We start from the raw sequence: 56916 nt of genomic DNA on the forward strand, positions 1-56916 counted from the left end.
TCTCACATCGGACGTTTTCCCCATGAGCCCCGCGGGCGAAGGGGGCCGACGGCCGCGCCGGAGCGGGCCGGGCGGGCCTCTGCCGCGCGGGGCCGGCGACCGGTTCCGGACCACGTGGGCGGCGGTGGGGGGGGCCCCCCCGGGGGGGACCCCCCCCCGCGCCAGTGTGTGCCCGGCTAGCGGACGCCGTCCGCGGCGAGCCGGTCGCGCCCGACTCCGGGGGCCCCGTCCTCCGTGGCGGCCTCCGCGTCCCCGACCTGGGCGGAGACGGAGGAGGGCGCCGTGACGATCCCCTGCTCGATCGCCATGGTCCGGAGCAGTCGCGGGGTCGTCCACAGCGTCGGCAGCATGATCAGCCCCACCGGCACCGCGGTCACCACGATGAACGACTGGAGCGCCTGGACGCCGCCGTCACCCACCAGGAGCAGCGCGATGGCCGCGATGCCCATGCCGAAGCACCAGAACGCCCGCACGTACCCGGGGGGCGCGCCCTCGTGCATGCTCGACGAGGAGATCGCGTAGGACATCGCGTCGAGGGTGGAGGCGAAGAAGATGAGCGTCACCACGACCATGAGCACCCCCAGGAGCGTGCTCAGGGGCAGCTCCTGGACGATGGCGAGCGCGGCGGCGGGAAGGCCGTCCGCCTCGTAGGCGCCCGAGACGGATCCGGGGTTCTGCTGCTCCAGCCAGATACCGGTGCCGCCCAGCGCGGTGAACCAGACGGTGGTCACCATCGCCGGGGCGACCGTGGCCCCGACGAAGATCTGCCGCACGGTGCGGCCGCGGGAGATGCGGGCGATGAAGATCGCCATCATCGGGCCGTACCCGAGGAACCAGCCGAAGAAGAAGACGGTCCAGTAGCCCAGCCACTGCTGGTCGCTCCGGAAGAGCGCCATGGGCACGAACTCGCGCACGTGCACCGCCATCGCCTGGAGGTAGAGGTCGATGATGAAGGGGACGGAGCCCAGTCCGACGATGGCCAGGATCAGCACCAGGGCGGTCCAGACGTTGGCCTTGCTCAGCAGCTGGATGCCGCGGTTGAGCCCGCTCACGGCCGAGACCGCGCCCACGACGGTCAGCCCGGCGATGATGGCCGCCTGGGTGCCGTACCCGTCGGGCAGACCGAACATCTGCCCGCCCATGTAGGACACCTGGAGCCCGAGGAAGCCGATCGGTCCGACGGTCCCGGCGACCACCGCGACCACGCAGCTGATGTCGACGACGGCGCCGATCCAGTGCGTCCGCACCCGTTCGCCCATGACCGGCCACAGCAGAGTCCTGGGGCGCAGCGGCATGCCCTTCTCGACACCGCGCATCATGACCAGGGTCGCCAGCGAGCCGCCGATGGCCCAGGCGGGGAACCCCCAGTGGACGAAGCTCTGGGCGAGCGCGACCGCGGCCCCTTCCATGCCGCCTGCCTGGTCCGCGTACGAGGGGGGCGCGTCGGTGTAGTGGGCGAGGGGCTCGGCCGCCGCCCAGAACACCCCGCCCGCGGCGAGCAGGGTCGTCATGACCATCGCGACCCACCGGAACCGGCTGAACTCCGGTGTGTCGGTGCCGCCCATGCGGACCCTGCCGTAGCGGGAGAACGCGAGGACGGTGGCGACGGCGAGCATGGCGATGAGCAGGACCTGCCAGTACGCGCCGAACCATTGCGCGGACCAGGCGAAGGACGCGTCGACGGCGGCACCGACCCAGGTGGGTGAGGCCAGAGCCGTCACCACGAAGGCGATCAGGAGCGCGCTGGTGACGCCCAGGACCCAGAAGTCGGGTCTTGTGCCTGACGCGGACACACGTGTGCGCAGGGTGGAGAACATGGAGAAGGGGATGCTCCTCGGTGGGAAACTGCCGACCGGCGTGTTCGACGGCCGGCGTGGAAGGGTCCGCCCGCTTCGCGGCGACGTCGCGGCGAAGTACACGGACTGTTGACGGAACGGAGGGACGCGGTGGCGCTGTGGTACGGCCTCCGGGCACGCCTCCGCCCCGTGCAGCGCGGACCAGTCAACCAGGGGTGCGGCGTGTTTCTCCCGTGAGGGAGGCCACGTCCGGCCGCGACGGCGGCTGTGTCGGCGTTCCGGGCCCCCGTGACATAACGCACCCGGGCGGTTGGACCGCCGTGTCCGTGGCAGGCAGCCCGGCGTGAGCCGCCGTCAGCCCGTCTCGGCCCGGCCGGGCCGCGGGTGCCCGCGGCTGGGAGCCCCCGCCGCCGTCGACCCGGACCTGCGGCCCTCCCCCGCACGCGGGCGGGCGGTCCCCTCCTCACCGGGGGACCGACGGAGCGGCGGCCCGGGAACGGCGTCGGGGCGGGGGATGCGCGGGTCCGCGCATCCCCCGCCCCTACGCGCTTCGGCCGTCAGTGGTGGTCCGGGACCGACGGCTCCCCGAGCCCCGCACGCCTGCGCGCGCGGCGGCCCACGCCCTCGACGGCGCGCAGCGCGTCGCGCACGTCCCTGGCCGACGGGGTGAACGGCAGGTTGTGGATGGTCTCCCCCGGTGCGGTCGCCGCGGCCACGACCCGGTCGAGCGTGGCGTCGTCGGCGTCTCCCAGCCCGGCCTCGGTGAGCGTGGTGGGCAGGCCGACCCGCGCGGTGAACTCCGCGAACGCGTCCACCTCCGAGGTGGGTGCGCCCTCCAGCAGCAACTGGGTGAGGGAGCCGATGTTGACCTTCTCCCCGTGCGCCAGGTGGTGTGTCTGGTCCACGGCGGTCAGCCCGTCGTGGACCGCGTGCGCGGCGGCCAGGCCTCCGGACTCGAAGCCGAGCCCGGACAGCAGGGTGTTGGCCTCCACCACCGCCTCGACGGCGGGCGTCACCAGGTTCCGCTCGACCGCCTCCAGCGCGGGCAGGGCCGACTCCCACAGGATGTCCCAGGACAGGCGTGCGAGCGCGGTCCCCGAACGGGTCGGCAGCCCGCCCACCATGGTGTCGGTGTGCGCGTCGCGCACCGCGCGCGCCTCGATCCAGGTGGCGAGCGCGTCGCCGACCCCCGCGGCGAGGAACCGGGTGGGCGCCTCGGCGACCAGCTGCGTGTCCACCACGACCAGGGCCGGGTTGCGGTTGTAGAAGCGGTACGACTCGAACGCGCCGGACTCGGTGTAGACGACCGACAGCGCCGACGTGGGCGCGTCCGTCGAGGCGACCGTCGCCGCGCTCACCCACGGGACCCCGGAGTCGTCGCCCGCCGCCTTGGCGGTGTCGATCGCGGTCCCGCCGCCCAGGCCGATGACGACGTCGTGGCCGCCGCTCCCGATCACCGCGGCGACGCGCGCGGCCTCGGCCCTGGTCGGCAGGCCCCCGAACCGCTCGAAGGTGAGGGGCAGCCCGGCCTCCCGGAAGGAGTCGGTGACGACCTTCTCGGTCAGGCCGCGGACGATGTCGTCGACCAGGATGAGCGGCCGGGCGCCGTGGTCGGCGACCAGCTCGCCCAGTCTGGCGAGGGCTCCGCGCCCCTGTACGTAGCGTCCCGGTGAGGCGAAGATCCGCAGCCTGGGACCCTGGGTGTCCTCTGCCATGAGTGAGTGAACCTCCTCTGGATCGGTGTGTCCCTCTCCCCCTGCTGACCGTTCGGGGACGGGCCCAAACCCCGCGGTGCGAAGCATCACCCGTCCTTGGGGAAACCCGGGTGTTCGTGCCGGCCCGGGCTCCTTGCTCCTCCGGGCCCCGTCGGGGGTCCACACGCAGGGCGTGGACGCCCTCGGAGGCGGCGACCGCGACCGTCCCGTCGGGAGCCGCGGCCACGTCGTACGGGGTCCCGGGCCCCGCCCCGTCCCCTCGTTCTCCGCCGCCCACCACCACAGGGGCCCTGACGGCGACGGGCCGCCTCCCGGAGGGGAGGCGGCCCGTGCGAGTACGGCTCGGCGGGGTCAGCGCGGCAGGCGCTCGGCCAGCCAGGCCTCGACGTCGGCGGAGGAGCGCGGCAGACCGGCGGACATGACGGTGCGGCCCTCCTCGGTGACCAGCACGTCGTCCTCGATGCGCACGCCGATGCCGCGCAGCTCCTCGGGGACGGTCGTGTCGTCGGGCTGGAAGTACAGGCCCGGCTCGACGGTGAGCACCATGCCCGGCTTCAGGTCGCCGTACAGGTGCGCCTCCTGGCGGGAGACCGCGCAGTCGTGCACGTCCATGCCGAGCATGTGGCCGGTGCCGTGCAGGGTGTACCTCCGCTGGAGCCCCAGCTCCAGGACCCGCTCGACCGGGCCCTCCAGCAGGCCCCACTCGACCAGGCCCTCCGCCAGGACGCGCTGGGACGCCTTGTGGAAGTCCGTGAACGGGCGTCCCGGGGCGACCGCGGCGATCCCCGCCTCCTGGGAGGCGTAGACCAGGTCGTACACCTTGCGCTGGAGGTCGGTGAACGTGCCCGAGACCGGCATGGTCCGGGTGACGTCGGCCGTGTACAGGGTGGTGGTCTCCACGCCCGCGTCCAGGAGCAGCAGGTCGCCCTCGCGGACCGGGCCGTCGTTGCGGGTCCAGTGCAGGGTGGTGGCGTTGGCTCCGGAGGCGGCGATCGTGCCGTAGCCGACGTCGTTGCCCTCCACCCGGGCGCGCAGGAAGAACGTGCCCTCGACGAACCGCTCGGAGGTGTCCTTGGCCTGCGGGAGAGCGCGGGCCACGTCCTCGAACCCGCGGGTGGTGGCGTCGACCGCCAGCTGGAGCTGGGCGACCTCCCACTCGTCCTTGACCAGGCGGTGGTCGGCCAGCGTCACGGCCAGGTCCTCGTCGAGCTGGGCGGACTTGGCGCGGGACTCGTCGTCGGCGTCGGCGCGCAGCTCGTCCACCAGGGCGTCGAGTGCGGTGTCGTGGCCCCGCACGATCCGGGTGGTGGCCGCGTCGGCGCGCAGCGCGTCGGCCAGACCGGTCACGTCGGCGGTGGCCGTGCCGAGCAGGTCGGCGGCCTCGCCGAGGCTGTGGCGGCGGCCGGTCCACAGCTCGCCGTAGCTTCCGAGCCAGAACTCGCCGTTCCCGCGGTTGGAGCGGGGCTTGAGGTACAGGACGACGTCGTGGCCGCCGTCGGCGTTCGGGGAGAACACCAGGCAACCGCCGTCGGAGGTGTCGCCGGTGAGGTAGGCGTAGGCGGTGGCGGCCCGGAAGGGGTACTCGGTGTCGTTGGAGCGGGTGAGCAGCTGCCCGGCGGGGACGACGAGGCGGTCGCCGGGGAAGGCGGCGCTGAGTGCGGCGCGGCGGCGGGCGGTGTGCCCGGCCTGCTCGACCGGCTCCAGGTCCCGCATCTCGGTGTCGGCCCACCCGGTGGTCATCCACGCGGCGAGCTCGTCGGAGACCGACTGCGCCTGCCCGTTCTTGCGTGGACTGAACACGGGTGCGTCCGTCTGGGCTGCGGGGCGCTGCTGCTCGCTCACGTCGTGACTCTCCTGTCGGATCTGTCGTCAGCGGCCGTGGATGACGGCCTGGGGTGACCGTTGGTGACGGCCGCTGCCGCCCATCGTACGGGGGCGGTCGCACGCGCCGCGGCCCGTCGGGCATAGCGTCCCCCATAACGCGCGCGGGTGGCCGCCTATGCCCCGCACCGCTCTCCGACGACCGGATCACCGCAGGTCGGAGGGGTCGGTCGAAGCACGTGGGCCGGGAGGCCGGGGCTCACAGGTCGTGCGCGAAGGGGATCGCGGCGGGGTACGGCAGCTCGTCGAGGTCGGCGGGGTCGACCGACCGGTAGCCGATGCGCTCGTACAGGGCGACGGCCTCGGGCTGGGAGGGGCCGGTGAAGAGCAGGACCCTCGTGTAGCCGAGGTCGCGGGCGGCCTCCTCCAGCGCCGTCATCACCTTCCTGGCGAGGCCGCGTCGGCGGTGCCGGCCCGACGTCCAGATCCGCTTGAACTCGGCGGTGTCGGGCATCGAGGCGCGGTCGCTCCTGTAGGGGCGGATCGCGCCCCCGGCGACGATCTCGCCGTCGGACTCGGCCAGAACGATGCGGCCGTGGGGGGCGACGAACTGGGTCACCGGGTAGCGGGCCAGCTCGTTGGCCGCGCCCTCCGCCCCGTAGCGTTCGGTGTACTCCTCCAGCAGCCCGGCGAGCAGGCCCGCCACCCGGGGGTCGTCGTGGAGCACCCGCAGCATCCGCACCCGGCCGGTACCGCCGCCCGTCCCGGTGTCCTCCGTGCTGGTGTGCGTCACCGCGCTCCCCTCCCCTGTCGTGCGGGAGTCTCGGCAGCCGTCCGGACGCGGCGCCCGACCCCGCCGGAATACTACGTGCGGATTCGTCGGGCACGCCACGTGGGGACGGGCGCCGCGGGAACGGGCTGCGGCCTCACGGAGGCCCCCCGTCGCGGCCGGGGCCGCCGTCCTCCCCTCCGTCGGCGTCGCCCGGGGGTCCCCCGTCGCCGGCCTCCCCGTCCGTGTCGGCGTTGGGCCCGAACCGGACGTCGCGGTCCTGCGGGTCGTCCGGGTCGGCGAGGTTGCCCAGGGTGGCCGCGACCGGCGGCAGGACCGACGCCACCGCGCACATGGCCACCGCCCACCCCGTACCGAAGAGGTAGTAGACGGGCAGCGAACCGGCGAAGAGGACCAGGCACGTGCCCATCAGGACGCTGTACTGCCACACCCTGCGTCGCATCGGGAAACCCCCTCACCTGCGTGAAATCCACGCTACCCCCGGGAACGGCCCGGGTCCCGGCCCCGCGGGTCCCCGGGGCGGTACGGGCCGTGCAACCACGGCGGACGGGGGCACGGGCCCGTGTCCCCACCACGCGTGCGGCGCACGGGCCCCGCTAGGGTGTGCGCATGCCACTGACCGACCGCATCCTGCTCGGCCCCGGCCCGAGCAACCCCTATCCGGAGGCGACCCTGGGGCTCGCCGCGCCCCTCCTCGGTCACCTCGACCCCGAGTTCATCGCCGTGCTCGAACGCACCTGCGACCGGCTCCGCTCGCTGTGGGGCACCGGGAACCCGTTGACCCTGCCGCTGTCCGGTACCGGTTCCCTCGGCATGGAGACGGCCTTCTCCAACACCGTCTCCGAGGGCGACGTGGTGGTCGTCGCGGTCAACGGCCTGTTCGGCGAGCGGATGTGCGAGGTCGCCCGCCGCTACGGCGCCGAGGTCGTCCGGGTCGACCACGAGTGGGGACAGCCCGTGGACGTCCAGCGCGTGCTGGACGCCCACCCCGCCCCGAGGCTCGTCGCCGTGGTGCACGCCGAGACCTCGACCGGCGTGGTCAGCGACGTCGGCGCCCTGGGCCGGGCGCTGCGCGAACGCTCCGACGACACGCTCCTGCTCGCCGACTGCGTGACCTCCCTGGGCGGCATGCCCCTGGAGCTCGACGCGTGGAAGGTCGACATCGCCTACTCCGGCACCCAGAAGTGCCTCGGAGTCGCACCGGGCCTGGCCCCGTTCACCTTCTCCGAGCGCGCCTGGGAGCGCCGGGTCGAGACCCCGCCCGTGTGGTACGCCGACCTGGGGCTGCTGGGCGCCTACGTGCGCGGCGGTCCCACCGGTCGCGCCTACCACCACACCGCCCCCACGGCGATGATCGCGTCCCTGGACGCCGCGCTCGCCCGTATCGAGGCGGAGGGCCCGGACGCGGTGGCCGAACGCCACCGCGCGGCCGGCGCGCGCCTGCGCGAGGGGCTCGTGGACATGGGGTTGGAGCTGTTCGCCGCCGAGGGGCACCGGCTGGCGCAGCTCACGTCGGTGCGCGTGCCGGACGGCGTGGACTCCGCGAAGGTCAGGATGCGCCTGCTCGACGAGTACGGCCTGGAGATCGGCGCCGGTGTGGGCCGCTACGCGGCGTCCGTGTGGCGGATCGGGCTGATGGGCCACAACGCCCGTCTGGACCGCGCCGAGGTCGTCCTCGCCGCGCTGCGCCGGGTCCTGGACCGGTAGCCCCTGGCCCGGGGCGGGCGCCGCGGGCACGTGGCGTCCGCCCGCGGCCGTGCGCCGCGGCCGGGTGTCAGGCCTCGGCGGGGTCGCGGGGCGCGGGCACGGCCGGCGCCCGGAAGAGGGTGCGGGCGCGCAGTGCGCGGAACCCGTTCTCGACCTCGTACCCGGCCGCCAGCAGGCGCTCCCTGGCCTCGTCGGCGCTGCGCACGGTGGCCTCGTCGAAGATGAGGTTGTAGTACCGCTCCGGAACCAGGTTCAGCCCGGCCCGCAGCCCCCGCAGCGCGGTGGTGGTGAGGGCGCCGTTCCCCGGCGCCTCCGGCAGGACGCCGTAGGCGCGGCGCGCCCACGCGGGCAGCGTGGCGTAGGACAGCGCCCCGACGGGGAACCACAGGGGTTTGAGCGGCGCCAGCCACGAGAGGTGCTCGGGCACCTTGGGCCACAGCAGGAACCGCACCGCCTGCCGCGCCTCGGGGGTGACGCGCAGGGAGGGACGGACGGCGGCGAGGTAGCGGCGCATGTCGGCGACGCTGCGGGGCACGTCGTCACGGGCCAGGCCGACGTAGGCGGCCGTGTGCGACTGCTCGTCCAGGTACCGGTCTCCCTCCTCCGCTGTCAGCGGCACGCCCGATCTGTGGGCGGTCTCCAGGTAGGAGGAGACCTCCGCGCAGTGCACCCACACGAGCAGGTCGTGCTGGTCCACCCGGTGGAGCCGGCCCGTGGCCGGGTCGGTGAAGGACAGGGCGCGGTGCACACGGCGGATGTGCGCGCCGAGGGTGTCGGCCTCGGTGAGGCTGCCGTAGGTCGTGACGGCGACGAAGTGGGCGGTGCGGAGCAGGCGGCCGGTCGGGTCGGAGCGGAAGTCCGAGCGCTGCCACACCCCCTGGATGGCCACGGGGTGGAGCGCCTGGAGCATCAGGGCCCGCACGCCCGCCACCCACATCGACCGGTCCAGGTGGATCTTCCAGGTGACGCTCTCCGGGGCGGCGACGGTCGGCTGCATCCGGTCTCCTCCAGGCTGCGCGGGGGTTCGCGCCGTGCGGCGGACTGTGGTCCCACGATACGTCCGGGGTCCGGGCGGCGCCCTCCGGGTCCCGGTCGGACCCCGGCGACGGGGCCCGGGGGGGTTCCCGGGAGGCCCGGCCCACCCCGGCGCCGGCCCGGTCGGCTCAGACCGAGCGGCCGCGCAGATAGGCCAGGACCGCCTGGACCCTGCGGTGGACGTCCTCGTCCAGGGGCAGGTCGAGCTTGGCCAGGATGTTGCCCACGTGCTTGCCGACGGCGGCGTCGCTGACCACGAGCTGCCGCGCGATCGCCCCGTTGGAGTGCCCCTCCGCCATCAGGCCGAGCACCTCGTGCTCCCGCCGGGTGAGGCGTTCCAGCGGGTCGGAGCGGCGGCGCAGCAGTTGGCGGACCACCTCGGGGTCCACGAACGTCGCCCCCTCCACCACCCGGCGGAGCACGGACGCGAACTCGCGCACGTCTCCCACCCGCTGCTTGAGCAGGTACCCGACTCCCCTGCCGTCACCCGAGTCCAGCAGGTCCGAGGCGTAGCTCAGCTCCACGTACTGGCTGAGCGCCACCACCGCCAGTCCGGGGTGCTCGGCGCGCAGCCGGACCGCGGCGCGCAGCCCCTCGTCGGTGAAGTCGGGCGGCATCCGGATGTCGGTGACGACCAGGCCGGGGCGGTGCTCGGCGACCGCGGCGACGAGTTCCTCCCCGTCCCCGACCGCGGCGGCGACCGGGAAGCCGAAGCGCTCCAGGACGCCGGCCAGACCCTCCCTGAGCAGCACGCCGTCCTCGGCGAGGACCGTGGGCACGGGGGTCAGGTCAGCGGGGTCGGGGGGATCGGTCCGCACGGCAGCTCCACTCGGATTCGGGTCGGTCCGCCCACGGGGCTGGACAGCTCCATTGTGCCGCCCATGACGGCCACGCGGTCCTCCAGCCCGGTCAGGCCGGACCCGTTGGCGGGCTCCGCCCCGCCGTCCCCGTCGTCGGTGACCTCCACCCGGAGGGTGTGCGGCTGCCCGGACGCGCCGGGCGAGGTGGAGGCGCGCACGACCGCCGCGGCGGCCCCGGCGTGCTTGGCCACGTTGGTGAGCGCCTCGGCGACCACGAAGTAGGCGGTGCCCTCCACGTGTGCGGGCAGGCGGACCGGGTTCCCGGCGTCCACGCGCGTGGGGACCGGGCAGCGGTCGGCCAGTTCCTCCAGCGCGGCGGTCAGACCCCTGTCGGTGAGGACCCGGGGGTGGATGCCGCGCACCAGTTCGCGCAGTTCGTCGATGAGCTCGTTGGCGTTGTCCTGGGCGGCGGCCACGCGCCGGTCGGCGTCGCCGCCCTCCTCCAGGTCCAGGCGGGCGAGCCCCAGGTCGACGGAGAGCGCGACGAGCCGCTGCTGGGCGCCGTCGTGCAGGTCCCGCTCGATGCGCCTGCGCTCGTACTCGAAGGCGTTGACCAGCCGGGCGCGGGACTCGGTGACCTGGTTCAGCTCGGCGCGCAGCTCGTCCTTGGCCGCTCCGACCAGCAGGGCGCGGGCGATGACGGCGTGCACCTGGGAGAGGAGTGCCGCCGCGTAGAGCAGCAGGACGAGGCAGACCGGGGCGAGGAGCATGTAGGGCACGGCCTGCGCGGAGGAGGTGATCGTGACGAAGCCGAGGGCGACCCGGCCGCCTCCGGCCTCGGCCGCCAGGAGGGGCCCCGTGGCGAACACCGTGGCCGCGCTGAGGAGGGAGCCCAGCACCATGGAGGTCAGGAGCGCGACGGGGGGCAGGAGCACCAGGTAGCCGATCTCCCGCCAGGTCGCGCCTTCGGTGAAACGGGTGCGGACCCACGCCCACAGTCCTGGTTCCGGCACGCGGTGGCCGCTGGGGAAGGGGCCGCGGGTGATCATCGGGAGCCGCCGGCGTTCCAGGGCGCCGAGCGGCAGGGCGATGAGCGGTGCGAAGACCGCGATCATCAACAGCCCGCCGACGAACCCGACCACCATGGGGACGGTGGAGAGCGCCTCCCACGGCCTGCTGACGAGCATCCCCCCGACCATCGCCCAGGGCAGGTAGACGGGCAGGGCCACCACGGCCACGGCCAGGCCGACGAACATGGTGTTCGCGGAGTGGGCCAGTGCGCGCCAGGGCCAGGCGGTGAGGAGGAAGCGGGGGTTCGGCAGCGCGGTGAGGAGTGTCCTCGGCGGCGCCTTCGTCGTGCGGGGCGTGGTCATGCCCCCACGGTAGGGAGGCGGGGGCCGGGCGGGAACCGGGCAGACCACCGCGTGGGGGGTGGGCCCAGCCCCACCCCGGCGGGTCGGCGGAGGCCGTCCGCCGCCTCCCGGGCGCCGAGGCCGCGGTGGGGGCCCCAGCTCAGGACGGTAGGGTGGGGCGACGTGAGCGCGAAACCTCTGATCCCCGATGTCCTGGCTGCCCGCTACGCTTCGGCGGAGCTGACCCGGCTGTGGTCCCCCGAGTACAAGGTGGTCGCCGAGCGGCGGCTGTGGCTGGCCGTGCTGCGCGCCCAGGCGCGTCTGGGCGTGGACGTGCCCGCCGGTGTTGCGGAGGACTACGAGAAGGTCCTGGAGCAGGTCGACCTGGCCTCCATCGCCGAGCGCGAGCGGGTCACCCGGCACGACGTGAAGGCCCGGATCGAGGAGTTCAACGCCCTCGCCGGACACGAGCACGTGCACAAGGGCATGACCTCGCGCGACCTGACCGAGAACGTCGAACAGCTCCAGGTGCGCGACAGCCTGCTGCTGGTGCGCGACCGGGTCGTCGCCCTCCTGGCCCGCCTGGGCCGGTTGTCGGCGGAGTACGGCGAGACCGTGATGGCGGGCCGCTCCCACAACGTGGCCGCGCAGGCCACCACCCTGGGCAAGCGCTTCGCGTCGATCGCCGACGAGGTGCTGGTCGCCCACGGTCGGCTGGAGGAGCTGATCGCCCGCTACCCGCTGCGCGGGATCAAGGGCCCGGTCGGCACCGCCCAGGACATGCTGGACCTGCTCGGCGGGGACCGCGAGGCGCTGGTCTCCCTGGAGAACGAGGTCGCCGGCCACCTGGGCTTCGAGCACCGGTTCACCAGTGTCGGCCAGGTGTACCCCCGCTCGCTGGACTTCGAGGTGCTGACGTCGCTGGTGCAGCTGGCGGCCGGCCCGTCGTCGCTGGCCAAGACGATCCGGCTGATGGCCGGGCACGAGCTGGTGACCGAGGGGTTCGCCGAGGGCCAGGTCGGCTCGTCGGCCATGCCCCACAAGATGAACACGCGTTCGTGCGAGCGCGTGAACGGGCTGACCGTGATCCTGCGCGGGTACTCGTCCATGGTCGGCGAGCTGGCCGGGGACCAGTGGAACGAGGGCGACGTCTCCTGCTCCGTGGTGCGCCGGGTGGCGCTGCCGGACGCGTTCTTCGCCTTCGACGGACTGGTCGAGACGATGCTGACGGTGCTGGACGAGTTCGGGGCCTTCCCCGCGGTGGTCTCCGCCGAACTGGACCGGTACCTGCCGTTCCTGGCCACGACCAAGATGCTGATGGCGGCCGTGCGCGCGGGGGTCGGTCGGGAGACCGCCCACGAGCTGATCAAGGAGCACGCTGTGGGTTCGGCCCTGGCGATGCGCCAGGAGGGGACGGGCAACCACCTCCTGGAGCGGCTGGGCGGGGACGAGCGCTTCCCCTTGGACCGGGCCGCGCTGGAGGCTCTCCTGGCGAACCGGATCACCTTCACCGGGGCCGCGGCCGACCAGGTCGCCGCCGTGGTGCGGCGGATCGACGGGATCGTGGCCGCCCGCCCGGAGGCCGCCGCCTACTCCCCGGGGTCGATCCTGTAGCCGTTCGGAAGGGCGGCGGCGCGCCCGCCGCGGCGCGCCGCGGACCGGATCGCCGGGCCCGGGACGGGAGCCACCGTCCCGGGCCCTTCGCGCGTCCTGGCTCCGGTCGGCCGCGTATGACGCAGTTCACCCCGCGAACACTGGGTCCGAAAGTTAACGCCTATTACGGTAAAGGGGTCATCCGCCCGCCGACCCCCGGAGTCCCCGTGACCGACCCCTCCTCCTTCGGCACCGCCCTGTGGACCCTGCTGATCGTCTCCGGGGTCGTCGTCGCCCTCGGACTGGCCGCCGTGTCGGACATGGCCATGCGCCGCCGCGAGGACCGCGCCGCCGCCGGGAGCGCCCCGCAGGAGGGGAGTGCCGCCGACCTCGCCACCGCGTCACCGCGGGGCGGCCCCGCCCGCGGCGGAAACCCCTCCGACGGCGGCGCCGACCCCCGCTGACCGCCGCCGTCGACTCCCCTGCCCGCCCTGCCGGCACGGCGTTCCCGCCGTCCGCGTCCCCGGTGTCCGTGCGCGCGCTGCGCGTAGTCTGGGGCCGGACCGGACCGCAGGGGCGCCGGGAAGCGGACGAGCGGGTGGAAGTGAACCGATGAGACGCGTCTGGGCTGTCGAGCCTCCCGTCGGCGGACGCCGCGCACCGGAGGGCGCCGTCCGGCAGGACGTGCCCGGCTCCGGCCCGGCCGTTCGGAGCGAGGACGGGCCGCACCGGTGAGCACGAGCACGGGTGACGTGGAGACCGGGACCACGACGGCTCCCCGCGGCGGCGAGGTGCGCTCCGTCGCGCGCGCCGGAGCCCTGCTCAACGCGGTGGTGGACACCCCCCGGGGCCTGAGCCTCACCGAGCTGGCGGGCGCGACCGAACTGAACATCAGCACCGTGCACCGGCTGCTGCGGACCCTCTGTTCGGAGGGCCTGCTGTGCCGCGACCCGGCCAGCGAGCGCTTCCTCCCCGGGCCGGTGCTCATGCGGCTGGCACGCCGCTCCCTGTCCTCGGCGGGCCTGCCCGAGGCGGCCGACGCCCTGCGGGGCCTGGTGGAGGCCACCGGTGAGACGTCGAGCCTGGGGGTGCGCCAGGGCGGGGAGACCGCCGTCCTGCTGACCGTGCCCTCCCCCGACCCGTTCCGCTACGACGGACAGCCGGGGCTGCGGCGGCCCCTGTGGCACTCGGCTCTGGGGCTGGCGGTGCTCGCCTTCGGGGAGCGCACGGTGGACGAGGCCGCCGGCGAGCTGGCCGACCGCATACCCGGCGGGGGGAAGGCGGTGGAGGAACTGCGGAGCGAGCTGTTGACCACGCAGTTCCGCGGCTTCGCGGTCTTCGACGATCCCGACTCCCCCGGGCTGCGGGCCGTCGCGGCCCCGGTCATGACCGACGGCCGGGTGTGGACCGCGGTCGAGGTCCAGGGGCCCGCGGCCCGCCTGGAGGGCGCACGCCTGGAGGCGGCCGCCGCAGCCGTGGGCGAGGCGGCCCTGCGACTCCAGGACCTTCCCGTCTCGCTCGCCCTCAGCCGGGGTTGAGGCGCACCGCACACGCCCCTCCCGGAACCGCAGAGCGGCCCCGCGCGCACCGCGCGGGGCCGTTTCTGCTGTTCAGAGCCTCATGACACCGATTTTCGTTGGATGAAAGCCGGTTCCGCCAATTGAAAGCCGCTGTTGACAGCGGCGTGCGCGAAATATACCTTCTATTTCGACCTGTTTGGTAGAGATTCAATTCGCGAGGAGGCCCCGTGGGCGCCGACGACACGCTGCGCATCTCCCCGAACCACCCGGTGTTCGACCTGCCGGAGATCGTTGCCCTGGAACGCGGCCTCTTCTCCGCGCACGGGCTGTCCGTGCGCTTCGCCGAGGCCCACGGCTCCGACCACGACCTCGCCGAGCCCGACCCGATCGCCCGGCGCAAGGAGGCCCTCTTCGAGTCCGAGGGCGCCGACGTCTACAACCTGTGCGAGTGGGGCGGGATCGACCGCCTCGAACGCAGCCGCAGGACGGGCCGGATCGACTACCTGCGCCCGGCCGTCGTCGCCCAGGGCCTGGTCAGCTTCGACCCCGCGCTGCACGAGCCGCACGACCTCGGCGGCGTCCCCGTGGGGGTCAACGAGTTCACCGGCTCCCACTACACGGCCCTGCACCTGCTCGGCAACACGCTCGCCCGGCAGGAGGTCGTGGTCCGTCACGTGGGGTCCCCGCAGCTCAGGCTGGAACTGCTGCGGTCGGGGGAGGTCCGCGCGGCGATGCTCATGGAGCCGTTCCTGACCGTGGCCCTCAACGAGGGCGCCCACCTGCTGGGCAGCTACTTCTACCGGGGCTCCCAGGTCGTCGCGCCCCATCTGGCCCAGGAGCGGCGCGACGCCTACATCCGGGCCGTGAACGAGGCCGTCGACGCCATCCGGGACGAACCCTGGTCCCGGTTCGCCCACCACATCGCCGACGAGGCCGCGGGGGCCCTCGAACCCTCCGGCCTCGGCCGCGCCCACGTGCGCTACACGCACGCCCAGCCGTTCTCCCCCAAGCGCTTCCAGGAGAGCTACGCCTGGATGAAGTCCTGGGGCCTGACCGAGGGCCGCAGCGCCTACGGCTCCCTCCTCACCGCGCGCTGACCGCGCACCGCCCACACACGCCCCTGCTGGAGACCCCCATGCCCACCCTGAACCGTCGGTCCCTGATGCGTACCGGGTTCCTCGCGGCCGCCGCCGCGGGAGCCGTCCCCCTGCTCGGCGCCTGCGGCACCTCCTCCGGAGGCGCCAAGGTCCAGGACTCCGAGGAGGGCACCGCCAGCGCGGTCCTTCGCCCCGTCGCCGAGCGCTTCGGCCTGGACGAGGGGCTGGACCTGGAGTACATCGCGGGGACCGGGCCCGGAGACGTGCAGAACAAGCTCCTCTCCGGGGCGCTGGACGTGTCCAGCTTCGGCCCCATCGGCGCCGCGGTCTCCGCGGGCGCCGGGGCCGACGTGGTCCTGTTCAGCCCCGGGCTCAACAACCACGTGCGCTGGCTGGTCGCCGAGAACAGCTCGTACCGGACCCCGGCCGACCTGCGCGGGAAGGCCGTGGCCACGCCTCCCGCCAACAGCGACGCCTACCGTTCGACGCAGCTGGCCAGCGCCGTCAACGGCATCGACTTCGACAACGAGTACCGGGTCCACCAGGGCGCCGTCCTCAACGGGCTCGCCCTGTTCGAGCGCGGCGACGTCGAGGCGATCGTGACGATCGAGCCCAACGCCACGCGGCTGGTCGCCCGGGGCGCCCGCCAGATCGCCACCGTGGACGACCTGTGGCGGGAGGGGTCGGGACAGTCCTCCCCCCTCGTCCTGAACGCCCAGGGCGCCCTGCGCGCGTGGGTCCAGGACAACGGGGAGGCGGCGGCGTCGATCCACGAACTGCGCCAGGCCGTCCACCAGCACATCCACGACGACCCCCAGCTGCTCGCCGAGTTCCACGAGTCCTACGGCATCGGCGCGGACGAGCCGGACGCCATCGCGCTGCTGCCCGAACGGCTCGTCGACGCCTACCCGCTGGACTGGGGCAACACCGCCTTCGACAACTTCCAGGCGCAGCTGGACAAGGCCCTGGAGTTCGGCATCGTCGACGCCCTGCCCGAGCAGGACATCTTCCTGGACCTGGGGGCCGGCCGATGACCGCGCAGACCTCGGCCCCGGTACGCGGCCCCCACGGCGCCGCACGGACGCGCGCCCCCGCCGGCCGCACCCGAGGGAGGCCGCCCGGACGCTGGCAGGGGCCGGCCGCGGCCGGCGCCTTCCTGGCCCTGCTCACGGGCGGCTGGCAGGTGATGGCCCTGGCCCTGGACAGCGTGCTGGTGCCCGGGGTGGACGCGATCGCGTCCGAGGTCCTGCGGCTCGTGGCGGACCCCCGGTTCTACTCCGACCTGGGGGTGACGGTCCAGCGGGTCCTCCTCGGCTTCGCCCTGGCCTTCGCGGCCGCCCTCGTCGTGGGGATCGCGATGGGCCGCTCGCCCCTGGCGCGCAGGTTCTTCGAACCCGCCGTCCTGATCGGCCTGACCGTTCCGGGCCTGGTCTGGGCGCTGCTGTGCGTGATCTGGTTCGGGGTCGCCCTCATCAACCCCGTCATGGCGGTCGCGCTCTCCTCCGCCCCCGCCCTCACCCTGAGCGTCTACCAGGGCACGCGGGCCACCGACGCCCAACTCCTGGAGATGGCGCACGTCTACCGCTTCACGACCCGCGACCGGCTGCGGTACCTGTGGCTGCCCTCGCTCGCACCCGCCCTGTTCGGCGGGGCCAGGCTCGGTCTGTCCCTGGCATGGAAGGTGATCGTCCTGGTCGAGATCTTCGGAATGTCCAGCGGGGTCGGCGCGAGCATCAACGGCGAGTTCGCCGCACAGAACGTCGCCGGGGTCCTGGCCTGGACCGTGCTGTTCGCGGCCGTGATGGCGCTCGTGGAGTACGGGGTGCTCCAGGGGCTGGAGAACCGGGCGGGACGCTGGCGGAAGGTGGCCTCGGTATGACGGCGGCAGTGGAACTACGCGGTGTCGGCAAGGCCTTCACCGCAGCACGCGACCAACGCGTCGAGCACGTCTTCGACGGCTTCTCGCTCGCGGTCGAGCCGGGAGAGCTGGTCGCCGTCGTCGGGGCCTCGGGCACCGGCAAGACCACGCTCCTGCACCTGGTCGCGGGCCTCGAACAGCCCGACTCCGGCGAGGTGCGGGTCGGCCCGCACGCCGAGGACCGGCACCGCCTCGGCGTGGTGTTCCAGCAACCGCGCCTCCTGGACTGGCTCCCGGTCCGCGCCAACGTCGGGATCGCCCTGCGGTCGGCCGGCCTGGACGAGGGCCTGGCGGACGCGGCCCTGGAGGACGTCGGCCTGGCCGAGTACGCGGACCGGTTCCCGTCCGTGCTCTCGGGCGGCCAGCGCCAGCGGGTCGCCGTCGCCCGCGCCTTCGCGGTCGATCCGGCCGTGGTGCTCCTGGACGAGCCCTTCAGCGCACTGGACGAGCTCACCGGGCGCAGGCTGCGGCTGCTCCTGCAGGACCTGTGGACGCGCACCCCCCGGGTCGGGCTGCTGGTCACCCACAGTCCCGCGGAGGCGGTGTTCCTCGCCGACCGCGTCGTCGTCCTGTCCGGGCGCCCGGCGACGGTCGTCCGCGAGTACAGGGTCACCGCTCCCCGCCCGCGGTCCCCCGAGGACCCCGACCTGTTCGACCTGCACCGGCGCATCGTCGCCGACCTCCTCTGAACCCTCCACCGAGCCGGACCCCTCCGGCGCCCCACCGCGAAAGGACAACGCCATGACCGCGAAGGTCACCATGGAGCTTCTCTCCCTGGTCTTCTCCCTGCCCCAGCTCGTCGCCAAGGACGAGGGCTACTACGAGGACGAGGGGGTGGAGGTCTCCTTCGTCCCCAAGGGCTACGCCGACGCCGGCCTGTCCTACCTCGACGACCACGAGCTGGTGAGCTCCTTCGGCACCTCCAGGTCGAACTTCGAGAGCGGCGACGCCAACCTCTACCGCGCCTGCGAGTGGGGCCAGATCCGCCGGGCCGACGACACCGCCGTGGGCGGGCGCGTGGTGAGCAAGCGCGCCGCCGTGGGCAGCCAGGCCATCCTGGTGAGGCCCGACTCCCCCGACGTGCACCCCTCCGACCTCGCGGGCAAGACCGTCGCCGTCAACTTCCACCACGGTTCGCACTACCTGGCACTCCAGAGCCTGGAGGGGTTCCTGCCCCGCGAGGAGATCAAGGTCGTGCACGCGGGCGGCCCCCAGCAGCGCTTCGAGGCCCTGCGCGACGGCCGCGTGGACGCCGCCGCCCTGATGGAGCCCTGGATCACCGTCGCCGAGAAGCAGGGGTTCAAGCTCCTGTCCGAGGCCTTCTACGTGGGCTCTGAGATCGCCAGCCCCGACGTGGACGCCGAGACCTACGAGGCGGTGAACCGGGCCGTGGTCCGGGCGGTGCACAAGCTCAACGAGGACCCCCGCCCCTACCTCCACCACCTCATCGGCGAGGTGCCGCCGGAGATCCAGGAACTGACCCCGGAGGACTTCCCCCTGGGGCGGCTGCGCTTCGTCGAGCCCGCCCCCTACCCGCAGGAGCAGTTCCAGCGCACCTACGACTGGATGGTCGGCTGGGGCCTGATCAAGGAGGACTCGGCCTTCGACAGCCTGGTGAAGAACTTCGACGTCGAGGTCTGACCCCCACTCGCCCGCAGCGCCCCGGCGACCGCCGGGGCGCTCCCCCGACCGGAGGACCGAGGACGTTGCGCCGCACCCGGGTATGGCCGCTCTACGTGGGAGGCGCCCTGGGCCCCTACGGCAGCACGATGGTCACACCGATCATCCAGGAGGTCGCCGACGGCCTCGGCACCTCGCCGGAGGTCGCCGCGAGCGCGGTGACGGCCTACATGGTGCCCTTCGCGGCGCTCATGCTGGTCTCCGGCACCTTCGCGGAACGGTGGGGCAGGCGCCGCACCATGCGGGTGTCACTGGTGGTGTTCGTCGCGGCCTGCGGCCTGTGCGCGCTCGCCCCCACCACCGAGCTGTTCCTCGCCGCGCGTGCGCTGCAGGGTGCGACGAACGCCTTCACCACACCGCTCCTGGTCGCCGCCATCACCGACTCCGTCCCCCGCGGGAGGCTGGGGCGCGCGCTGGGCTGGTTCGCGGCCTGGCAGGCCGCGGGGCAGGCCTTCAGCCCCCTGATCAGCGGCGTGTCCGGAGCCGTCGACTGGCGTCTGGCGTTCGTCGCCCCGGCGGTGTGCGCGGTGCTCCTGGCCGCGCTTCCCCCGGACGAGTCCGTGACCGTGCGCCGGTCGGAGCGGCGGGCGTCCTGGGGCGCGCTGGCCAACCGGCGGCTGGCGCTCGCCTGCGCCCTCGCCTTCCTGTGCTACCTGGCCGCCGTCGGGCTGACGGTGCTCTCCGCCCTGCGCGCGGAGGACGCCTTCGGGCTGGGGCCGGTGGCCCGGGGCCTCGTCGCGTCGGCCTTCGGCGTGGCCGGACTGCTGCTCGCCGACCCCGCCGGCCGCCTCCTGGACCGGCTCGGCCCGGTACGGCTGGGCCTGCTCGCCAACGCCGTGCTCGCGGTCGGCCTGCTCACCGCCGCCCTGGGCCCGACGGTCGCGGCGATGACCGCGGGGATCGTCGCCGTCGGGGCGTCGGTGACCGCGATGCGGGCGACCGTGAACTCGGTGGCCGCCACCAGCACCGCGCACAACCGCGCGGGGGCCGCCTCCCTCGCGCTGTCCTGCCAGTTCTTCGGCGGCGCCCTCGCGCCGGTCGTGTGGGTGCCCCTGTACGGGGTGTCCCCCGGACCCGGTTTCGCCTCCCTGGTCCTGGCCCCCGGAGTCGCGCTGGCCGTGCTGCTGGCCGTCCGGTGGCGCTCCCGGGAGCGGTCGGCGCCCGAGGCGCCCTCCCCGGCGTAGCCGGCCGGGTCGGCCGACCTGCGGTTCCGGCCGCCGCGCCGCACCCCGTGGGGCCCGACGGCACCGTGCGGAGCACCGGTACGGTCCTCGCGGCCCTCGTCCGCGCGTGCCTCGTCGCGCCGACCGCGCCCCTCCTCGGCCGGGGCCCCGCGGGGCCGACGGGGCCGCGCGTCACAGGGAGACGCTGATCGCCCCCGTCGCCAGGGCGATCGCGGTCATGACGAGCGTGGTGCCCAGGGCCCAGCGGAACAGGAACCTCTGGTGTTCGCCCAGGGACACTCCGGTCATCCCCACGAGGATGAACGTGGCGGGGGTCAGCGGGCTGAGCGGGAAGCCCGTGGTCATCTGGCCCAGGATGGCGGCACGGCCGATCTCCTCCGGCGGGATACCGAAGTGGGTGGCGCTCTCCGCCAGGACCGGCAGGATGCCGAAGTAGAAGGCGTCGGGGGTGAAGACGAGGCTGAGCGGCATGCTCACCAGCGCCACCAGCAGCGGCAGCAGCCCGCCGACCGACTCCGGCACGACGGCGACCAGGCCGGCGGCCATGGCCTCGATCATCCCGGTGCCGGTGAGGATCCCGGTGAACACCCCGGCCGCGAAGATCATGGTGGTGACGAGGACGACGCTCTTGCCGTGCCTCTCCAGGAACTCCTGCTGGTCCTTCCAGCGGGGCACGTTGACCATGGCCGCCACCGTGAACGCGAGGATGAACAGCACCGGCAGGGGCAGCACCTCGGCGACGAGGGAGACGATCAGGACCACGGTCAGGAGGAGGTTGAAGGCGCCGCGCACGGCCCCGGCGCGGATCGCCTGCGGCGCCTCGACCCGGAGGGTTCCGGTACCGCCGCGGCCGGCCGCGCCCGGGGCGCCCGGGGCGTCCGGCCCGTCCCGCCCGTCCGTCCCCTGCGCCGCGCCCTCCGCCTGGCCGGGGTCCGGTTCGAGGAGCCCGAGGCGGGCCCTCTCCTTGCGGCCCAGCCACCAGGCGACCACCAGGACCCAGGCGATGCCGCCCAGCATCGCCGGGACCATGGGGGTGAAGATGTCCTCGGCCCCCGCGTCCAGGGCGGCCATGGCCCTCGCGGTCGGGCCGCCCCACGGGATCATGTTCATGACCCCCGCGCCCAGGCCGACGACCCCGGCGAGGAGGAGGCGGCTCATCCCCAGGCGCCGGTACACGGGCAGCATCGCCGAGACCGTGATGAGGAAGGTCGAGGCGCCCTCCCCGTCGAGGGCGACGACCATGGCGAGCACGGCCGTCCCCACGGTGATCCGCATGGGGTCGCCCTTGGCCAGCCGCAGGATCCCCCGGATGACCGGGTCGAAGAGCCCGGTCTCGATCATCAGGCAGAAGTACAGCACCGCGAAGGCGATCATGATGCCGGTCGGCGCCACCGTCGCCAGCCCGTCGAGCACGTGCTGACCGAGGTCGGGGCCGAAGCCGCCGATGAGGGCGAACGGGATCGGGACGAGCACCAGGGCGGCGAGCACGGAGACGCGGTTGGTCATCACCAGGACGAGGAAGAGTCCCAGGGTGCACAGACCCAGTACGGCCGTCATCGCAGTGTTCCTCCAGAGGTGGGGGCCACACACCCGTATTGCGCGGGTCACAGTGGTTTCCGTCGAGTTTCCACAGGAGGACTGCGTCTTGTCCAACATCAAAAACCGATAGATCCATGCGGTGGGCGCATGGGACTGCGCACGCCCGACCTGCGCCGTCCCCTGGAGAGCACGGTGGCGGGGACGGTCGGCGCCGCGCCCCCTCCCGGCAGGAGGGCGCGGCCGTGTCCGGGTCCGCGGGGCTCAGGCGCCGCCGTACCGCGCCAGGCGGGCGCGCGCCGAGGCGAGCATCGCCTCGTCGACCATGGCGCCCTCGAAGACCGCCGCGCCCGTCCCCGCCGCCTGCGCCCGCTCCATCCGCCCGACCAGGCGGCGGTCGCGGTCCAGCTCCTCCTCCGTGGGCGAGAAGACGGCGTTGACGACCGGCACGTGCGAGGGGTGGATCGCCATCATGCCCTCGTAGCCGAGGTCGCGGTTCTGCTCGGCGAAGCGGCGCAGGCCCTCCAGGTCGCCGATCGCCGTCCACAGGCCCGTGACCGGGTTGGGCGTGCCCGCCGCCCGCGCGTCGAGCAGCGCACGCGACCGCAGGGACAGCGTCTCGGCGCCCTCCGCCGTCCAGCGGAATCCCACGGCGCGCTGCACGTCGCCGTCGCGGGCGCTGAGCGCCCCCAGGCACATGACGCGGCGCGAGGCGGCGCCGACCTCGTGGGCCGCTCGCAGCGCCGACGCGGTCTCCAGGACCGGGACGATCGCGAGCCCTCCCGCGGGGAGCCCCGCCTCGGCCTCGGACCAGCCCAGCCAGCGGTCGAGGAGGGCGACGTCGGCGGGGCCGGACACTTTCGGCAGGACGATCCCTGCCAGTCCCGGCCGCACCACGGCGCGCACGTCCTCGGCCGCCGCCCAGCTCTCCAGGGCGTTGATCCGCACGAACAGGGCACACCCGGGGGCGCTGCCGAGCGCGGTGACCGCCTCGGCGGCGTCGCGCCTGGCCCGGACCTTGCCGTCGTCGGCGACGGCGTCCTCCAGGTCGATGATCACCGCGTCGGCTCCGCTGGCCACGGCCTTGGCGAACCGGTCCGGCCGGGACCCCGGCACGAACAGCATCGACCGGATCGGCTCCCGTGCGGCGCGCGGACCGGCCGGGGCGACCTCAGATGGCTCCCGCATCGCGCAGCTCCTCCAGCCGTTCGCGGTCCATGCCCAGCCAGTCGCCGTACACGGTCTCGTTGTCCTCTCCCAGGGCCGGGCCGGTGCGCCACACCTTCCCGGGGCGCTCTCCGAAGCGCGGCACCACGCCCTGCATCCGCACCGGACCGAGGTCCGGGTCCTCGATGGTGACGATGTCGTCCCTCTCCGCGTAGATCGGGTCCTCCACGATGTCCTTGGCCGTGAAGATGCGCGAGGCGACGACATCGGCCGCGGCCAGGAGGGCGAGCGCATCGTCGGCGTCGCGGGCGGCGATCCACTGCCGCAGCGCCTCCCCGATCCGGTGCCGCCCCTCGATCTGGCGCTCCACGGTGGAGTACTCCTCCCCGGGGAGCCCGAGGAGGGACACCACGTTGAGCACGGAGCGGCGTGTGGCGGAGGTGACGGTGATCCACTCCCCGTCCGCGCTGAGGTAGGTGTCGATGACGGCGGCGGGCGCCACGGCCAGCTGGTTCCCCTGGCGCATCGGCACCTCGCCGAGCTGGTCGTAGGCGATGATCTGCCACTCCACGAGCCGGAACAGGGACTCGAACAGGGCGAGGTCGATCCACTCCCCGCCCGCCTCCGGGTCGCGCTCGCGCCGGTAGAGGGCGGCCAGGACCGCGTGCGACCCCATCAGCCCCGTCACGGCGTCCCCGTGGGAGAAGCCGGTGTGCACGGGCGGCCCGTCCGCCGCCCCGGTCAGGTGGACGACGCCGCTGCGCGCCTCGCCCATCTTGCCGAACCCCGGCGCGTCGGCCTTGGAGGTGTTGGCGCCGAACCCGGAGATCTGGAGGACCACCGCCCGCGGGTTGCGGGCCCGGATCGCCTCCCGGTCCAGCCCCCACTCCTCGAGTCGCGAGGCGCGGAAGGTCACGATGACGACGTCGGCCCACTCCACCAGGCTCGCGGCGACCTCACGGCCGGCCGCGGTGCGCAGGTCGAGGGTGACGGAGCGCTTGTTGCGTCCGGAGACCTTGAACCACAGGCGGACGCCGTCGCGTTCCGGCCCCATGCCGCGCGCGGCGTCGCCGCTTCCCGGCGGCTCGACGTGCACGACGTCGGCTCCCATGTCGGCGAGGAGCGATCCCGCGAGCGGTCCGGCCACGACGTGGGCGAACTCGACGACCTTCAGCCCCGCCAGCTGCCCCCAGTCCCCCGTCTGCGGGCCACCCGGCACTTCCTGCATCGTTCCCCCTCGGAGTCGGTGCCGCGGGCGCCACCGCCCGTCGGTCCACTCCAGCCAGCATGCCGAGAAGCCATATGTCCGTCCAACATCAAAAACTCATAGACTGATGTACCCAAGGCATGAGATGGCGTCGAGGAGACCGGGGCCTCCCGGGCCGGCCCGCACCGATCCTGTTCCGCCGCCTCAGCGGGGCTCCGCCCAGTGGACGTCCGGCGGCAGCTCGAACCCCCCGGACCGCAGCTCGTCGATGGTGGCGAGGAACCGGCGGGCCGCGGCCGACATCGGGCGGTCCGTGGGCCACAGCAGGTCCAGCCCCCGGCGCACCACGGGTCCGGTGAGCGGTCGGTGCTCGACGGGGGCGAACCCGAGGAGGGCGCGGACGAGGGCGGGCAGCGCGGTGACCCCCAGCCCGGCCGAGACGAGTCCTCCCACGGTCGCGAAGCTGCTCGCCTCCACCACCCCGCGGCCGGCCCCGCCCGCCTGCGTGAACGCCAGGTCCGTGAGGGCGCGCACGCTGGAGCCGGCCCCCATCGCGATGAACTGCTCGTCCCTCAGGTCGGCCCACGACAGCTCGTCCCGGTCGGCGAGCGGGTGCCCCGGCGGCACGACCCCCACGAACAGGTCCCGGACCAGCGGCCGGCCGGAGACCCACGGCGCACCGTCCGTGGCGACCGTGACCGCGAAGTCGGCGTCACCGCGCTCGACAGCCTCGACCACCGAGCGGGCGAGCCCGTCGTGGATGCGGACGTCGGTCTCGGGCCACCTGCGTCGGAACGCCGTGATGACCGGCGGCAGGAGCACCGCCGCCACGGACGGCAGCGCGGCCACCGAGACCGTGCCCCCGCTCCCGTCCACGAACCGCCGCAGCTGGCGCATCCCCGCGCGGTGCACTCCCAGGACGTGCTCGGCGACCTCCAGGAGCTCGCGCCCCTCGTCGGTCAGCGTCACGTTGCGCGTGTCGCGGTGGAACACGCTCGTGCCGAGGACGCGTTCGATCTCCGCGACGGTGCGGCTCAGCGACGACTGCGACACGAGCAGGTCGTTGGCCGCGGCCGTGAAGCTGAGCCGGTGGGCGACCGACACGAACACCGACAACTGGCGAAGAGACAGGTCCATGCCTGGCAACCCTAGGGCGTGTTCCGTGGATGCTTTCGGTTGACTCGGCGCTTGCGCCGATCGACGCGAGCGGCTTCCAGGCCATCTCTCGCAAGACGGGTAGCGCAGGCCAGCCCGGGTTCGGCTGTCCGAGCGCAGTCGGCGCAGCGAGAGGCAGCCCGGAGGACGCGAGCCCGGAACGATCCGCGGAACGCGGCCTGGAGACCGCTCCCCGGTGGGGCGCCGCGGGACGCGGGGGTCAGCCCTCCCCCGCCACCAGCCGGGCGAAGAGGCCGGGGTCCGCGTTGCCGCCCGACACCACCGCGACCGTCGTCCCGGGGCGTTCCGGATCGGTGTCGATCCGGCCCGCGAGGAGCGCGGCGGCGGCCAGGGCCCCGCTGGGCTCGGCCACGAGGCGGGCGCCGTGGGCGAGGGTCGCGACGGCGCGGGCGATCTCGTCCTCGGTGACGGTGACGATCCCGTCGAGCCTGGCGTCGAGGTGGGCGAACGTGCGCTCGGACAGGCACACGCGGACGCCGTCCGCCATGGTGCGGTGGGTGAGCTCGGGCGGCCAGGTGACGAGGTGTCCGGACCTCAGGCTCTCGGCGGCGTCGGCGGCCAGTTCGGGTTCGACGCCGATGACGCGGACCCGGCGGGGGTGGACCGTCCAGGCGGCGGTGGCCACGCCGGAGGCCAGCCCTCCCCCGCCGACGGGGACGACGATCGTGGCCGCCTCGGGCGACTGTTCGAGGATCTCCAGGCCGACGGTGCCCTGTCCGGCGATGACGTGCGGGTCGTCGAAGGGCGGGATGAGCGCGAGCCCCTCGTTCTCGGCCAGTTCTCGGGCGACGGCGGCCCGCCGCTCGGGCGAGGCCATGACGACGCGCGCGCCCAGGGCGCGTATCCGGTCGACCTTGACCCCGGGCGCCCCCTCGGGGACGACGACGGTGCACGGCGCCCCCTGCCGGGCGGCGGCGTGGGCGAGGGCCTGGCCGTGGTTGCCGGAGGAGTGCGTGACCACGCCGGCCAGGCGCTGGGCGGGGTCGAGCAGGGCGACGGCGTTGGTGGCGCCCCTGATCTTGAAGGCGCCGGTGGGCTGGAGGCTCTCCGGTTTGAGGAGGAACCCGCCGCCCGGAGGGCCCGCGGTCAGGGGGGTGCGGACCACGTGGCCCTGGATGCGGGCGGCTGCGGCGCGGACGTCGTCGGCGGTGACCAGTTCCATGCGCCGTCTATGCCCGGCGTCGGCGCCGACACACGGCGGGGGCGGGATAATCGGAGCCGATGCGTACCGAATGGACTCCAGACGACCTGCCCGGACGGGCGTTCTACCAGTTGATGACCTCCGTGGTGGTGCCACGCCCGATCGCGTGGGTCTCCACCACGTCCGCCGACGGCGTGGACAACCTGGCACCGCACTCGTTCTTCACGATCTCCTGTACCGAGCCGCCGATCGTGCAGTTCACGTCGGTGCAGCGCAAGGACTCCCTGCGCAACGCGGAGGAGACCGGCGAGTTCGTGGTGAACCTGGCGCCGGAGCTGATGTGGGACCAGGTGAACGCCAGCGGCACCGCGTACCCGCCGGAGGTCAGCGAGTTCGACGCTCTGGGCGTCGAGCGCGAGGCGAGCGCGGCGGTGCGGCCTCCCCGGGTCGCGGGGTCGCCGGTGGCCGTGGAGTGCGTCCTGCACTCGACGCTGCGGCTGGGCGACTCCACGGTGGTGTTCGGCCGGGTGGTGCGCGTGGCCGTGCACGACGAGGTGCTCGCGGACGGGCACCCCGACGTGGAGCTGATGCGCCCGCTGGCCCGGCTGGGCCGCAACGAGTGGTCGACGCTGGGCGAGGTGCGGGCGGTCGACCGCCTCCCCTACCGGCCCTGACCCCGGACGCGGAAGCACCCGACCCCTGGAAGAACCGGTTCCGGGGCCGGGCGCTCCGCCCAGGTTACCGGCTCGTTCAGCGGGATCGCCCCGGTGCGCGGGCCGCACGGCGGCCCGCCCGGGCCGGCGCCCGGGCGGGCACGGACGCGCCCTCGCGTGAGGGGGCGGGGCCGTCAGTCCTCGTGGCAGGCCACGAGGGGCTCGATGTTCACACCGGGGTGGGTGGCGGTGAACCCGAAGCTGGTGGACTCACCGGGGTCGAGCCGCCCGTTGTGGGCGGAGTTGCGGGCCTCGAAGTGCGCGCCGTGGTTGACCAGGGCGGCGTTCCAGATGCTGGAGACCGCCTGGCGGTTGGCGAACACCCAGTCGACCATCCAGCCGTCGACGCCGTCCTCGCCCGCGGTGACCTCGACGTCCACCTGGAAGCCGTCCGACCACTGGTTGGTGACGGTGTACTCGGCCGTGCAGTACTCGGCGGGCGGGTCGGTCGGGCCGGGCGTCGGCTCGTCCGTGGGGTCCGGGCTCGGGTCGGGGCCGGGACTCGGGTCGGGGCCGGTGCCCGGGTCCTCGCCGAAGACCACGTCGGAGCAGTTGTAGAACGCCTCCGGGCTGTCCGAGCGCTCCCACACCACGTACACGATGTGGCGTCCCTCCCGGTCCGGGAGGTCGACGTCCCAGTAGTACTCGGCTCCGGCGTCGCCGCCGCTGCGCAGCGGCGGGTCCGTCACCTCGTCGATGAGTTCGAGGTCGTCCCAGTTCAACGGCGACCCGGGATCGAATCCGTCCTCGGTGACGTAGGTGCGGAAGACACCGGGGTGCGGGGCCCAGGCGTTGTGCCGGAACTCCACGGTGGTGTCCGGCTCCAGGGCGGTGGTGGGCCAGTCGGTGCGGGCCGCGTTGAAGGCCGCGAACCTGTCGGTGGGACCGCACAGCTCGCCGTCGGCCACGACCTCCTGGTGGCGGCCGTCCGCGTCGCTGATGAGGTTGCCGAACCAGTTCCAGAACGGGTAGTCGCCGCCCTCGTCCAGGGCGTCGGCGCAGGCCGCGTTGGTGGGCCGGAGGGCGCCGCCTCCGGTGCCGCCGGTGGCGTCCTGGAAGCAGGCGTAGGTGCGGCTGGCGGGGTAGGTGAACGCGCCGTGGGCCTCGGCGGAGTCGGGCAGGGCGACGACGGCGGTGGCGACGGCGAGCCCGCCGAGCGCCGCGGCCAGGGCGACAACGTTGCGTGACCTCATGGGCCACTCCAATCTCTGTGGGGGAGGCCCGGCCGCGCGTGGAGGCGCGGCCGGGGGACTGCTCCGACCCCGTGGGGGTCAGGCGGTGCAGGAGAGGGTGGGCGTGGAGAGGGTTCCGCCGTGGGTGCCGGTGAAGCCGAACGAGGTGGACCCGCCCGCGGCGAGGACCCCGTTGTGGGCGGCGTTCACGGCGGTGACGGTGGAGCCGCTGGTGGAGACGGAGGCGTTCCAGGCGTGGCCGACGCCCTCGCCCGGACCGGTGGTCCAGGTGACGGTCCACCCGGTGACGGCGGACGCGGCGGTGACGGTCACCTCGCCCTGGAACCCGTTCGGCCACTGGTTGGTGACGCGGTACTCGGCCTCGCAGTCGGCGTCGGGGTCGGTCGGCTGCTCCGTCGGCGGGTCGGTCGGCTCCTCGGTGGGCGGGTCGGTGGGCCCGCCCGAACCTCCGTAGACCGGGGCCTCGACGGAGGTCTCGCCGATGCCGTCGGGGCCGTGGAAAATGCGCTCGCCCCAGGGGGTGAGGCTGTCGACGTCGAAGCCCTCGACCATGTCGAGGTACTCCACGGGGGACCCGTTGCCGCTCCAGGACCAGCCGATGTAGCCGAGGCCCAGGCGTTCGGTGTGGGCCATGATGGCGTCCTCGTCGGGGTTGCCGTCACTGTGGTCGATGCCGAACTCGCCGACGATCAGCGGCAGGCCGGCGTCCGTGAAGTGCTCCAGGTAGGAGACCACGGTGGACTCCTGCGCGTAGACCCCGTACATGTGGATGGAGAACACCGTGTTGGCGTCGGGGTCTGCGTCGAAGACGCCCTGCGCGCTGTCGCGCATGATGCCCTGCCAGTCCTGGCCCCAGTTGGGCGCGTCCACCACCAGGGTGTGGTCGAACCCGGCGTCGCGCAGGCGGTTGATCGCCTCACCGGTCTCGGACGCCCAGTTCTGGTTGGTGGCCGCGTCGTTGCCGAAGGGCTCGTTGCCGATGTTGACGAGGACGTGGTCCTCCTCCCCCTCGACGGCGTCCTGGACGCGCAGCCAGTAGTCGACGGCCTGGTCGAGGGTGGCCGCCCCGGCCTGGTCGCCGTACCCGGTGGTGTCGTGCACCTCCAGCATGCAGATCAGGCGGTTGGCCTTGCAGTCGGCGACGACCGCGGCGACGTCGTCGACGCCGTTCTCCGTCCAGCGCTGCCCGCTGCTGAGGACGACGCGGACGGTGTTGGCGCCCAGGGACTTGATGTCCGCGAGCGCACCGGTCTCCTGGGGGTACCAGGTGTGGGCGTGGCTGACGCCCCGGATGACGAAGTCGTTTCCGGCCGCGTCGACGAGGCGGCCGTCGCTGACCCGGAACCCGGTGTCGGCGTAGGCCGGCGCCGTGTGCACGAGGAGCGCGGTGACGAGGGAGAGGACCGCCCCGAGGGCGATCAGTAGGCGTGTGACCATGGGGGCTCCAGGAGGGGAGGGACAGGGGTGTCGCGGAGTGGTCCGGGTGCCACCGGCCCGAGGAGGAGGGGCGGGCCGGTGGCGGTCAGGGGTACCGGTCGGGAGCGGGTGGGCGCCCGGAGGGGCCGCACCGGTCTCCGGCGTCCGGTCGTGGGGCGGGCGCCGCGCACGCGCGGTGCGCGGGCCCGCGGGCGGTCAGGTGGCGGAACAGACGGGTCGCGGTGCGGAGACGGTCCCGTCGTGGGTGCCGGTGAAACCGAACGAGGTGGACCCGCCCGCGGCGAGAACCCCGTTGTGGGCGGCGTTCACGGCGGTGACGGTGGAGCCGCTGGTGGAGACGGAGGCGTTCCAGGCGTGGCCGACGCGTTCGTCGCCGCCGAAGTCCCACGTCACGGTCCAGCCGTCGACGGCCCTGCCCGCGGTGACGGTCACCTCGGCCTGGAACCCGTTCTGCCACTGGTTGGTGACCCGGTACCCGGCCTCGCAGTCCCCGTCCGGTTCGGTGGGCTGCTCCGTCGGCGGGTCGGTCGGTTGCGGGCCGGGGTCCCCGCCGAGGGCTTCGTGGACCGCCCAGTAGGCGGGTTTGGGCTGGTAGGAACCGTCGATGGGCAGGGCCGCGCCCTGGCCGTCGAAGTGGTCGGGGACCCACGAGTAGGCGTCGGTGACCCCCCACACGGTCACGCCCGCGCAGCCGTCGACCTCCAGACAGGTGGTGACGACCTCCCGGTAGTCGTCCGCCTGCCGCTCCAGGTCGGCCTGGCTCGCGGGGACGTTCATGCGGATGTCGAGCTCGGTGATCCGCACCTTGAGTCCGAGGTCGGTGAACCGCTCGATGTTCTGGCGCATGCTGGCGGGGACCTGGCCCACGATCAGGTGGCTCTGGAACCCGATCCCGTCCAGGGGCACCCCCTGGTCCAGCAGGTCGACGACCAGGTCGTAGTAGGCGTCGCTCTTGGCGTTGACGCCGTCGATGCTGTAGTCGTTGATGTACAGCTCCGCCGCGGGGTCCGCGGCCCTGGCCATGCGCAGGGACTCGGCGACGAAGTCCTCTCCCAGGGTCCGGTGGAAGACCGAGTCCCGGAACCGCGCGTCGTCGCCGATGGGCTCGTTGACGACGTCCCAGGTGTCGATCCGCCCGGCGTAGCGGCCCATGGTGGTGCTGATGTGGTCGTCCATGACGTCCAGCAGCTGGTCGGCGGTGAACCCGCCCCCGGACACCCACGACGGCAGCTGGCTGTGCCAGACCAGGGTGTGCCCGTGGACGTCCTGGCCGTTGTCCTCGGCGAAGTCGACCACGCGGTCGGCGCCGGACCAGGAGTACTGTCCCTGCTGCGGCTGGACCGCCTCCCACTTGAGGTCGTTCTCGTGGGTGACGGAGTTGAACTCGGCGGCGGCGGTCTGCGCGTACGCGGCCTCGTTGAGACGGTGGGACGCGAGGGCGGTTCCCATGAACACTCCCCGCTGGTCGGCCAGGTCCCGGAGGGATCCCTCCTGGACGGCCCCGACGGCCGCGTCCTCCTGCCCGTGGGCGGCTGCGGCGAACCCTCCGGCGAGCAGGGCCGCCGTGAGGACGGTCGCGGCGGCGGCCGCGGCACGGCGGCGCGCGTGCCCCGTGTTTCCCGACATGGTGTTCCTCTCCACGATGTGTCGTGACGGGATGGGGGGTCGGGCGCCCTGTGCGCCCGACCCCGGGGTGGTGCGTCCCTATCCCGCGCCGTCACCGCCCTCCCCGGCCGCGGGGGCGCCGCCGAACAGCTCTCCGTGCGTGGCGAGTGCGGTGGCCACGTCGACCTGCGCCCAGAAGCGGTGGTAGGTGAACTCGGGGGCCTCGCCGCCGTCCAGGTAGGCCTGGACCCGGGGCCAGTCCTCGTCCTGCTCGTAGAAGGAGCGGATGGAGGCGAACGTGGAGTCGGAGTCGATCACGTCGCCGTTGGGCATCTGCCCGGTCCAGCCGTCGGGGACGTAGAGACCGCCGTTCGGGGCGTCGAACGGGTCGTCGAAGCGCTCGTAGTCCGCCCTGGTCTCGGGGACGGCGACGCCGAGGTCGTCCTGGTGGACCAGCAGGGCGTCGAGCAGGCCCTCGGCGGTCTCCAGGGAGGCCGCGTCGCCGGTGGCGGACGCGTAGTGCATCAGCGTCTTGGCCAGACCGGCGGCGATGCCGACGTCCTGGTTGTGCGAGACGACCTCGACGCTCAGGCCGTCGTTGCCCGTGGGCTCGCCGGTCCAGTCGTCGGGGGCGCCGCTCCACTCCATGTCGGCCGGGACGGCGAAGTCGCCGCCCTCCCCGACGGTGGTGTTGGCGATGGCCCAGGGCACCCAGGCGTCGAGGATCTCCCCGGCGCGCTCGTCGCCGCTGATGCGGTGGTACTCGGCCACGCGCTCGATGTCCCAGACCTGGAAGCCGAACCACTGGTTCGAGGCCGGGTCGTGCCAGACCGGCTTCTCGTCGTAGAACATGCCGTGGAAGGTGGGCGTGTCCGCGGGGGGCTCCGTGTAGGTGCCCTCCCAGCTGTTGGTCGCGCCGCCGGCGATGCCGCCGTCGGAGGACTGCAACCACTGGAGGAACTCCAGTTGGCGGTCGAGGCTGGTGCCCCAGTCGTCCGCTCCCGTGGCCGACTCCGGCCGCAGCTCGTCGACCTCGGAGAGCGCGTAGGCGGCCATCACGTTCTGGTAGCCCTGGTGGGCGGAGGATCCGCCGATGCGCCAGGCCCAGGGGTACTGGGCGCTCTCCAGGGCGCCGCCCCAGGAGTAGTACCAGGCCATGAGGTAGTGCGCCGATTCCTTGCCCGTTCCGGGCGGGCAGGATGTGGCGCCGACGCAGTCGCCGACCTCCTTGAAGTACTTGTCGAACATCGCGTAGCGCAGGTAGTCGCCCATCATCGCCGCGTTGGAGACGTTCTCGGCGATGGCGGACGCGTTGCCCTGCTCGCTCGCCCACTCGTGCGCGAGGTAGGCGACCTGGACGGCGCGGGCGTCGGCGTCGGGGGCGTTGGTGTAGCGCCACTGCTCCGAGGCCTGCGGGTCGTCGACGAACAGGTTGAGGTAGCCGGTGCCGTCGTCGCTGCCGTGCGCGAACGTCTCGCAGGACGGGTGCGGCACGGTCTCCCACACCGACTCGTTGGAGCCGCGCTGGAAGGTGTTGACGTAGGCGGGGGCGTCGTCGCTGCCGTCACCGCAGAACCCGTAGCCGTACGTGTTGTCCACGTCCAGCAGCCAGTGCATGCCGTAGACCTCGTCGGTCCCGTAGGTGCTGCTGAGTTCGGCTGCGAGGGGGTCCTGACCGGCCTCCACCCCCTGGTCGAGCGGCATCGGGTAGTCGCTGGGGTCCAGCGACTCGGGGATGTAGGTGGCCGGGGACGAGGGGTCGTAGGCGCCGTTGGTGGGCTGGTCGGCGGTCCCCGGGATGATGAAGGCCTCCATCGAGGCCCAGGCGTCGTTGAAGGGCTGCCAGTCGCCGGAGACGCGGCCGTAGGTCGCCTCCAGCCAGAGGTAGTAGCTGAAGGCCTCGGACGTGGTGGCGTGCCCGTGGTCGGGCGCCTCCACGATCAGGGTCTCCACGGAGTGGTAGGGGACCAGGAGGCCGTCGAACTCGCGGAAGTAGCCGCTGGACGGGTCCTTGATCTTGTCGTACTGCTCCAGGAAGGAGGCCTCGTACTCGGTGATCTCCGGGTTCTCGGCCAGGAGCGCGTCGGCCACGGGGGTGTGGTCGTAGGTGGCCGCGGGCTCGGCGGGTCCGGCGTGGACGGAGGGGGCCGCCGTGAAGGTGGCCGCGACGAGTGCGGCGCTCACGGCCGCGGGAAGGGGCCAACGCCGTCTGCGGCGGTGGACTCGGTGATGATCGGTCACATCGTTCTCCTCGGAGGGTGCCCCCGAGGGGCCTCTCCGGTGCCGCGGAGCAGGGGCGCGGCACCCCGGACCGTGCGTCGACCGGGGTGGGGCAGCGCCTCGGCGGGGGGCAGCGGGGGGCCGAGACAGGGGCGTGTGCGGGCCTGAGGACGTGGGGGACGCTGGCCGCGGCGGTGTCGGCGTCGACGGCGCGGGCCATGGGGGCGCGGTGTCCGCACCCGGTCTCGCTAGCGGTGCCTTCCGGTGCTCGGGGAACTCGATCCCGTTTCGGGAGCGCTCCCATGAGCAGTGCCGAAAAATTAACACCATCGACAAGAGCCTGCAATGGGTGCAACCAGAGGAATCCGCGCGAGAATTCGTGATCTACAGGGCTTTTCGGACAGACGGCGGGAAGGATGCCCGAAGGCGGAACCGGGGTCCGCCGGACCCGCCGTTCCAGTGACTCCGTCCCGCGCGGTCGGAGCTCCTGGCCGGGGACGTACGCCGCCGGGGGCACGGATCCCGCGCGGAGCCGCCGGTCCGTTCACCGCCGGGTCGGACCTCTCCCCGCCGACCGGACCGCGGAGGCCTCCGGCACACACGGCCGCCCCGGGCCGTCGGACCGGGGCGGTCGGGCGCCACTGCGCTCAGCTGTCGGACACCGGCCAGTCGACCAGGACGACGGGCTCGTCCCCGAGTACCCAGGCGTCGTGGTTGGCCGGAATGGACACGACCTGCCCGGCGCTCACCTCGCCCTCGGTACCGTCGTCCATCTCCCAGTGGAGGGAACCGGAGATGATGTAGGCACGGTGGTTCACCATGCACTTCACCGTGCCCCGGGACTCGGCCATGTCCTCGGTCCAGCGCCAGCCGGGCTGGAGCGTCAGCCTCACGGCCGTGTGGCCGCCGACCTGCAGGGCCTCGGAACGGGCCCGGTCGAACTGCTCGGCCACCTCCGCCCGGGAGAAGTCGCCCACCACCGGCATCGTGCCAGGGAGCTCGTCCCAGGCCTGCACGGTGGACTGGTGGATGATCCGCCCCGCCCGCAGGTCGAGCATGGTCATGCTCTGGACCTGGGTCCCGTCGGGGTAGACGCACCGCTCGGTGTAGGCGGCGTGGTCGCCGTCGACCACGCAGTCCAGGACCTCGTGGGTCATGTCACGGGAGAAGAGCTCGCGCATGGCGGGCGCGATGGCGTTCATACCGTGCAGGACGTCGGGGCTGCTGGGCTGCGCCCGCTTGTCGACCATCTCCATCTCTGCGTCCTCGGCGAACAGGGCGAGCATCGCGTCGGCGTCGGCGGCCTCGATGGCGCGCGTCAGCGCCTCGCTGTCGAACCGGGGACCCGTCTCGGTGTGGGTGGACATCGTCCAACCCTCCTTCCCACCTGCACGGCCAACTCTTGACCGAACCGGCTCTCACACCCAGTCTGCGCCCCTCCCCCGTTCCGCTTCTGCCAAGGCGGGGCCATCTCTGCACATCTGGCCGGGGACCGGTGCCATGGCCTGCCGACCCGCCGGGCCCCGCGAGCGGTCACACCGCCAGGTCCTCCGCGGGCGCGGGGAGGGTCGGCAGGAACGGGGCCACCTGTGCGGGGTCTCCCCCGGCCCAGTCCATGGCCAGGATCTGGTCGGCGCTGCGCCGACCGGTCACGGCGCGGGCCAGCTCGAAGGCCGTGCCGCTCAGCGTGAGTCCGGCGCCCTCCCCGAGCGTCCACTCCTGACCGGTGTCGGTGGCGGTCACGCGCACCGGCGGGAGCTCGGCGGGCCAGCCCCTGGCCAGGCCGCCCAGCGGGAAGTCGGCGAGCTGGTCGGCGTCCCCGGCCCGGGCGGGCAGGCCGAGCGCGCCCCGGATGTCGTTCTCGTGGTGCCACACGTCCAGGGCGGGCAGGCAGTAGCGCCTCCGCGTCCGGGAGGCGAGGAGATCCAGCAGCGCCGGCGCCGTGCGGCGCCACTCGGCGAGGACGGTCCCGGGATCGTGGTCGGCCCGGTCGGCGACCTGGCGCGCGGTGACCTCGTCGGTGGCCGGAGGGGTGACGTCGCCCCGCACGACGTCGGCGCAGAGCCCGGCGAGGTGGGCGTAGACCTGCCGGACGGTCCAGTCCGGGCAGGCGGGCACGACGGTGCGCCACCGCTCCTCGTCGAGGGTGGCGGCCAGGTCGAGCAGGCGGTGGTGGGACGTCTCGTAGATGCGCGCGGAATCCATCCCCCCAGCGTAACTAACACTGTTAGGAAAAGAGGTCGCCGCCCCCGGGGCGCCTCCGGCCCCCGGCCTACCCGCCCCCGTGCGCCCCGCCGGCCGCTTCGGCGGCCCGCCCGCCCAGTTCGCCGGAGATGCGTGCGGCCACCACGGCCACCTGAGGCCCCAGCCTGCGCACCTGGACCACCGGCAGCCGGCTCACCAGGGAGGACACGCTGATCGCCGCGACGGGGTCGCGGTTGTGGTCGAACACCGGTGCGGCGACGCAGCGCACCTCCGGCTCGTTCTCCCGGTCGTCGATGGCGTAACCGCGCTCGCGCACCCGGCGCAGCTCCTCGACGAGGACCGCCGGATCGGTCACCGTCCTGGGGGTGACGGCCGAGAGCCCCGCCGCCACCACGTCCTCCACCAGGTCGTCCGGGCCGAACGCGAGGATCGCCCGGCCCACCGCGGTGCGGTAGGCGGGCATCCGCGCACCGATCCGCGAGGCCATCCGGACGGTGGCCGTGTTCTCCACCTTGTCCACGTAGACGACGTCGTGTCCGTCCAGCAGCACCAGGTGGCAGGTGTGACCGGTACGCCTCATCAGGTCGCGCAGGTGGTCCGAGGCGACGGAGCGCAGTTCCATGTGGTCCAGGTACCCCTGCCACAGGCTCAGCGCCGCCGTCCCCAGCCGGAACCGCCCGCTGCGCGGGTCACGGGTGAGCAGGCCGTACTCCACCAACGGGACGGACAGGCGCAGCACCGTGCTCTTGTTCACGCCCACGCTCCCGGCCAGCTCGGTCAGGGTCGCGCCGCCGTTCCCGGCCGGGCTCGCACGGACGAACTCCACGATGGCGAGCGCGCGGCGCAGCGACGCCGAGGAGTTGCGCCCGGGCACGGGTGCCGTGTTCACCCCTTCACCGCCCCGCCCAGGCCGGAGGCGAGCCTGTGCTGCACGAACATGAAGAACACCAGGACCGGCAGGGTCATCAGGACCGAACCCGCCATGATGCCGCCCCAGTCGTTCTCGTCCGGTTTGAAGAGCGACAGCAGGGCGATCGGGAGGGTCTGGTTCTCCTGCGCCGAGATGATGAAGGTCCTGGCGAACAGGAAGTCGTTCCACGTCATGATGAACGAGAAGATACTGCAGGCCACCACACCCGGCGCCACCAACGGGAACAGGACCCTGGTGACGAAGGCGAGGCTGCCCGCGCCGTCCAGCCACGCCGCCTCCTCCAGCTCCGCGGGGACCGCCGCGACGAAGCTCCGCAGCATCCAGATCGCCAGCGGGAGGGCGAACGCCGTGTGCACCAGCATGAGCGAGCCCAGGTGGTTCAGGCCCAGGCCGGGGACGCCCGCACCCACGGTGCGCATGAGGAAGAACAGCGGGATGGTCAGCGCCTCCACCGGGACCATCTGCGCGACCAGCACCATGACGAGCAGGGTCGTGCGGAGCCGGAAGCGGTAGCGCGTGAGCGCCACCGCGGCCAGGAAGGCGCAGAGGGTGGAGGCGGTCACGACCACGGCCGCCACCAGCACGCTGTTCAGCAGGTACTGGCCGAACCCGTCGATCAGCAGCACCCGGCGGAAGGAGTCCAGGGTCGGGTCGAGCGTGTACGGCGAGGGGTCCCCGGCCTCCAGTTCGGTGCGCGGCCTCAGCGCAGAGAGCAGCATCCAGTACAGCGGCAGGGCCACGACCAGCGCGACCAGCAGACCCGCGAGGTCGTTCCTCAGTCGGCGGAGCGTCACAGCACCTCCCCTTGGCGGCGCAGTGCGCGCAGGTACACGAGCGTGATCAGCAGGAGCAGCAGGGTGGTGATCACACCGATGGCCGATCCCAGCCCGTACTGGCCCGAGGCGAACGCCTTCTGGTAGGCGTACACGTTGAGCACCAGGTTCTGTCCGGCGATCCCGCCGGCCCCGGTCATGACGTAGATCTGCGTGAAGATCTTGAAGTCCCAGATGATCGACTGGATGGTCACGATGGCGACGGCCGGGCGCAGGATCGGCAGCATCACCGACCACGCGACGCGGGCCGTCGAGGCGCCGTCCATCCGCGCGGCCTCGATCACCTCCCCGGGGATGGCCCTGATACCGGCGTAGAGGGTGACCATGACGAACGGGAACGAGCACCACACCACCTGGGCGCCGACGAGGCCGAAGGCCGACCACTTGCCGTAGGTCCAGGAGTGCCCGGCGAACTCGGTCAGCCCCAGCCCGGCGAGGGCCTGGTTGACCGGCCCCAGCGTCGGGTCGAACAGGAGGAGCCAGACCGCGCTGCCGGTGACGGCGGGCGTCGCCCAGGCTCCCAGGGCGGCGAGGAAGAGCACGGTGCGCACCCACGGGGTCAGCCGGGTGGCCAGGACCGCCAGCGCGCCGCCCACCGCGAGGGTGCCCAGCACGCACGCCGCGGCGAAGCCGACCGTGTTGAGGAGGACCTCCCAGAACTGGGCGTCCCCCAGCAGCGCGCGGTAGTTCTGCCAGCCGACGAAGCGCAGCGGCTCGGCGCCGGTGACCTGGGGCTGGCGGTAGTCGAAGAAGGAGACGAGCACCAGCTGGTAGAGCGGGTAGACCAGCATGCCGCCCAGCGCCGCCGCGGCGGGCACGAGGTACATCCAGGGTTCGACTCTCCGGCTCCGGTGGCCGGAGGGTCCGCCGGTCGGGCGGCGGACGGGGGTACGGGTGGCCATGTGTCCGCGTCACCCCCGCCCGAAGGCGTCGTCGAGGGCCCGCGCGGCCTCGTCGGCGGCATGGTCCACCGAGGCGTCCCCGCCGGCGATCCGCTGCACCATGGTCGGCAGGACGCCCTCGGCGTCGACGGTCGCCCAGGAGGGGGTGACCGGGACGAACCGGGTGCCCGCGTCGATGGTCGCGACGAACGGGGCGACCTCGTCGTCGGTGGCCGCCAGCTCCCCCCGCACGTCGGTGAAGACGGGCAGGTTGCCCATGGCCTCGTACATGAGCAGCTGATACTCCTTGCCGGCCAGCAGCTTCACGAACTCCACGGAGAGCGTGCGGCGCTCGGTTCCGGCGAGCACGCCGAGGTTGTTGCCCCCGGCGAAGGCCGGGGCGATGCTGCCGGGCTCGGTCCCCGGGAGCGGCACGACCGCGGCGTCGTCGGCGATGTCGCTGCCGCGCACCGCGTTGAGGTTGAAGTTGCCCCCGATGGTCATGGCGGCGTTGCCCGCCACGAAGTTCTGCACGGAGGCGTCCCCGGTCATCTGCGAGCAGGTCTGGGGCGGGCACACGTCGTCGGAGAGGATCTGCCCGTACAGCTCCAGGCCCTCCTTGGCCTCGGCGGAGTCGATGGCCGCGGCGTAGGAGTCGCCCTCCGGCTCGGCGATGTCACCGCCGTGCGCCCAGACGAACGGCATCATCGCGTAGGTGTAGGCGCCCCCGGCGGAGACCCCCAGCATCCCCGGGTCGTCGGCGCGCACCGCGCGGCCGGTCTCCACGACCTCCGCCAGGGTCTCGGGGACATCCAGCCCGAGGTCCCCGAGGACGTCGGTGCGGTAGTAGAGGGCGCGCACTCCGAGGAACCACGGCACGCCGTACTCGGCACCGTCGACCCGGGCGGTGGCCGCGACGTCGTCCGCGATGTCGGCCCGCGGCGCCCAGTCGGCGAGGTCGTCGGTGAGGTCGACCAGGCCGGCGGACCCCACGTACCCGGCCAGGTCGGTGTTGCCGTACTCGGCGACGTCGGGGGCGGAGGAGGGGTCGAGGAAGGCGCCCTGGAAGCGCTCGGCGCGGGTCTCCACCGGGATGTACTGGACCTCGACCTCGACACCGTCGTGCGCGGCCTCGAACTCCTCCACCGCCGCGTCGACGACGCGCTCCTTCGGCGCCTGGTCGACCTCGGAGAACAGCCAGACGCGCAGGGTCCCCTCCGACTCGTCCACGCCGGACGCGGCACCGCTGGTCTGGAGGGGCGCGCACGCCGGTAACAGGGCCGCGAGGCCGAGGAGCGCGCAGGCGCGCGCCAGTCCGGAGGATCGCATCGGAACTCCCTGGGCGGGGGTGGGTGGCGGGGGGTCCGACCACCCGGTGGAGCGACCGTAAGCACTGGTTCCGGTTCCGTTGAAGGGAGGGACGCCAATGTTGTGCAGGGCACAACGACGGCGCGCAGTGCAGGGCACTGCGCGCCGTGGGGGTGGTTCCGGCGGGGCCGGGCTGCCGGCCGGGGGCCGGTCAGGTACCGAGGCCGGACATCAGCTCGGCGAACGAGGTCGGCTCCTCGAAGGGGTCGGCCTTCCCGGGCGCGTGGTCGGCCGCGAGTACGGCCAGCTGCCGGGCGGCCCGGTCGACGCGCTCGGACAGCTCACGGCCGCCTCCGTCTCCCGCGCCCCAGTCCTCCGACGCCGCGTACACGCCGGTGGGCACGACCACCGAGCGGGCGTAGGAGAACATCGGGCGCAGGGCGTGCTCCAGCACCAGCGAGTGGCGGGGGCTGCCGCCGGTCGCGGCGACGAGCACCGGCGTCCCGTCCAGGGCCTCGGGCTCGACGATGTCGAAGAACGACTTGAACAGTCCGCTGTAGGAGGCGTTGAACACCGGGGTGACCGCGATGACGCCGTCGGCGGCGGCGATGTCCTCCAGGACCCCGGGGAGGTCGCCGGTGGGCACCCGGGTCGTCATGGCGTTCATGATGTCGTGGGCCAGGTCGCGTAGTTCCACGGTCCGGGTCTCGGCCTTCTCCCCGCGGTCGCTCAGCGACGCCTCGGTGGCGGCGGTCAGCCGGTCGGCCAGCAGCCGCGTGGAGGAGGGGGTGCTCAGCCCCGCCGACACGGTGACGATCCTGCGCGTGGTCATACCTGGTCCTCCGCACGAAAGGTTTTCCAAGAAGAAGTTTCCTAGAAAGGATAATAGTCGGAACGACCGACCCACCCGCCCTATTCCCCGCGACGGGAACGCCGAGCGCTTCGGGGACGCACCAGTTTCCCCGCCCCCACCTGGATGGACGGCCCCGGGACCGCGCCGCGCAGGTGTAGTGCCCGCCTGCGCGGCTATGTGAACCGGAGGAGGCATCCCTAGTGCGGAGGAATCATCCCGTGAACGCACCCACCAGACCGACCAGTGTCACAGCGGTCTTCGTCCTGCTGATCCTGATCACCCTCTACCAGCTCACCGCCGGCGGGCTCGCCCTCCTCGGCGGTTTCGCCGCCGAGGCCGCCCCCACGATGCCCACCGCGACGGACGTCCCCACCTGGGCCATCTTCGTGGCCGCCGCCGTCGCCCTGGTGTACGGGGCCGCCTCGCTGGCGCTGACGGTCATGGTCGGCAGGGGCCGACCCGCGGCACGGCCCGCCGCCCTGGGCGTCAACGCCGTCTACGGCGTGGGCATCCTCGCCCTGGCCTTCACGCCCGTCGCGGGCCTCCCGGAACTCGCCGCGGCGGCGTTCGCGTTCACCGTGATCGCGCTGCTCTACTCCGGGAGCGCCAAGGCGTACTTCGGCGGGCACTCCGCCCCCGCGGAGCCGAGCACCACCGGCTGACGCCCACCCCGGGCGCTCCGAGGGGCGGCCGGAGACGCGGACGGGGGCGCGGGGCGTGCGCCCCGTGCCCCCGTCCCCGCGGGTCACCGCCGGTCTCAGGCGTTGTCGGCCCCGGCACCCTTGCCGGCGCCGGCCTTCCCGGCCGCCAGCAGGGAGGCGTGGGTCGGGGCGTCGGGGACGTGCGCGGGCCGCCCGGCCGCGAACTCCTTGCGCAGCACGGGCACGACCTCCTCGCCCAGCAGGTCCAGCTGCTCCAGGACCGTCTTCAGCGGAAGGCCGGCGTGGTCCATGAGGAAGAGCTGTCGCTGGTAGTGGCCGAAGGAGTCGCGGAAGCCCAGGGTCCGGTCGATGACCTCCTGCGGGCTCCCGACGGTCAGCGGGGTCTCGCGGGTGAACTCCTCCAGGCTGGGCCCGCCGCCGTAGACGGGGGCGTTGTCGAAGTAGGGGCGGAACTCCTTGACCGCGTCCTGGGAGTTCTTGCGCATGAACACCTGCCCGCCCAGGCCCACGATCGCCTGGTCGGCCTTGCCGTGGCCGTAGTGCTCGAAGCGGCGCCGGTAGAGGGAGATCAGCTTCTTGGTGTGGGTGGCGGGCCAGAAGATGTTGTTGTGGAAGAAACCGTCACCGTAGTAGGCGGCCTGCTCGGCGATCTCCGGGCTGCGGATGGAGCCGTGCCAGACGAACGGCGGGATCTCGTCCAGGGGGCGGGGCGTGGAGGTGAAGCCCTGCAGCGGGGTGCGGAACTTGCCCTCCCAGTTCACGACGTCCTCGCGCCACAGGCGGTGGAGCAGGTTGTAGTTCTCCAGCGCCAGCGGGATGCCCTCGCGGATGTCCTGCCCGAACCACGGGTAGACGGGCCCGGTGTTGCCGCGGCCCATCATCAGGTCCACCCGGCCCTCGGCCAGGTGCTGCAGCATCGCAAAGTCCTCGGAGATCTTCACCGGGTCGTTCGTGGTGATGAGCGTGGTGGAGGTGGAGAGGATCAGCTTCTCGGTCCGCGCGGCGATGTAGCCGAGCATCGTCGTCGGGGAGGACGCCACGAACGGCGGGTTGTGGTGCTCACCGGTGGCGAAGACGTCGAGGCCGACTTCCTCGGCCTTGAGCGCGATCGCGACCATCGCCTTGATCCGCTCGGCCTCGGTCGGCGTGCGCCCCGTGGTGGGGTCGGTGGTCACGTCACTGACTGAGAAGATTCCGAACTGCATGGCCCGCTCCCCGATTTTGTTTCCTAAGAAGTAATTTCCTCTGAAGCTATCACGGGAACCGGTGGGGCGTCACATGTATTCCCCGCCCCCAGGGCCGCCCGACCAGGCCCGGCGCATGCCACCCCTCCGACCGGGACCCCGCTCCGACACGAGGACGCACGGGCGGCGAGGCGGCGAGCAGGTTGCCGATGGCCGGATCGTGACGTGCCACCGGACCCGGCGCCCCTCGCCCCGCCCCCGGCGCACCGCAGGCCTCGGCGCGCACACGAGGACTGCCCCCAGGAAGCGCCGTGCACGAGGCAGCGGCGTCCGACGTCGCCGGTGGTGTCCCGTCCTGGTAGGTATATCCCGTGTTATCCCCACCGCCCCGGACCAGGGTCCGCGCCGCCGTGTCGCCGCACACGCGAGCTCCCGGCAGGACAGAGGGGCCTCCTGTGCAAGCCCGCCAGGACCCATGAGCTGAGCGGCCGCGCCACCGAGCAGGTCAGCGACCTGATCTGCCACGCGGGCGGACCGGGCCACGCCGCGCTCGTCGCCCTCGTCGCGGTCCTCCTGCCGGGTCGACAGGGACCGGTGACCAACGCCCTGTCCGCGCTCGGGCAGCGCTCCATGACCTTCTCCCCGGTCCGGTCGGTGGCCTGGGCGGTGCTGTTCTCCTCCTGCACGCTCCACCTGCAGGTGACGTCGTCCGCCGTCGGGGGGCGTCGCGGTGGCCGTGTGGCCGACCACGGTCCTGCTCGCCGACCTCATGCGCCGCCGGGGCGCGCGGACCGGCCGAGGCGGCGCTGCGCCGCCTCGCCCACGGGCGCGGGCCGGACACCCCGAGAGCGGTCGCGTGCAGGTGGAGGTGGGCCACCGCTCCGTCCACAGGGCACGGAACGTCTGTTCACGCGGATGTGGTGCGCGGGTATGACCATGAGTACGGACCGGTCATCTCCCGGGGAAGGGAACCCGGTGCGACGCAAGCCGAACGGTCGTCACCGTGTGCTATCCCTGACCCGAAACCCCCGCGGTCACCGGGAGTCGCGGCGACCGGGACGTCCGAGTACGTGATCACACGAGAAGGAGGAGGGCGCGCCCCACAGGCCCGCGCGCCCGGAACCCCATGGCCACCACCCTCGACCCCCGACGGCACCCCTCCAGCCCGGCCCCCGACCGCACCGAACGCGAGCCCGTCGTGCTCGCCGACGCCTTCGGCGACGTCCTCGCCGCCCTCACCGACCTGGACCCCGACCTGGCACTCGTGCCCGGCCCCGACGCCTGACACGGCGCACGGCGGGGCCCGGCCCCGTGGCCGGGTCCCGCCGGCGCGGGACCGCGCCCCGCGCGTCAGCGCGGGACGATCCCCTCGGGGTGTTCGGGCAGGAAGGACAGCACCAGCTCGATGGCGCCGCGAAGATGGGCGTTGAACTCCGCCAGCTCCTCCGCCGGCACCCACAGCTCCAGGATCGTGCGGCCTCCCGCCTGCCGCACCGGGTACCGTGACGCGAAACCGGCGTCCACGCGGAACCGGGTGACGTGCCCCTCACCGTCACGTGGCAGGTTCCACTCCCGGGCGATCCGCTCCGCGTAGTCCTGGTTCAGAACCGGATAGAAGAGGGGCTGCTCCGGCAGCCGGGGAGGCCACGCGCGCCAGCCGGAATCCCTGACCAGATCGAGTTCCCGGGGCCCCGTGGGCCTCCACAGGGTCATCGTCTCCGCCATGCGTCCGCCCCTCTCCGTGCTGTTCACAGCAGGAGCTTAGACATCACGTGCCCCAGTCAGCACGCGCTTTTTACCGAGCGGACCGAAAATCGGCGCGTGGAACGGGAACACCACAAACATACGAAGCGTTCTCACAGATGAAGCGCCCCAGACCGAACCCCGACCCCATCGCATTCCCACCACCCACCCAGGTCGTGTGAGGCGCTCACACCACAAACCATGCGCGGATGCACGCGCTCGTGTCGGCAATGGGGGTTTCCGGCACGTATTCAGTCGCTGCATCCGCCTTCCCAGCGGCCAGACCGCACTCAGTGCACACTGGCCGCGCCCGCTGTGGCCCGCGTTGGGGGACGTGGGCCACAGCTACGTCCGGGGACGTGCCGCCACACCGGTACGTCCCCGGACCCATCTCCCCACCCGCCCCTCCCCCGATCTCCCCGCCGCGCGCAGGCCACCGCCCCTCCGGGTCTCCGCCGGACACGGTCGCCCCCGTACCGCGCCCGGCGGGAGGCCGAGCCCCCGCCCGCCCCGAGGGCACGTCCGGCTCCCGGCCCCCGGCAGTACGATGCGCTTACACCAGCGAGTCCGAGGGGACGCAGATGCCGAAGCCCGGTGACCGGGACGCGGGCGGGCCCGAGGGGCCCCGGCCCGCCCGGCGCCCGACCATGGCCGACGTCGCCGCGCGCGTGGGCGTCTCCCGACAGCTGGTCTCCCTCGTCCTCGGAGGACGCCCCGGCCCCAGTGCGACCGCCCGGGAGCAGATCCTGCGGGCGGCGGAGGAACTCGGCTACCGGGCCGACACCGCCGCCCGTCTGCTGCGCCGGACCCGCAGCCGCCAGGTCGGCGTGCTGTTCACCCTGGAGCACCCCCTGGACGCGCACGTGGTCGAGGCCGTCTACCCCGTCGCCGCCGAGCTCGGCTACAGCGTCGTCCTGAGCGCCATGCTCACCACCCGCACCGAGCGCGAGTCCATCGACGACCTCCTGGGGCTGCGGTGCGAGGCCCTCATCCTCATCGGCATGTCGGCCGAGGCCCCGACCGACCTGGCCAAGGTCGCCGAACTCGTGCCGGTGGTGGAGATCGGCCAGCGCACCGGGGCGCCGGGCACGGACAGCGTCCGGACCGCCGACGCCCGGGGGGTCCACCAGGCGGTCGACCACCTGGTGTCCCTGGGCCACCGGGACATCTCCCACGTCGACGGGGGCGACCTGCCCGGCGCCCGCGAACGCCTCCGGGGCTACCGGGACGGCATGGCCGCGCACGGACTGGCGGACCGCGCCGACGTGCTGCCCGGCGACTACACGGAGGAGTCCGGGGCGCGGGCCGCGCGCGTCCTGCTCGCCCGGGAGCGGCCGCCGACGGCCGTGGTCGCGTGCAACGACCTGTGCGCCCTCGGCCTGGTGGGAACGCTGAGCCGCGCGGGCAGCTCCGTTCCGGACGACATCTCCGTGGTGGGCTACGACGACAGCCGTACCGCCCGCCTGCCCTTCCTCCAGCTCACCTCGGTGCGCCAGGACGCGGCGGAGATGGCGCGGCTCGCGGTCCGCTCGGTGGCCGAGCGGCTGGACGACGGGCGCACCGAGAGCCGCCACCTGGTCCTGGAACCCGTGCTCGCGGTCCGGGGCAGCACGGGCGCGCCGCGCCGCGACCGATCCCGACCGGCCCCCTCCGACGGCAAGCGCCCCTGAGCAGGGCAGGACCACCGGATCCGCGCCCGGCCCGGGGCGCGAGTGGCGAGGCTCTCTCCCCGTACGGGACAGATCACACCCGAATCGTTTGAGATCCCCCCGGGCGGGCTGCGAGGCTGGATTTAGCACGTGCCAAACACCCCTGCCGCCTCTCTGACCGCGGTCGGGCCGGGCACGGGCACCAGGGCGACGACGCCCGCCACCACCGCCGTTCTCCCACGCTCCCCGTCTGGAGGGCCCACCCATGCCTCTGGCCCTGCTCGCCCTGGCTCTCGGGGCGTTCGCCATCGGTACCACCGAGTTCGTCATCATGGGGCTGCTGCCCGACGTGGCCGCCGACCTCGGCGTCCCGGTGCCCACCGCCGGATACCTCATCTCGGCCTACGCGCTGGGGGTGGTCGTCGGCGCACCCCTGCTCACCGCGCTCAGCACACGGGTGCCGCGCAAGGCGGTCCTGATGCTCTTCATGGGGCTCTTCCTGGCGGGCAACCTGGCCACCGTCCTCGCCCCCTCCTTCGGGGCCGTGTTCGCCTCCCGGGTCCTGGCGGGGCTGCCCCACGGGGCCTTCCTGGGCGTCGGTTCCCTGGTGGCGGCGCAGATGGCCGGGCCCGGCCGCCAGGCGACCGCGGTCTCGCGGGTCCTCCTCGGCCTGACCGTGGCCAACATCGTGGGCGTGCCCGTGGGCACGTTCCTGGGCCAGGCGATGGGATGGCGCGCCGCCTTCCTGGTCGTCTCCGGCATCGCGCTGCTCGCCACCCTGGGCGTCGCGGCGTTCGTGCCGCGCCAGCCCGCCGCTCCCGGCGCGGGCCTGCGCCAGGAGCTGTCCGAGCTGGGTCGGCCCCAGGTGGTCCTCGGCCTGACCACCGCCGTCTTCGGGTTCGCCGGGGTCTTCGCCGTCTACAGCTACGTGTCGCCGATGATGACCGAACTGGCGGGGGTGTCCTCCTCGTCCGTGCCGGTCGTCCTCGCCCTGTTCGGGGTCGGCATGACCCTGGGCTCCCTCGTCGTGGGACCCCTGGCCGACCGCGCGCTGCGCCCCACCATCTACGGTTCGCTCGCCGCGCTCGCGATCGTGCTGGCACTGTTCACGGTGACCGTGCACAACCCCTGGACGGCGGCGGTCAGCCTGGTCGTCCTGGGCGCGGTCGGGTTCGGCGTGTGCACACCGCTCCAGGTCCTGGTGATGAACCGGGCCGGGGCGGCGCCGACCATGGCCGCCGCGTCGAACCACTCCGCCTTCAACCTCGCCAACGCGGGTGGGGCGTGGCTGGGCGGTATCGGGATCAGCGCCGGCCTGGGGTACACCTCCCCGGCCGCGATCGGAGCCGTTCTGGCCGTCGTCGGCCTGGGCATCGCCGTGCTGGCGGGGTTCCTGGACCGCCCGGAGCGTCGGGGAGCCCCGGAGGGGCTCGCATCCGACGTGCCGGAGGCCGGCGTCCTGCGCTGAGCGTTCGGCGCCCGGGAGCGGCGTTCCCGCCGGGGAGCCCGGCACGGCTGTCGGGGGCGGGACCGTGCGATCCTGTTCCGCAGCGCACGGGTCCGCTGGATCCCGTCCGCCCCCAGGTTCACCCGCTCCCCGCGTACGCGGGGATGGGCCCGGCCTGCCCCCGCACACGCGCGGGGTCGGGCCACCGGTGGCGGCCCGACCCCGACTCACCCTGCCCGGCTCGGCCCCACCACGCTCAGACGGGGATCCAACCGAACTGGATGCGCGTGATGTCCGAGTCCAGTGCTACTCCCTGGTGCAGCTGGGCCAGGCTGACTCCCCCGGTCCACGGACGTCCCACACCTTCGGCGTGACCGGCCCCACCGATGACGACGTCGCCGCCGGCGTGCCAGGCATCCACGCGCTCCGCGCCTCCGGCACGGTTGCCGTCGACGTGCAGTGTGAGTGTGCCGTCCGTGTGGTCGTACACGCCCGCCAGATGCACCCACTCGCCGATCCACGCCGACGTGGCCGAGGTGACCCGGTGGACTTCGACCGACCCCGCTCCGTCCTGGACGGGCACCTCGAAGACCCAGCGTCGGAGCCCGGCGTCGTAGCCGAGCGCGAAGCCACTGGTTCCGGACCCGCTCTGTGACAGGGCGACGGCATCGACCCCACCGTCGTCCAGTCGGACCCATGCCGACGCGGTGAAACTGCGGTCGGTCCGCACCGCGGGGCCGTCGGTGCGCAGGTGCTCCCCTTGCGCGCCGTCGAGGAGGATCCCGGGCTCGAAGATCCCGTCGTTGAACGCCCCGTCCCACACCGTGCCGGGGTCACCGTGCAGCACCGCGTCGAGCCCGTGGTCGGTAGCGTCCTCGGCGGTGCTGCCCTCCGTCTCACCGAGCCACCAGGTTCCCTCCGGTACGACCGGCTGGTTGGCCGCCGCCCAGATCTCGGACCGCCGGCCGCCGCTGACCTCCTCGTCCGCCGTGACAGGGGCACGGTTCCACGCCAGCACGTCGTCGACCGCTCCGGGCCACGTGCCGGCGAATTCGCCCCCGGCCTGGCCTCCGCCGATGACGAACGCCCCTTCGGCCGTTCCCGCCGAGGTCTGCTCGACCGTCTCCTGGTGCACACCGTCCACGTAGAGCGAGAGCTCACCGGTGGACGGGTCGGAGGCTCCGACCAGCCTGGTCCAGACGCCCGTCTGCGCCGGGGCGGTCGAGGTCGCCCTGTGGGCGAACCCCGCGTCCGAGCTGTCCCGGTCGGCCCGCTGGAACACCCACGCCTCCTCGGAGGCGTCGTAGCCGAGCTGGAAACCGCTGACGTGCTCACCGTCCTGGGAGACGGCGACGGCGTCGTCATCGGTACCGTCCAGACGCACCCACGCGGAGACGGTGAACGCTCCGGAGGTGTCGACGACCGATTCCTCGGTACGGAGGTGGCCGTCGGACGTGACGGCCGCCGTGTCCTCCAGGCGGTAGCCGGATCCGGCGCGCTCCCCCACACGGCCTCGCGCCCAGCCGATGGCGCCGGTGCCCTCGGCGGTCCTCCCCCGGCTCATGGCATCGTGCGCGGTGGAGTCTTCTCCCTCGTCGAGGGGGAAGTAGGCGACGGGGTCCGCGTGAGGCGCGACCAGGAAGGAGTAGACCATCGCACACGAGGACGAGTTGCCGTAGGCATCGACGCTCCGCGCATGGATCGACCGGGGTCCGTCCCGCTGAGGTGTGATCCGGACCGTCGCCTCCGCTCCGGGCTGATCCAACTCCACCCGCGTCGTGCACGAACCGCTCATACCGTAGTAGAAGGCGACCGCGTCCTCGACGCCGTTGGCATCGAACGTGAAGTCGCCCGCCCGGCCCGGCGCCCCGTGGAATCTGTTGTCGTCGGGGTAGTCGTCGGACGTGACGGTCGGCGGTGCCGCGGGTTTGCTCGTACTGATCTCGATCCAGCACCGGTCGGACCACTCACCCCAGGCCCGGGTGTCGTGGCCCCGCGCACGGTAGCCGATCAGGACCTCTTCGGGCAGGTCCCTCGCGGTGACCGAGCGCGGCGCGGGAGGTCGGCCCGGAGAGTCCCAGGTGTAGACGGAATCGGCGCTGCCGAGTGGTTCGTCCGCGCCTTCGAGACCCCACTCGAACTGCGCCTTGACCTGTGTGGACACGGTCTCGGCGTCGGGGTGGGTGATGAGCCCGCGCAGGGTGAGGGTGGTGTCGTTGAGCAGCGTGGGTCGGCTGCTGTCCGTGGAACAGGCCTCGCCGCGCGCGGTGAGCGTGGAGGTGTCAGGCCGGTCCGGGGGTCGGTTCTCGTCGGCCAGTGCCGGGGACTGTCCGAGGAGGGACAGGACGAGTGCGAGGGCGGCCGAGGCCGCCGTCGTACGGGTCAGGGAACGACGCATGTGGGGGATGCCTGTCTGGTCGAGGCCCGCCTGGAGCGGGCAGGGGAACCGAACAGGAGAAAACTACTGACACCAGCACATAAGTAACAAGATTCTCGAACGCCCCACAATGCGCCTTATGCACACTGACTTGGCCGTAAACGCCCTTGACCGGTTACGGCCACGGCCCTCCGCCGTCCGGCTCCCGCGCATGCGGCGCGGGCCGGGGCGTCGGCGACGCCCCGGCCCTCGCACAGGGGACCCGCGGTGTGTCAGGTCCGGTCGGGCAGGGTGCGGCTGCGCCCGCGGAACTCGGCGATGACCTCCTCGCCGCGGCGCACCGTGACGTCGTAGAGGCCGCTGCGGCCGAACACCGTCCGCTCGTGGGCGGTGGCCACGAGCTCGTCGCCCTCCCGGGCGGCGGCCACGAAGGTCACGTCGGCGCCGGAGGCCACGGTCACCCCTCCCCCCTCGGCGTTGCACGCGCACGCGAACGCGGTGTCGGCGAGGGTGAACACGTACCCGCCGTGGGCGATCCCGTGCCCGTTCACCATCATCGGGCCGACGGTCATCTCCACGACCGCGGTGCCGTGGTCGGCCGTGACCAGGCGCATTCCCAGGTTCTTGGACGCGCGGTCGGCCTCGAACATCCGCCACGCGGTCTCGTTGCGGGCGCTCACGAGTCGAAGTCCACGGTCACGGCGTCGGTCTCGGGGATCGCCTGGCAGGACAGGGCGTACCCGGCCTCCACCTCGGCGTCGCTGAGCGCGTAGTTGCGCAGCATGCGCACCTCCCCCTCGCAGACCCTGACCCGGCATGTCCCGCACACGCCGCCCTTGCAGGCGAAGGGCAGGTCGGGGCGGTAGCGCTGGGCGCCGTCCAGCACCGGCACCCCCCGCGGCAGCGTCAGGGTGCTGGTGCGTCCGTCCAGGACGACGGTGACCTCGCTGGAGGGCCCCTCGACCCCGGGCTCCTCGTGTCTGGCCTGGGGCGGCGGCTCCGTGCCCTCGACGAAGAACAGCTCCTGGTGGATCCGGTCCCCGGGCACGCCCCGGCCCGCCAGGACCTCCTGGGCGTCGGTGACCATCCCGTAGGGGCCGCACAGCCACCAGTGGTCGGCGGCGTCGGCGGCGACGACCGTGTCCAGGAGCGCCTCCAGCTTCTCGGCGTCCAGGCGTCCGGTGAACAGCTCGGTCTCGCGCGGCTCTCGGGAGAGCACGTGCACCAGCTCGAAGCGGTGCCCGAACGCGTCCTTGAGGTCGGCGACGTCGTCGGCGAACATCACCGTGTCGCTGCGGCGGTTGCCGTACAGCAGGGTGACGTGGGAGCCGGTGCGGCGCAGCAGCGACGACGCCATCGACAGCATCGGGGTGATACCGGAGCCGGCGGCGATCATCACGTGGCGGGCGGCGGTGTCCAGGTCGGGGCTGAACCGGCCGGTGGGCGCGCCCACCTCGACCTCGTCGCCCGGCCGGACCTCGTTGACCAGCCACCCGGAGAACAGGCCCCCGGAGACCAGGCGCACGCCCACGCGGGGCGCCTCCCCCACGGGGGCGCAGATGGAGTAGCTGCGCCGCTCCTCCACGCCGTCGACCTCGCGGCGCAGGGTCAGCGACTGTCCTGGGGCGAACGCGTACTCCTCGGCCAGGTGGTCGGGCACGTCGAAGGTGACGGCGACGGCGTCGTCGCACAGGCGCTCCACGGCGGCCACGCGCAGCCGGTGGAAGGCTCCCCTGCGGCGCGGCGGGGCCTGCCCGGCGTCGGTGGCGGGTGTGGTCACGGTCAGATCTCCTTGACGTGCTCGAACGGTTCGAGGCAGGACCGGCATCGGTGCAGCGACTTGCAGGAGGTCGCGCCGAACCGGGACAGTTCCTCGGTGTCGGCCGCACCGCACAGCGGGCAGCGCGGAACGGTACGGGTGGGCATGAGGGTCAGCGGGACGGGGCCCGCCGGGCGCTGCGGCGCCCCGCCGGGCGGCGAGATGCCGTTCGCGGAGAGCTTGCGCCTGCCCTCGTCGGTGATCCAGTCGGTGGTCCACGGCGGGGACAGCTCGGTGCGCACCTCCACCCGGTCGAAGCCCGCTCCGCGCACGGCCCGGTCCACGTCCACGCGCATCTCGGCCAGTGCCGGGCAGCCGGAGTAGGTGGGGGTGATCCACACGGCAGCGGTGCCGTCCTCCTCGATCTCGACCCGGCGCAGGATGCCCAGGTCGGCGAGGGTGAGCATGGGGAGTTCGGGGTCGGCGACCGCGGCGGCCGCCGCACGGGCGCGTTCGAGGCCGGTGGTCCGGTCGGTGGCTACCATGTCGCCTCCGGGTGCTCCCTGGCCACCTTCTGGAGTTCGTCCAGCAGGGGGGCGAGCCGGTCGGTGTGCCTTCCGTCGCGTCCGGCGGTCGCGCCCGGGGGGAAGGGCCCGGGTGCGCCCAGGGTCGCCCGGACCAGCACCTGGGTGAGGACGGCGTGGACCTCGTCGCGGACGGTGGCCGGGTCCACGCCGGCGCCCTGGTCCGCCAGGCGCGCCTCGACGGGGTGGGTGGCGAAGAGTTCTCCGGTGAGCGGCCACACGGCGGCGACGGCCTCGGCCATCCGCTCGTGGGAGTAGGCGGTGCCGTCGCCCAGGCGCAGCGCCCAGGAGACCGCGTACTCGCGGTGGTAGGCGAGTTCGTTGACCGCCTTGGCGGCGATCGCGGCGAGCACGGGGTCCTTGCTGTCCGTGAGCCGGGTGAACAGGGCCAGCCGCGAGCTGGACAGGACCAGCAGGGTGACGACGGCGCGGGCGAAGTCGCCCCGGGGGGCCTCGGCCAGGTGCACGTTGCGGAACTCGGAGGGGCCCCGCCGGTAGGCGAAGGCGTCCTCGTCGCGTCCGGTGCCGTCGGCCTGTCCGGCGCGGGCCAGCAGCAGGCGTGCCTGGCCGAGCAGGTCGAGGGCGATGTTGGCCAGCGCCACCTCCTCCTCCAGCTCGGGCGCGTCGGTCACCCAGTCGACGAGCCGCTGGGCCTGGACGAGCGCGTCGTCGCCGAGCATCTGGCAGTACAGCGCGAGGTCGTCGCCGTCCACCCCCGCAGGAAGGGTGGTGTCCACGCCCGCGAGGGCGTCGGTGAAGCCGGTGCCGAAGGCCCAGCGGGCGTCGCCGCCGTGCTCCTCGGTCAGGGCCGTGAAGATGGTGTCGCCACTCATGTCTGCTTCCTTTGGCCTCGTGTTCCCTGGTCCCCGTCGTCCCCGCTAGATGTGCGGGACGTCCTCGGGGATGGGGTAGAAGGTCGGGTGGCGGTAGACCTTGTCACCGCTGGGGGCGAAGAAGGGGTCCTTCTCGTCCGGGCTGGACGCGGTGATGTGCTCGGCGGGCACCACCCAGATGCTGACGCCCTCGTTGCGGCGGGTGTAGAGGTTGCGGGCGTTGTGCAGCGCCATGGTGTCGTCGGGCGCGTGCAGGGAGCCCACGTGGACGTGGTTCAGGCCGCGCTTGCCGCGGACGAAGACCTCGTAGAGGGGCCACTCGGGGCGGGCCGCGGTGCCGGTCGCGTCGTTGCTCATGCCGTGGCCTCCTCGGCGCTCTGCTGCTTGCGGGCGTAGGCGGTGGCGGCCTCGCGGACCCACGCGCCCTTCTCGTGGGCGGCGCGGCGGCGTTCGACGCGCTCGGCGTTCTTGGGGCCGGCGCCGGAGACGACCTGTTTGAACTCGACCCAGTCGGGCTCGCCGAAGTCGTGTGCGCCGCGCTCCTCGTTCCACACCAGTGCGGGGTCGGGGAGGGTCACGCCCAGCTTCTCGGCCTGGGGGACGCTCATGTCGACGAACTTCTGGCGGAGGTCGTCGTTGGTGTCGCGCTTGATGCGCCAGGCCATGGACTGGCGGGTGTTGGGCGACTCGGCGTCCGGAGGCCCGAACATCATCAGGGACGGCCACCACCAGCGGTCGACGGCGTCCTGGACCATCCGGCGCTGGCCCTCGGTGCCCTCCATCATCCGCATGAGCAGTTCGTAGCCCTGCCGCTGGTGGAAGGACTCCTCCTTGCAGATGCGCACCATGGCGCGGGAGTAGGGGCCGAAGGAGCTGCGGCACAGCGGGACCTGGTTGCAGATGGCGGCGCCGTCGACCAGCCAGCCGATGACGCCGACGTCGGCGAAGGTCAGCGACGGGTAGTTGAAGATCGAGGAGTACTTCTGGCGGCCCTCGATGAGGCGCTCGGTCAGGTCCGTGCGGTCCACGCCGAGGGTCTCGGCGGCCGCGTACAGGTACAGGCCGTGCCCGGCCTCGTCCTGGACCTTGGCCAGCAGGATCGCCTTGCGGCGCAGGCTGGGCGCGGAGGCGATCCAGTCGCCCTCGGGCTGCATGCCGATGATCTCCGAGTGCGCGTGCTGGGAGACCTGGCGGACCAGGGTCTTGCGGTAGGCCTCGGGCATCCAGTCACGCGGCTCGATGCGCTGGTCGGCGGCGACCTTGGCGTCGAACTCCGCCTGGAAGTCCAGGTCGGCGCCGGGGGGCGTCTCCTGGGCCGTCACGGTGGACATTGATCGTTCCCCATTCATAACCGAACGTTCGGTCAGTAATTAGTATCCCCGGATTCCCCCGCCCGGGCAAGTCCCCAGGTGGGGGAATCCCCCAGCTCAGCCGCCGGTGAAGGTCGGGGCCCGCTTGTTCAGGAAGGCGTCGACCGCCGCGGTGTGGTCCGCGGTCACCCCGAGCTGGTTCTGGAGGTCGGCCTCCTCCTCCAGCAGCTCGGGCAGGTCACGGCTGCCGTCGGCGGCCGAGCGGACCTCGCGCTTGGCGGCCACGAAGGCGCTGGTCGGACCGGCGGCGAGCAGGGCGGCGACCTCGCGGGCGCGAACCTCCCAGGCGTCGTCCTCCACGACCTCGGTGACCAGGCCCAGCTCCAGGGCGCGGTCGGCGCCGACGACGGTGCCCAGCAGCATCAGCTCCATGGCGCGCGCCTGGCCCAGCGACGACACCAGCCGGTAGGCCAGGCCGGAGTCCGAGGCCAGCCCGATGCCGGTGAAGGCCGTGCCGAACTTCGCCCGGCGCGCGGCGATCCGCACGTCCCCGGCCAGGGCGAAGCCCAGGCCCGCGCCCACGCACGCCCCGCCGATCCCGACCACCACGGGGACCTGGATGCTCTCCAGGGCCTGCACGATCGGGTTGTAGTGCTCACGCACCGTGGTCAGCGCCTGGCCCGGCTCCTCCTTGAGGATCCGCGCGTGCTCGGCCAGGTCCTGGCCGACGCAGAAGGCCTTGGCGGATCCCAGCAGCAGCACCGAGCGGGCCGTGGTGGACTCCGCCGCGCTCCGCAGTGCCGCCAGGAACTCCTCCTTGACCTCCCGGGTCAGCGCGGGCCTGTTCAGGCGCACCGTGGCGATCCCGTCGGCCTCGACGAACTCCGCCGCCCTCTGTTCGCTCAACGCTCTAGTCTCCTTTGTCCCAGGTGTGGAAGCCCTGGCCCGTCTTCTTGCCGAGCTTCCCCTCCGCGACCATACGGCGCAGCAGCTCCGGGGGAGCGAACCGGTCCCCCAGCTCGGAGGCGAGGTGCTCCGCGATCGCCAGCCGGACGTCGAGCCCGACCAGGTCGGTGAGGCGCAGCGGGCCCATCGGGTGCCGGTAGCCCAGCTCCATGGCGGTGTCGATGTCGGCGGGCGAGGCGACCTCCTCCTCCACCATGCGGATGGCCTCCAGCCCGAGCATGACGCCGAGGCGGCTGGTGGCGAACCCGGGGGCGTCCCTGACCGCGATCTCGGTCTTGCCCAGGGCGGCGACCCAGCCGCGCACCGACTCCAGCACGGCGGGGCCGGTCTCGGGGGCGACCACGATCTCCACCAGCTTGGAGGCGGGGACCGGGTTGAAGAAGTGGGTTCCCAGGAAGCGGCGCGGGTGCTGGAGGGCGGCCGCCAGTTCGGTGACCGACAGGGAGCTGGTGTTGGAGGCCAGGACGGTGTCCTCCCCCACGGCGGCCTCCGCCGCCGTGAGCACGGCGATCTTCAGCTCCGGCCGCTCGGGCACGGCCTCCACGACCAGACCGGCGTCGGCGGGGATGGCGGCGGTGTCGGTGACCGTGCGCAGCCGGGCCAGGTAGGCGGCCGGGTCGGCGTCGATCTTCCCCCGGGACCGGGCCCCGGCCAGTCCGGAGGCCACCCGGGCGCGACCGGCCTCGGCGGCCTCCGCGGTGGCCTCGACCAGGACCACGTCCGCCCCCGCGGTGAGGAACTGCTGGACGATGCCGGCGCCCATGGTGCCGCCGCCGACGACGGCGACGACCGCGGGGACCAGGGGGGCTCCCGGCCCCGCAGCGGTCTGCTCGTGGGTGCTCAACGCTTCTTCCTCTCCAGGAACCGGGTCATCCGGTCGTGCTTGTCGGCGCTCTCGAACAGCACCGCCTGTGTCAGGTCGTCGGCCAGCGGGTGCGCACCGTCGGCGTCCAGGACCAGTTTGGTCATGCGCAGCGCCAGGGCGGAGGAGGCCGCCATCCGGTCCAGGAGGGCGTGGGCGCTCGCGCGCAGCTCCTCGGCCGGGACGATCTCGGCGACCAGCCCGTGGCGCAGTGCCGCCTCGGCGTCCAGCCGGAAGCCGCCCAGCAGGACCTGCTTGGCGACCGAGGCGCCGACCAGCTCCTTCAGCCTCCAGCACGCCCCCGCGCCGGCGATGATGCCCAGGCCCGGCTCGGGCTGGGCGAACACGGCGGTGGGGGTGGCCAGCCGGATGTCGCACGCGTAGGACAGTTCGGCCCCGCCGCCCAGCGCCCACCCGTCCACGGCGGCCACGGTGGGGGCCTGGAGCCGGTGCAGGCGCTCGAACAGGCGGCTGTTGATCCCGGCCATCGCCTCCTCGCGTCCGCGCTCGCGCAGTTCGGAGATGTCCGCGCCGCCCGCGAACACGTCGCCGTGCCCGGTGAGCAGCAGCGGCCGGGGGTCGGCCTCGATCTCGGCGCACACCTCGTGCAGCTCGGCGATCATCCGGCCGTTGATGGCGTTGCGGGCCGCGGGCCGGTGCAGTTCGACCACCACGCGGTCGTCACGGCGTTCGACGAGGAGCGTCTCGAAGTCCCGGTGGCCGGTCACGGGCGCTCCACCAGGAGTGCGACGCCCTGGCCGACGCCGACGCAGAGGGCGGCCAGGCCCCGCCGGGTGTCCTCGCGTTCCATGCGGTTGAGGAGGGTGACGAGGATGCGGGAGCCGGAGCTGCCGAGGGGGTGTCCGAGGGCGATCGCGCCGCCGTCGGCGTTGACTCGCTCCTCGTCCATCCCGAGCTGTCGCATCACGCCCAACGACTGGGCGGCGAAGGCCTCGTTGAGCTCGGCCGAGCCGATGTCGTCGACGGTCCAGCCCGCGCGGGCCAGGACCTTGCGGGTGGCCGGGACGGGGCCCAGGCCCATGATCTGCGGTTCCACTCCGGCGGAGGCGGAGCCGACCACGCGGGCGCGCGGGGTGAGGCCGTACTCGCGGACGGCGTGCGCGCC

The 56916-nt window shown here is 73.3% G+C and carries 51 protein-coding genes and 2 pseudogenes (1 of these 53 only partly in view); 16 read left to right on the top strand and 37 right to left on the bottom strand.

The annotated features are described in order from the left end of the window. Positions 1-176 precede the first annotated feature (176 nt). From Q8791_RS25955 to Q8791_RS25975, 5 genes and pseudogenes are all read right to left on the bottom strand, one after another. Positions 177-1817: a BCCT family transporter gene (locus Q8791_RS25955; protein ID WP_330094431.1), complete on the bottom strand. Its 1641-nt coding sequence runs from the start codon at positions 1815-1817 to the stop codon at positions 177-179. A gap of 536 nt (positions 1818-2353) precedes the next feature. Next, entirely contained in the window at positions 2354-3511 is a 1158-nt protein-coding gene (locus Q8791_RS25960; RefSeq protein ID WP_330094432.1) for a glycerol dehydrogenase, read from the bottom strand. Positions 3512-3862: 351 nt separating this feature from the next. Next, entirely contained in the window at positions 3863-5353 is a 1491-nt protein-coding gene (locus Q8791_RS25965) for an aminopeptidase P family protein (protein WP_330094433.1), read from the bottom strand. A gap of 238 nt (positions 5354-5591) precedes the next feature. Next, entirely contained in the window at positions 5592-6125 is a 534-nt protein-coding gene (locus tag Q8791_RS25970) for a GNAT family N-acetyltransferase (protein WP_407942059.1), read from the bottom strand. Positions 6126-6348: 223 nt separating this feature from the next. Next, positions 6349-6564 (bottom strand): annotated as a pseudogene (locus tag Q8791_RS25975) (DUF3099 domain-containing protein); the annotation flags it as partial. A gap of 167 nt (positions 6565-6731) precedes the next feature. Here Q8791_RS25975 and Q8791_RS25980 point away from each other — a divergent pair. Then, the gene (locus Q8791_RS25980; RefSeq protein ID WP_330094435.1) at positions 6732-7829 is read left to right on the top strand and encodes a pyridoxal-phosphate-dependent aminotransferase family protein; all 1098 of its coding nucleotides are present in this window, start codon (positions 6732-6734) and stop codon (positions 7827-7829) included. Between the two features lie 67 nt (positions 7830-7896). Here the strand turns inward: Q8791_RS25980 and Q8791_RS25985 are convergent, their stop codons facing one another. The 3 genes from Q8791_RS25985 to Q8791_RS25995 form a co-directional block, all read right to left on the bottom strand. Continuing rightward, on the bottom strand, positions 7897-8826 hold the full coding sequence (locus tag Q8791_RS25985; RefSeq protein WP_330094436.1) for an oxygenase MpaB family protein: 930 nt from the start codon (positions 8824-8826) through the stop codon (positions 7897-7899). 166 nt (positions 8827-8992) lie between these two features. After that, positions 8993-9682, bottom strand: coding sequence for a response regulator transcription factor (locus Q8791_RS25990; protein ID WP_330094437.1), 690 nt, complete (start codon positions 9680-9682; stop codon positions 8993-8995). Continuing rightward, a complete protein-coding gene (locus Q8791_RS25995; protein ID WP_330094438.1) occupies positions 9649-11037 on the bottom strand; it encodes a sensor histidine kinase in 1389 nt (462 codons plus the stop codon). The genes Q8791_RS25990 and Q8791_RS25995 overlap by 34 nt, the downstream gene beginning before the upstream one ends. A 162-nt stretch (positions 11038-11199) precedes the next feature. Here Q8791_RS25995 and purB point away from each other — a divergent pair, with 162 nt between their 5' ends. The 9 genes from purB to Q8791_RS26040 all read left to right on the top strand — a co-directional run bounded on the left by purB (position 11200) and on the right by Q8791_RS26040 (position 20008). Continuing rightward, entirely contained in the window at positions 11200-12630 is a 1431-nt protein-coding gene (gene purB / locus Q8791_RS26000) for an adenylosuccinate lyase (protein ID WP_330094439.1), read from the top strand. A 206-nt stretch (positions 12631-12836) separates the two neighbouring features. Further along, positions 12837-13073: a histidine kinase gene (locus Q8791_RS26005; protein WP_330094440.1), complete on the top strand. Its 237-nt coding sequence runs from the start codon at positions 12837-12839 to the stop codon at positions 13071-13073. A 267-nt stretch (positions 13074-13340) separates the two neighbouring features. Continuing rightward, entirely contained in the window at positions 13341-14147 is an 807-nt protein-coding gene (locus Q8791_RS26010) for an IclR family transcriptional regulator (protein ID WP_330094441.1), read from the top strand. Between the two features lie 209 nt (positions 14148-14356). Continuing rightward, the gene (locus Q8791_RS26015; RefSeq protein WP_330094442.1) at positions 14357-15226 is read left to right on the top strand and encodes an ABC transporter substrate-binding protein; all 870 of its coding nucleotides are present in this window, start codon (positions 14357-14359) and stop codon (positions 15224-15226) included. Positions 15227-15264: 38 nt separating this feature from the next. Then, on the top strand, positions 15265-16260 hold the full coding sequence (locus Q8791_RS26020; protein WP_330094443.1) for an ABC transporter substrate-binding protein: 996 nt from the start codon (positions 15265-15267) through the stop codon (positions 16258-16260). After that, positions 16257-17105: an ABC transporter permease gene (locus Q8791_RS26025; RefSeq protein ID WP_330094444.1), complete on the top strand. Its 849-nt coding sequence runs from the start codon at positions 16257-16259 to the stop codon at positions 17103-17105. Before Q8791_RS26020 ends, Q8791_RS26025 begins: the two co-directional genes overlap by 4 nt. Continuing rightward, a complete protein-coding gene (locus Q8791_RS26030) occupies positions 17102-17833 on the top strand; it encodes an ABC transporter ATP-binding protein (RefSeq protein ID WP_330094445.1) in 732 nt (243 codons plus the stop codon). The genes Q8791_RS26025 and Q8791_RS26030 overlap by 4 nt, the downstream gene beginning before the upstream one ends. A gap of 52 nt (positions 17834-17885) precedes the next feature. Further along, positions 17886-18785, top strand: coding sequence for an ABC transporter substrate-binding protein (locus Q8791_RS26035; protein ID WP_330094446.1), 900 nt, complete (start codon positions 17886-17888; stop codon positions 18783-18785). A gap of 65 nt (positions 18786-18850) precedes the next feature. After that, positions 18851-20008, top strand: coding sequence for an MFS transporter (locus Q8791_RS26040; RefSeq protein ID WP_330094447.1), 1158 nt, complete (start codon positions 18851-18853; stop codon positions 20006-20008). A gap of 171 nt (positions 20009-20179) precedes the next feature. Here Q8791_RS26040 and Q8791_RS26045 read toward each other — a convergent pair whose 3' ends face one another. From Q8791_RS26045 to Q8791_RS26065, 5 genes are all read right to left on the bottom strand, one after another. Next, positions 20180-21565 (bottom strand): CitMHS family transporter, encoded by a 1386-nt coding sequence (locus Q8791_RS26045; RefSeq protein ID WP_330094448.1) that lies wholly within the window; start codon positions 21563-21565, stop codon positions 20180-20182. A 243-nt stretch (positions 21566-21808) separates the two neighbouring features. Further along, a complete protein-coding gene (locus Q8791_RS26050; protein WP_330094449.1) occupies positions 21809-22732 on the bottom strand; it encodes an HpcH/HpaI aldolase/citrate lyase family protein in 924 nt (307 codons plus the stop codon). Then, positions 22716-23939, bottom strand: coding sequence for a CaiB/BaiF CoA transferase family protein (locus Q8791_RS26055; RefSeq protein ID WP_330094450.1), 1224 nt, complete (start codon positions 23937-23939; stop codon positions 22716-22718). The genes Q8791_RS26050 and Q8791_RS26055 overlap by 17 nt, the downstream gene beginning before the upstream one ends. A 183-nt stretch (positions 23940-24122) precedes the next feature. Continuing rightward, on the bottom strand, positions 24123-25055 hold the full coding sequence (locus Q8791_RS26060) for a LysR family transcriptional regulator (RefSeq protein WP_330094451.1): 933 nt from the start codon (positions 25053-25055) through the stop codon (positions 24123-24125). A 238-nt stretch (positions 25056-25293) separates the two neighbouring features. Next, positions 25294-26256, bottom strand: a complete 963-nt coding sequence (locus tag Q8791_RS26065) for a threonine ammonia-lyase (RefSeq protein ID WP_330094452.1) — start codon at positions 26254-26256, stop codon at positions 25294-25296. Positions 26257-26315: 59 nt separating this feature from the next. On the opposite strand from Q8791_RS26065, the gene Q8791_RS26070 reads away from it, so the two are divergent. Continuing rightward, the gene (locus Q8791_RS26070) at positions 26316-26909 is read left to right on the top strand and encodes a flavin reductase family protein (protein WP_330094453.1); all 594 of its coding nucleotides are present in this window, start codon (positions 26316-26318) and stop codon (positions 26907-26909) included. A 173-nt stretch (positions 26910-27082) separates the two neighbouring features. On the opposite strand, the gene Q8791_RS26075 is transcribed toward Q8791_RS26070, so the two are convergent. From Q8791_RS26075 to Q8791_RS26125, 11 genes are all read right to left on the bottom strand, one after another. Next, on the bottom strand, positions 27083-28141 hold the full coding sequence (locus Q8791_RS26075) for a lytic polysaccharide monooxygenase auxiliary activity family 9 protein (RefSeq protein WP_330094454.1): 1059 nt from the start codon (positions 28139-28141) through the stop codon (positions 27083-27085). Positions 28142-28219: 78 nt separating this feature from the next. After that, complete coding sequence (locus Q8791_RS26080) at positions 28220-29578, bottom strand: cellulase family glycosylhydrolase (protein ID WP_330094455.1); 1359 nt, start codon at positions 29576-29578, stop codon at positions 28220-28222. Between the two features lie 195 nt (positions 29579-29773). Beyond that, positions 29774-31204 carry an endo-1,4-beta-xylanase gene (locus Q8791_RS26085; protein WP_330094456.1) on the bottom strand — a complete coding sequence of 477 codons (1431 nt, stop codon included), beginning with the start codon at positions 31202-31204 and terminating at the stop codon, positions 29774-29776. A 78-nt stretch (positions 31205-31282) separates the two neighbouring features. Continuing rightward, on the bottom strand, positions 31283-33367 hold the full coding sequence (locus tag Q8791_RS26090; protein WP_330094457.1) for a glycoside hydrolase family 48 protein: 2085 nt from the start codon (positions 33365-33367) through the stop codon (positions 31283-31285). A 683-nt stretch (positions 33368-34050) separates the two neighbouring features. Next, positions 34051-34770, bottom strand: a complete 720-nt coding sequence (locus Q8791_RS26095; RefSeq protein WP_330094458.1) for a cupin domain-containing protein — start codon at positions 34768-34770, stop codon at positions 34051-34053. 166 nt (positions 34771-34936) lie between these two features. Next, positions 34937-35608: a maleylpyruvate isomerase family mycothiol-dependent enzyme gene (locus tag Q8791_RS26100; protein WP_330094459.1), complete on the bottom strand. Its 672-nt coding sequence runs from the start codon at positions 35606-35608 to the stop codon at positions 34937-34939. A 67-nt stretch (positions 35609-35675) separates the two neighbouring features. Continuing rightward, positions 35676-36497 carry an IclR family transcriptional regulator gene (locus tag Q8791_RS26105; RefSeq protein ID WP_330094460.1) on the bottom strand — a complete coding sequence of 274 codons (822 nt, stop codon included), beginning with the start codon at positions 36495-36497 and terminating at the stop codon, positions 35676-35678. Next, the gene (locus Q8791_RS26110) at positions 36494-37333 is read right to left on the bottom strand and encodes a carbohydrate ABC transporter permease (protein ID WP_330094461.1); all 840 of its coding nucleotides are present in this window, start codon (positions 37331-37333) and stop codon (positions 36494-36496) included. The genes Q8791_RS26105 and Q8791_RS26110 overlap by 4 nt, the downstream gene beginning before the upstream one ends. Then, positions 37330-38199, bottom strand: coding sequence for a carbohydrate ABC transporter permease (locus tag Q8791_RS26115; RefSeq protein WP_330094489.1), 870 nt, complete (start codon positions 38197-38199; stop codon positions 37330-37332). Before Q8791_RS26115 ends, Q8791_RS26110 begins: the two co-directional genes overlap by 4 nt. A gap of 84 nt (positions 38200-38283) precedes the next feature. Beyond that, entirely contained in the window at positions 38284-39582 is a 1299-nt protein-coding gene (locus Q8791_RS26120; protein ID WP_330094462.1) for an extracellular solute-binding protein, read from the bottom strand. A 190-nt stretch (positions 39583-39772) separates the two neighbouring features. Beyond that, complete coding sequence (locus Q8791_RS26125) at positions 39773-40393, bottom strand: FMN reductase (RefSeq protein WP_330094463.1); 621 nt, start codon at positions 40391-40393, stop codon at positions 39773-39775. Between the two features lie 239 nt (positions 40394-40632). Here Q8791_RS26125 and Q8791_RS26130 point away from each other — a divergent pair, with 239 nt between their 5' ends. Next, complete coding sequence (locus Q8791_RS26130) at positions 40633-41076, top strand: hypothetical protein (protein ID WP_330094464.1); 444 nt, start codon at positions 40633-40635, stop codon at positions 41074-41076. A gap of 95 nt (positions 41077-41171) precedes the next feature. Here the strand turns inward: Q8791_RS26130 and Q8791_RS26135 are convergent, their stop codons facing one another. Then, positions 41172-42281, bottom strand: coding sequence for an LLM class flavin-dependent oxidoreductase (locus Q8791_RS26135; protein WP_330094465.1), 1110 nt, complete (start codon positions 42279-42281; stop codon positions 41172-41174). A 501-nt stretch (positions 42282-42782) separates the two neighbouring features. On the opposite strand from Q8791_RS26135, the pseudogene Q8791_RS26140 reads away from it, so the two are divergent. Both Q8791_RS26140 and Q8791_RS26145 read left to right on the top strand, forming a co-directional pair. Further along, a pseudogene (locus Q8791_RS26140) lies at positions 42783-43087 on the top strand (DUF418 domain-containing protein); the annotation flags it as partial. Positions 43088-43386: 299 nt separating this feature from the next. Further along, positions 43387-43545 (top strand): hypothetical protein, encoded by a 159-nt coding sequence (locus Q8791_RS26145; protein ID WP_330094466.1) that lies wholly within the window; start codon positions 43387-43389, stop codon positions 43543-43545. Between the two features lie 65 nt (positions 43546-43610). Here the strand turns inward: Q8791_RS26145 and Q8791_RS26150 are convergent, their stop codons facing one another. Then, the gene (locus Q8791_RS26150; protein WP_330094490.1) at positions 43611-43985 is read right to left on the bottom strand and encodes an ADP-ribosylation/crystallin J1; all 375 of its coding nucleotides are present in this window, start codon (positions 43983-43985) and stop codon (positions 43611-43613) included. Between the two features lie 665 nt (positions 43986-44650). Between Q8791_RS26150 and Q8791_RS26155 the strand changes: the two genes are divergently transcribed. Further along, the gene (locus Q8791_RS26155; protein WP_330094491.1) at positions 44651-45673 is read left to right on the top strand and encodes a LacI family DNA-binding transcriptional regulator; all 1023 of its coding nucleotides are present in this window, start codon (positions 44651-44653) and stop codon (positions 45671-45673) included. 244 nt (positions 45674-45917) lie between these two features. Further along, positions 45918-47120, top strand: a complete 1203-nt coding sequence (locus Q8791_RS26160) for an MFS transporter (protein WP_330094467.1) — start codon at positions 45918-45920, stop codon at positions 47118-47120. Positions 47121-47355: 235 nt separating this feature from the next. Here the strand turns inward: Q8791_RS26160 and Q8791_RS26165 are convergent, their stop codons facing one another. From Q8791_RS26165 to Q8791_RS26215, 11 genes are all read right to left on the bottom strand, one after another. Beyond that, positions 47356-49497 (bottom strand): LamG domain-containing protein, encoded by a 2142-nt coding sequence (locus tag Q8791_RS26165; RefSeq protein ID WP_330094468.1) that lies wholly within the window; start codon positions 49495-49497, stop codon positions 47356-47358. Between the two features lie 251 nt (positions 49498-49748). Further along, entirely contained in the window at positions 49749-50156 is a 408-nt protein-coding gene (paaI, locus tag Q8791_RS26170; RefSeq protein WP_330094469.1) for a hydroxyphenylacetyl-CoA thioesterase PaaI, read from the bottom strand. After that, positions 50153-51256, bottom strand: coding sequence for a 1,2-phenylacetyl-CoA epoxidase subunit PaaE (gene paaE, locus Q8791_RS26175; RefSeq protein WP_330094470.1), 1104 nt, complete (start codon positions 51254-51256; stop codon positions 50153-50155). Before paaE ends, paaI begins: the two co-directional genes overlap by 4 nt. 2 nt (positions 51257-51258) lie before the next feature. Beyond that, on the bottom strand, positions 51259-51780 hold the full coding sequence (paaD, locus tag Q8791_RS26180) for a 1,2-phenylacetyl-CoA epoxidase subunit PaaD (protein ID WP_330094471.1): 522 nt from the start codon (positions 51778-51780) through the stop codon (positions 51259-51261). Beyond that, on the bottom strand, positions 51774-52652 hold the full coding sequence (paaC, locus tag Q8791_RS26185; RefSeq protein WP_330094472.1) for a 1,2-phenylacetyl-CoA epoxidase subunit PaaC: 879 nt from the start codon (positions 52650-52652) through the stop codon (positions 51774-51776). The genes paaD and paaC overlap by 7 nt, the downstream gene beginning before the upstream one ends. A 45-nt stretch (positions 52653-52697) precedes the next feature. Then, a complete protein-coding gene (gene paaB, locus Q8791_RS26190) occupies positions 52698-53009 on the bottom strand; it encodes a 1,2-phenylacetyl-CoA epoxidase subunit PaaB (protein WP_330094473.1) in 312 nt (103 codons plus the stop codon). Beyond that, positions 53006-53983, bottom strand: a complete 978-nt coding sequence (paaA, locus tag Q8791_RS26195) for a 1,2-phenylacetyl-CoA epoxidase subunit PaaA (protein ID WP_330094474.1) — start codon at positions 53981-53983, stop codon at positions 53006-53008. The genes paaB and paaA overlap by 4 nt, the downstream gene beginning before the upstream one ends. 96 nt (positions 53984-54079) lie before the next feature. After that, on the bottom strand, positions 54080-54868 hold the full coding sequence (locus Q8791_RS26200; protein ID WP_330094475.1) for an enoyl-CoA hydratase/isomerase family protein: 789 nt from the start codon (positions 54866-54868) through the stop codon (positions 54080-54082). 4 nt (positions 54869-54872) lie between these two features. Beyond that, positions 54873-55772, bottom strand: a complete 900-nt coding sequence (locus Q8791_RS26205) for a 3-hydroxyacyl-CoA dehydrogenase family protein (RefSeq protein WP_330094476.1) — start codon at positions 55770-55772, stop codon at positions 54873-54875. Next, complete coding sequence (locus Q8791_RS26210; RefSeq protein ID WP_330094477.1) at positions 55769-56518, bottom strand: enoyl-CoA hydratase/isomerase family protein; 750 nt, start codon at positions 56516-56518, stop codon at positions 55769-55771. The genes Q8791_RS26205 and Q8791_RS26210 overlap by 4 nt, the downstream gene beginning before the upstream one ends. Beyond that, a protein-coding gene (locus Q8791_RS26215) for a thiolase family protein (protein ID WP_330094478.1) crosses the window boundary here: on the bottom strand, positions 56515-56916 show its 3' end. It continues 834 nt past the right edge of the window; the window shows 402 of its 1236 coding nt (coding positions 835-1236); its start codon lies beyond the right edge, outside the window; its stop codon occupies positions 56515-56517. Before Q8791_RS26215 ends, Q8791_RS26210 begins: the two co-directional genes overlap by 4 nt.

The organism is Nocardiopsis codii (assembly GCF_036327455.1).
Taxonomy (GTDB): domain Bacteria; phylum Actinomycetota; class Actinomycetes; order Streptosporangiales; family Streptosporangiaceae; genus Nocardiopsis; species Nocardiopsis codii.

Bases quoted from the DNA above. Each gene is read 5' to 3' on its own strand.
- Q8791_RS25955 (WP_330094431.1), bottom strand. From the start codon at position 1,817: ATGTTCTCCACCCTGCGCACACGTGTGTCCGCGTCAGGCACAAGACCC.
- Q8791_RS25960 (WP_330094432.1), bottom strand. From the start codon at position 3,511: ATGGCAGAGGACACCCAGGGTCCCAGGCTGCGGATCTTCGCCTCACCG.
- Q8791_RS25980 (WP_330094435.1), top strand. From the start codon at position 6,732: ATGCCACTGACCGACCGCATCCTGCTCGGCCCCGGCCCGAGCAACCCC.
- Q8791_RS25985 (WP_330094436.1), bottom strand. From the start codon at position 8,826: ATGCAGCCGACCGTCGCCGCCCCGGAGAGCGTCACCTGGAAGATCCAC.
- Q8791_RS25995 (WP_330094438.1), bottom strand. From the start codon at position 11,037: ATGACCACGCCCCGCACGACGAAGGCGCCGCCGAGGACACTCCTCACC.
- Q8791_RS26020 (WP_330094443.1), top strand. From the start codon at position 15,265: ATGCCCACCCTGAACCGTCGGTCCCTGATGCGTACCGGGTTCCTCGCG.
- Q8791_RS26025 (WP_330094444.1), top strand. From the start codon at position 16,257: ATGACCGCGCAGACCTCGGCCCCGGTACGCGGCCCCCACGGCGCCGCA.
- Q8791_RS26030 (WP_330094445.1), top strand. From the start codon at position 17,102: ATGACGGCGGCAGTGGAACTACGCGGTGTCGGCAAGGCCTTCACCGCA.
- Q8791_RS26035 (WP_330094446.1), top strand. From the start codon at position 17,886: ATGACCGCGAAGGTCACCATGGAGCTTCTCTCCCTGGTCTTCTCCCTG.
- Q8791_RS26045 (WP_330094448.1), bottom strand. From the start codon at position 21,565: ATGACGGCCGTACTGGGTCTGTGCACCCTGGGACTCTTCCTCGTCCTG.
- Q8791_RS26050 (WP_330094449.1), bottom strand. From the start codon at position 22,732: ATGCGGGAGCCATCTGAGGTCGCCCCGGCCGGTCCGCGCGCCGCACGG.
- Q8791_RS26055 (WP_330094450.1), bottom strand. From the start codon at position 23,939: ATGCAGGAAGTGCCGGGTGGCCCGCAGACGGGGGACTGGGGGCAGCTG.
- Q8791_RS26060 (WP_330094451.1), bottom strand. From the start codon at position 25,055: ATGGACCTGTCTCTTCGCCAGTTGTCGGTGTTCGTGTCGGTCGCCCAC.
- Q8791_RS26065 (WP_330094452.1), bottom strand. From the start codon at position 26,256: ATGGAACTGGTCACCGCCGACGACGTCCGCGCCGCAGCCGCCCGCATC.
- Q8791_RS26070 (WP_330094453.1), top strand. From the start codon at position 26,316: ATGCGTACCGAATGGACTCCAGACGACCTGCCCGGACGGGCGTTCTAC.
- Q8791_RS26075 (WP_330094454.1), bottom strand. From the start codon at position 28,141: ATGAGGTCACGCAACGTTGTCGCCCTGGCCGCGGCGCTCGGCGGGCTC.
- Q8791_RS26080 (WP_330094455.1), bottom strand. From the start codon at position 29,578: ATGGTCACACGCCTACTGATCGCCCTCGGGGCGGTCCTCTCCCTCGTC.
- Q8791_RS26085 (WP_330094456.1), bottom strand. From the start codon at position 31,204: ATGTCGGGAAACACGGGGCACGCGCGCCGCCGTGCCGCGGCCGCCGCC.
- Q8791_RS26095 (WP_330094458.1), bottom strand. From the start codon at position 34,770: ATGTCCACCCACACCGAGACGGGTCCCCGGTTCGACAGCGAGGCGCTG.
- Q8791_RS26100 (WP_330094459.1), bottom strand. From the start codon at position 35,608: ATGGATTCCGCGCGCATCTACGAGACGTCCCACCACCGCCTGCTCGAC.
- Q8791_RS26115 (WP_330094489.1), bottom strand. From the start codon at position 38,199: ATGTACCTCGTGCCCGCCGCGGCGGCGCTGGGCGGCATGCTGGTCTAC.
- Q8791_RS26120 (WP_330094462.1), bottom strand. From the start codon at position 39,582: ATGCGATCCTCCGGACTGGCGCGCGCCTGCGCGCTCCTCGGCCTCGCG.
- Q8791_RS26125 (WP_330094463.1), bottom strand. From the start codon at position 40,393: ATGACCACGCGCAGGATCGTCACCGTGTCGGCGGGGCTGAGCACCCCC.
- Q8791_RS26135 (WP_330094465.1), bottom strand. From the start codon at position 42,281: ATGCAGTTCGGAATCTTCTCAGTCAGTGACGTGACCACCGACCCCACC.
- Q8791_RS26145 (WP_330094466.1), top strand. From the start codon at position 43,387: ATGGCCACCACCCTCGACCCCCGACGGCACCCCTCCAGCCCGGCCCCC.
- Q8791_RS26150 (WP_330094490.1), bottom strand. From the start codon at position 43,985: ATGGCGGAGACGATGACCCTGTGGAGGCCCACGGGGCCCCGGGAACTC.
- Q8791_RS26155 (WP_330094491.1), top strand. From the start codon at position 44,651: ATGGCCGACGTCGCCGCGCGCGTGGGCGTCTCCCGACAGCTGGTCTCC.
- Q8791_RS26160 (WP_330094467.1), top strand. From the start codon at position 45,918: ATGCCTCTGGCCCTGCTCGCCCTGGCTCTCGGGGCGTTCGCCATCGGT.
- Q8791_RS26165 (WP_330094468.1), bottom strand. From the start codon at position 49,497: ATGCGTCGTTCCCTGACCCGTACGACGGCGGCCTCGGCCGCCCTCGCA.
- paaD (WP_330094471.1), bottom strand. From the start codon at position 51,780: ATGGTAGCCACCGACCGGACCACCGGCCTCGAACGCGCCCGTGCGGCG.
- paaC (WP_330094472.1), bottom strand. From the start codon at position 52,652: ATGAGTGGCGACACCATCTTCACGGCCCTGACCGAGGAGCACGGCGGC.
- paaB (WP_330094473.1), bottom strand. From the start codon at position 53,009: ATGAGCAACGACGCGACCGGCACCGCGGCCCGCCCCGAGTGGCCCCTC.
- paaA (WP_330094474.1), bottom strand. From the start codon at position 53,983: ATGTCCACCGTGACGGCCCAGGAGACGCCCCCCGGCGCCGACCTGGAC.